The sequence below is a fragment of the Acinetobacter sp. WCHAc010034 genome, from assembly GCF_001696615.3.
Lineage (GTDB): Bacteria > Pseudomonadota > Gammaproteobacteria > Pseudomonadales > Moraxellaceae > Acinetobacter.
In genome coordinates, this window is sequence record NZ_CP032279.1 from 2,632,306 (window position 1) to 2,687,607 (window position 55,302).

The 55,302-nt window shown below is 52.3% G+C and carries 59 protein-coding genes and 1 pseudogene (2 of these 60 cut by a window edge); 42 read left to right on the top strand and 18 right to left on the bottom strand.

The window, feature by feature from the left end; translation table 11 throughout:
• From BEN74_RS14240 to BEN74_RS14300, 13 genes are all read left to right on the top strand, one after another.
• Window positions 1-35, top strand: partial view of a DUF4041 domain-containing protein gene (locus tag BEN74_RS14240; RefSeq protein ID WP_068908572.1) — the 3' portion only. Its footprint begins 907 nt before the window's first position; only the last 35 of its 942 coding nucleotides appear in the window; its start codon lies off the left edge, out of view; it ends in the stop codon at window positions 33-35.
• Window positions 36-122: 87 nt separating this feature from the next.
• On the top strand, window positions 123-506 hold the full coding sequence (locus BEN74_RS14245; protein ID WP_068908488.1) for a ribonuclease E inhibitor RraB: 384 nt from the start codon (window positions 123-125) through the stop codon (window positions 504-506).
• A 128-nt stretch (window positions 507-634) separates the two neighbouring features.
• Entirely contained in the window at window positions 635-1,378 is a 744-nt protein-coding gene (locus BEN74_RS14250; protein WP_086374336.1) for a hypothetical protein, read from the top strand.
• 56 nt (window positions 1,379-1,434) lie between these two features.
• A complete protein-coding gene (locus BEN74_RS14255) occupies window positions 1,435-1,881 on the top strand; it encodes an SRPBCC family protein (RefSeq protein ID WP_068908486.1) in 447 nt (148 codons plus the stop codon).
• A 12-nt stretch (window positions 1,882-1,893) separates the two neighbouring features.
• Window positions 1,894-2,268, top strand: coding sequence for a DUF488 domain-containing protein (locus BEN74_RS14260; RefSeq protein WP_068908485.1), 375 nt, complete (start codon window positions 1,894-1,896; stop codon window positions 2,266-2,268).
• Between the two features lie 76 nt (window positions 2,269-2,344).
• Window positions 2,345-2,974: a class I SAM-dependent methyltransferase gene (locus BEN74_RS14265; protein WP_068908483.1), complete on the top strand. Its 630-nt coding sequence runs from the start codon at window positions 2,345-2,347 to the stop codon at window positions 2,972-2,974.
• Window positions 2,975-3,075: 101 nt separating this feature from the next.
• Window positions 3,076-3,420 (top strand): zinc ribbon domain-containing protein YjdM, encoded by a 345-nt coding sequence (locus BEN74_RS14270; RefSeq protein ID WP_068908481.1) that lies wholly within the window; start codon window positions 3,076-3,078, stop codon window positions 3,418-3,420.
• A gap of 109 nt (window positions 3,421-3,529) precedes the next feature.
• Window positions 3,530-3,895: a 5-carboxymethyl-2-hydroxymuconate Delta-isomerase gene (locus BEN74_RS14275; protein ID WP_068908567.1), complete on the top strand. Its 366-nt coding sequence runs from the start codon at window positions 3,530-3,532 to the stop codon at window positions 3,893-3,895.
• A gap of 234 nt (window positions 3,896-4,129) precedes the next feature.
• Entirely contained in the window at window positions 4,130-4,474 is a 345-nt protein-coding gene (locus BEN74_RS14280) for a YegP family protein (protein WP_068908479.1), read from the top strand.
• Between the two features lie 102 nt (window positions 4,475-4,576).
• Window positions 4,577-5,131 carry a DUF2939 domain-containing protein gene (locus tag BEN74_RS14285; protein ID WP_068908477.1) on the top strand — a complete coding sequence of 185 codons (555 nt, stop codon included), beginning with the start codon at window positions 4,577-4,579 and terminating at the stop codon, window positions 5,129-5,131.
• A gap of 120 nt (window positions 5,132-5,251) precedes the next feature.
• Window positions 5,252-5,686: a YybH family protein gene (locus BEN74_RS14290; protein ID WP_068908475.1), complete on the top strand. Its 435-nt coding sequence runs from the start codon at window positions 5,252-5,254 to the stop codon at window positions 5,684-5,686.
• A gap of 118 nt (window positions 5,687-5,804) precedes the next feature.
• Window positions 5,805-6,212 (top strand): NUDIX hydrolase, encoded by a 408-nt coding sequence (locus BEN74_RS14295; protein ID WP_068908473.1) that lies wholly within the window; start codon window positions 5,805-5,807, stop codon window positions 6,210-6,212.
• A 35-nt stretch (window positions 6,213-6,247) separates the two neighbouring features.
• Window positions 6,248-7,309, top strand: coding sequence for a DUF1176 domain-containing protein (locus BEN74_RS14300; protein ID WP_068908565.1), 1,062 nt, complete (start codon window positions 6,248-6,250; stop codon window positions 7,307-7,309).
• Between the two features lie 28 nt (window positions 7,310-7,337).
• Here BEN74_RS14300 and BEN74_RS14305 read toward each other — a convergent pair whose 3' ends face one another.
• A complete protein-coding gene (locus tag BEN74_RS14305) occupies window positions 7,338-8,105 on the bottom strand; it encodes a hydroxymethylpyrimidine/phosphomethylpyrimidine kinase (RefSeq protein ID WP_068908564.1) in 768 nt (255 codons plus the stop codon).
• 97 nt (window positions 8,106-8,202) lie between these two features.
• Between BEN74_RS14305 and BEN74_RS14310 the strand changes: the two genes are divergently transcribed.
• Window positions 8,203-8,871: an HAD-IA family hydrolase gene (locus BEN74_RS14310; protein ID WP_068908563.1), complete on the top strand. Its 669-nt coding sequence runs from the start codon at window positions 8,203-8,205 to the stop codon at window positions 8,869-8,871.
• A gap of 170 nt (window positions 8,872-9,041) precedes the next feature.
• Here BEN74_RS14310 and BEN74_RS14315 read toward each other — a convergent pair whose 3' ends face one another.
• Both BEN74_RS14315 and lhgO read right to left on the bottom strand, forming a co-directional pair.
• Window positions 9,042-10,346: an MFS transporter gene (locus tag BEN74_RS14315; protein WP_068908471.1), complete on the bottom strand. Its 1,305-nt coding sequence runs from the start codon at window positions 10,344-10,346 to the stop codon at window positions 9,042-9,044.
• Between the two features lie 41 nt (window positions 10,347-10,387).
• A complete protein-coding gene (gene lhgO / locus BEN74_RS14320; RefSeq protein WP_068908561.1) occupies window positions 10,388-11,596 on the bottom strand; it encodes an L-2-hydroxyglutarate oxidase in 1,209 nt (402 codons plus the stop codon).
• A 22-nt stretch (window positions 11,597-11,618) separates the two neighbouring features.
• Between lhgO and BEN74_RS14325 the strand changes: the two genes are divergently transcribed.
• Window positions 11,619-12,326 (top strand): GntR family transcriptional regulator, encoded by a 708-nt coding sequence (locus tag BEN74_RS14325; RefSeq protein ID WP_068908469.1) that lies wholly within the window; start codon window positions 11,619-11,621, stop codon window positions 12,324-12,326.
• A gap of 235 nt (window positions 12,327-12,561) precedes the next feature.
• Here the strand turns inward: BEN74_RS14325 and BEN74_RS14330 are convergent, their stop codons facing one another.
• The gene (locus tag BEN74_RS14330) at window positions 12,562-13,500 is read right to left on the bottom strand and encodes a tRNA dihydrouridine synthase (RefSeq protein ID WP_213072363.1); all 939 of its coding nucleotides are present in this window, start codon (window positions 13,498-13,500) and stop codon (window positions 12,562-12,564) included.
• Window positions 13,501-13,718: 218 nt separating this feature from the next.
• On the opposite strand from BEN74_RS14330, the gene BEN74_RS14335 reads away from it, so the two are divergent.
• Window positions 13,719-14,201 carry a hypothetical protein gene (locus BEN74_RS14335; protein WP_086374335.1) on the top strand — a complete coding sequence of 161 codons (483 nt, stop codon included), beginning with the start codon at window positions 13,719-13,721 and terminating at the stop codon, window positions 14,199-14,201.
• A gap of 98 nt (window positions 14,202-14,299) precedes the next feature.
• On the opposite strand, the gene BEN74_RS14340 is transcribed toward BEN74_RS14335, so the two are convergent.
• The 3 genes from BEN74_RS14340 to BEN74_RS14350 form a co-directional block, all read right to left on the bottom strand.
• Complete coding sequence (locus tag BEN74_RS14340) at window positions 14,300-15,634, bottom strand: ISNCY family transposase (protein WP_068908464.1); 1,335 nt, start codon at window positions 15,632-15,634, stop codon at window positions 14,300-14,302.
• A 147-nt stretch (window positions 15,635-15,781) separates the two neighbouring features.
• Window positions 15,782-16,135 (bottom strand): hypothetical protein, encoded by a 354-nt coding sequence (locus tag BEN74_RS14345; protein ID WP_068908462.1) that lies wholly within the window; start codon window positions 16,133-16,135, stop codon window positions 15,782-15,784.
• Between the two features lie 273 nt (window positions 16,136-16,408).
• The gene (locus BEN74_RS14350; RefSeq protein WP_068908460.1) at window positions 16,409-17,218 is read right to left on the bottom strand and encodes a cytochrome C assembly family protein; all 810 of its coding nucleotides are present in this window, start codon (window positions 17,216-17,218) and stop codon (window positions 16,409-16,411) included.
• A 138-nt stretch (window positions 17,219-17,356) separates the two neighbouring features.
• Between BEN74_RS14350 and ffh the strand changes: the two genes are divergently transcribed.
• A complete protein-coding gene (ffh, locus tag BEN74_RS14355) occupies window positions 17,357-18,760 on the top strand; it encodes a signal recognition particle protein (protein WP_068908458.1) in 1,404 nt (467 codons plus the stop codon).
• 250 nt (window positions 18,761-19,010) lie between these two features.
• Window positions 19,011-19,595: an RBBP9/YdeN family alpha/beta hydrolase gene (locus BEN74_RS14360; protein WP_068908455.1), complete on the top strand. Its 585-nt coding sequence runs from the start codon at window positions 19,011-19,013 to the stop codon at window positions 19,593-19,595.
• A gap of 63 nt (window positions 19,596-19,658) precedes the next feature.
• Here the strand turns inward: BEN74_RS14360 and BEN74_RS14365 are convergent, their stop codons facing one another.
• Window positions 19,659-20,405, bottom strand: coding sequence for a type III pantothenate kinase (locus tag BEN74_RS14365; protein WP_068908453.1), 747 nt, complete (start codon window positions 20,403-20,405; stop codon window positions 19,659-19,661).
• Between the two features lie 19 nt (window positions 20,406-20,424).
• Window positions 20,425-21,186, bottom strand: coding sequence for a biotin--[acetyl-CoA-carboxylase] ligase (locus BEN74_RS14370; protein ID WP_068908450.1), 762 nt, complete (start codon window positions 21,184-21,186; stop codon window positions 20,425-20,427).
• Between the two features lie 29 nt (window positions 21,187-21,215).
• Here BEN74_RS14370 and BEN74_RS14375 point away from each other — a divergent pair, with 29 nt between their 5' ends.
• From BEN74_RS14375 to BEN74_RS14400, 6 genes are all read left to right on the top strand, one after another.
• The gene (locus BEN74_RS14375; protein WP_068908448.1) at window positions 21,216-22,031 is read left to right on the top strand and encodes a sulfite exporter TauE/SafE family protein; all 816 of its coding nucleotides are present in this window, start codon (window positions 21,216-21,218) and stop codon (window positions 22,029-22,031) included.
• Window positions 22,032-22,178: 147 nt separating this feature from the next.
• Complete coding sequence (locus tag BEN74_RS14380; RefSeq protein ID WP_068908446.1) at window positions 22,179-22,874, top strand: GntR family transcriptional regulator; 696 nt, start codon at window positions 22,179-22,181, stop codon at window positions 22,872-22,874.
• A gap of 10 nt (window positions 22,875-22,884) precedes the next feature.
• Window positions 22,885-26,334: a chromosome segregation protein SMC gene (smc, locus tag BEN74_RS14385; protein WP_068908444.1), complete on the top strand. Its 3,450-nt coding sequence runs from the start codon at window positions 22,885-22,887 to the stop codon at window positions 26,332-26,334.
• 1 nt (window position 26,335) lies between these two features.
• Window positions 26,336-27,283 (top strand): cell division protein ZipA C-terminal FtsZ-binding domain-containing protein, encoded by a 948-nt coding sequence (locus BEN74_RS14390; protein ID WP_068908441.1) that lies wholly within the window; start codon window positions 26,336-26,338, stop codon window positions 27,281-27,283.
• Window positions 27,284-27,375: 92 nt separating this feature from the next.
• Window positions 27,376-29,400, top strand: coding sequence for an NAD-dependent DNA ligase LigA (ligA, locus tag BEN74_RS14395; RefSeq protein WP_068908439.1), 2,025 nt, complete (start codon window positions 27,376-27,378; stop codon window positions 29,398-29,400).
• Between the two features lie 297 nt (window positions 29,401-29,697).
• On the top strand, window positions 29,698-31,893 hold the full coding sequence (locus tag BEN74_RS14400) for a TonB-dependent receptor (RefSeq protein WP_068908437.1): 2,196 nt from the start codon (window positions 29,698-29,700) through the stop codon (window positions 31,891-31,893).
• A 59-nt stretch (window positions 31,894-31,952) separates the two neighbouring features.
• Here BEN74_RS14400 and BEN74_RS14405 read toward each other — a convergent pair whose 3' ends face one another.
• On the bottom strand, window positions 31,953-33,020 hold the full coding sequence (locus BEN74_RS14405) for an SDR family oxidoreductase (RefSeq protein ID WP_068908435.1): 1,068 nt from the start codon (window positions 33,018-33,020) through the stop codon (window positions 31,953-31,955).
• 403 nt (window positions 33,021-33,423) lie between these two features.
• Between BEN74_RS14405 and ftn the strand changes: the two genes are divergently transcribed.
• Window positions 33,424-33,888: a heteropolymeric bacterioferritin subunit Ftn gene (ftn, locus tag BEN74_RS14415; protein ID WP_068908432.1), complete on the top strand. Its 465-nt coding sequence runs from the start codon at window positions 33,424-33,426 to the stop codon at window positions 33,886-33,888.
• A gap of 137 nt (window positions 33,889-34,025) precedes the next feature.
• Here ftn and BEN74_RS14420 read toward each other — a convergent pair whose 3' ends face one another.
• A complete protein-coding gene (locus BEN74_RS14420) occupies window positions 34,026-34,598 on the bottom strand; it encodes a peroxiredoxin (protein ID WP_068908430.1) in 573 nt (190 codons plus the stop codon).
• 148 nt (window positions 34,599-34,746) lie between these two features.
• Between BEN74_RS14420 and BEN74_RS14425 the strand changes: the two genes are divergently transcribed.
• From BEN74_RS14425 to bioD, 6 genes are all read left to right on the top strand, one after another.
• The gene (locus BEN74_RS14425) at window positions 34,747-35,067 is read left to right on the top strand and encodes a DUF6176 family protein (RefSeq protein ID WP_068908428.1); all 321 of its coding nucleotides are present in this window, start codon (window positions 34,747-34,749) and stop codon (window positions 35,065-35,067) included.
• A gap of 84 nt (window positions 35,068-35,151) precedes the next feature.
• Entirely contained in the window at window positions 35,152-35,883 is a 732-nt protein-coding gene (locus BEN74_RS14430) for a YqiA/YcfP family alpha/beta fold hydrolase (RefSeq protein WP_068908426.1), read from the top strand.
• 85 nt (window positions 35,884-35,968) lie between these two features.
• Complete coding sequence (gene bioA, locus BEN74_RS14435; protein WP_086374334.1) at window positions 35,969-37,264, top strand: adenosylmethionine--8-amino-7-oxononanoate transaminase; 1,296 nt, start codon at window positions 35,969-35,971, stop codon at window positions 37,262-37,264.
• The gene (locus BEN74_RS14440; RefSeq protein WP_068908422.1) at window positions 37,261-38,418 is read left to right on the top strand and encodes an 8-amino-7-oxononanoate synthase; all 1,158 of its coding nucleotides are present in this window, start codon (window positions 37,261-37,263) and stop codon (window positions 38,416-38,418) included. Before bioA ends, BEN74_RS14440 begins: the two co-directional genes overlap by 4 nt.
• Window positions 38,419-38,427: 9 nt before the next feature.
• Complete coding sequence (gene bioC, locus BEN74_RS14445) at window positions 38,428-39,198, top strand: malonyl-ACP O-methyltransferase BioC (protein WP_068908557.1); 771 nt, start codon at window positions 38,428-38,430, stop codon at window positions 39,196-39,198.
• Complete coding sequence (bioD, locus tag BEN74_RS14450) at window positions 39,195-39,848, top strand: dethiobiotin synthase (RefSeq protein WP_068908420.1); 654 nt, start codon at window positions 39,195-39,197, stop codon at window positions 39,846-39,848. The genes bioC and bioD overlap by 4 nt, the downstream gene beginning before the upstream one ends.
• A gap of 413 nt (window positions 39,849-40,261) precedes the next feature.
• Here bioD and rluB read toward each other — a convergent pair.
• From rluB to BEN74_RS14465, 3 genes and pseudogenes are all read right to left on the bottom strand, one after another.
• Window positions 40,262-41,134: pseudogene (rluB, locus tag BEN74_RS14455) on the bottom strand (23S rRNA pseudouridine(2605) synthase RluB); the annotation flags it as partial.
• 41 nt (window positions 41,135-41,175) lie between these two features.
• Entirely contained in the window at window positions 41,176-41,766 is a 591-nt protein-coding gene (scpB, locus tag BEN74_RS14460; RefSeq protein WP_068908418.1) for an SMC-Scp complex subunit ScpB, read from the bottom strand.
• Complete coding sequence (locus tag BEN74_RS14465; RefSeq protein WP_068908415.1) at window positions 41,763-42,557, bottom strand: segregation and condensation protein A; 795 nt, start codon at window positions 42,555-42,557, stop codon at window positions 41,763-41,765. Before BEN74_RS14465 ends, scpB begins: the two co-directional genes overlap by 4 nt.
• Window positions 42,558-43,219: 662 nt before the next feature.
• On the opposite strand from BEN74_RS14465, the gene BEN74_RS14470 reads away from it, so the two are divergent.
• Window positions 43,220-43,807, top strand: coding sequence for a hypothetical protein (locus BEN74_RS14470; protein WP_068908413.1), 588 nt, complete (start codon window positions 43,220-43,222; stop codon window positions 43,805-43,807).
• 114 nt (window positions 43,808-43,921) lie between these two features.
• Here the strand turns inward: BEN74_RS14470 and BEN74_RS14475 are convergent, their stop codons facing one another.
• Both BEN74_RS14475 and BEN74_RS14480 read right to left on the bottom strand, forming a co-directional pair.
• A complete protein-coding gene (locus BEN74_RS14475; RefSeq protein WP_068908411.1) occupies window positions 43,922-44,539 on the bottom strand; it encodes an L-threonylcarbamoyladenylate synthase in 618 nt (205 codons plus the stop codon).
• Between the two features lie 99 nt (window positions 44,540-44,638).
• Window positions 44,639-45,301 carry an elongation factor P hydroxylase gene (locus BEN74_RS14480; protein ID WP_068908409.1) on the bottom strand — a complete coding sequence of 221 codons (663 nt, stop codon included), beginning with the start codon at window positions 45,299-45,301 and terminating at the stop codon, window positions 44,639-44,641.
• Between the two features lie 97 nt (window positions 45,302-45,398).
• Between BEN74_RS14480 and BEN74_RS14485 the strand changes: the two genes are divergently transcribed.
• The 5 genes from BEN74_RS14485 to acpP all read left to right on the top strand — a co-directional run bounded on the left by BEN74_RS14485 (window position 45,399) and on the right by acpP (window position 48,459).
• The gene (locus BEN74_RS14485) at window positions 45,399-45,956 is read left to right on the top strand and encodes a YceD family protein (protein ID WP_068908406.1); all 558 of its coding nucleotides are present in this window, start codon (window positions 45,399-45,401) and stop codon (window positions 45,954-45,956) included.
• A gap of 77 nt (window positions 45,957-46,033) precedes the next feature.
• Window positions 46,034-46,216, top strand: coding sequence for a 50S ribosomal protein L32 (gene rpmF, locus BEN74_RS14490; RefSeq protein WP_086374332.1), 183 nt, complete (start codon window positions 46,034-46,036; stop codon window positions 46,214-46,216).
• 205 nt (window positions 46,217-46,421) lie between these two features.
• The gene (fabD, locus tag BEN74_RS14495) at window positions 46,422-47,408 is read left to right on the top strand and encodes an ACP S-malonyltransferase (RefSeq protein ID WP_068908404.1); all 987 of its coding nucleotides are present in this window, start codon (window positions 46,422-46,424) and stop codon (window positions 47,406-47,408) included.
• A complete protein-coding gene (fabG, locus tag BEN74_RS14500) occupies window positions 47,405-48,139 on the top strand; it encodes a 3-oxoacyl-ACP reductase FabG (RefSeq protein WP_068908402.1) in 735 nt (244 codons plus the stop codon). The genes fabD and fabG overlap by 4 nt, the downstream gene beginning before the upstream one ends.
• Before the next feature lie 83 nt (window positions 48,140-48,222).
• Entirely contained in the window at window positions 48,223-48,459 is a 237-nt protein-coding gene (gene acpP, locus BEN74_RS14505) for an acyl carrier protein (protein WP_005011841.1), read from the top strand.
• 87 nt (window positions 48,460-48,546) lie between these two features.
• On the opposite strand, the gene BEN74_RS14510 is transcribed toward acpP, so the two are convergent.
• Window positions 48,547-49,014 (bottom strand): Lrp/AsnC ligand binding domain-containing protein, encoded by a 468-nt coding sequence (locus tag BEN74_RS14510; RefSeq protein ID WP_068908400.1) that lies wholly within the window; start codon window positions 49,012-49,014, stop codon window positions 48,547-48,549.
• A 140-nt stretch (window positions 49,015-49,154) separates the two neighbouring features.
• Between BEN74_RS14510 and BEN74_RS14515 the strand changes: the two genes are divergently transcribed.
• The 5 genes from BEN74_RS14515 (at window position 49,155) to BEN74_RS14535 (ending at window position 54,879) form a co-directional block, all read left to right on the top strand.
• Entirely contained in the window at window positions 49,155-50,420 is a 1,266-nt protein-coding gene (locus tag BEN74_RS14515; RefSeq protein ID WP_068908398.1) for a D-amino acid dehydrogenase, read from the top strand.
• A gap of 41 nt (window positions 50,421-50,461) precedes the next feature.
• Window positions 50,462-51,619: an alanine racemase gene (gene alr / locus BEN74_RS14520; protein ID WP_068908395.1), complete on the top strand. Its 1,158-nt coding sequence runs from the start codon at window positions 50,462-50,464 to the stop codon at window positions 51,617-51,619.
• Between the two features lie 20 nt (window positions 51,620-51,639).
• Complete coding sequence (locus BEN74_RS14525; RefSeq protein WP_068908393.1) at window positions 51,640-51,996, top strand: RidA family protein; 357 nt, start codon at window positions 51,640-51,642, stop codon at window positions 51,994-51,996.
• 134 nt (window positions 51,997-52,130) lie between these two features.
• Window positions 52,131-53,561, top strand: coding sequence for an amino acid permease (locus BEN74_RS14530; RefSeq protein ID WP_068908555.1), 1,431 nt, complete (start codon window positions 52,131-52,133; stop codon window positions 53,559-53,561).
• Window positions 53,562-53,772: 211 nt separating this feature from the next.
• Window positions 53,773-54,879 (top strand): acyltransferase family protein, encoded by a 1,107-nt coding sequence (locus BEN74_RS14535; protein WP_068908391.1) that lies wholly within the window; start codon window positions 53,773-53,775, stop codon window positions 54,877-54,879.
• Window positions 54,880-55,014: 135 nt separating this feature from the next.
• Here BEN74_RS14535 and hemJ read toward each other — a convergent pair whose 3' ends face one another.
• Window positions 55,015-55,302, bottom strand: the 3' portion of a protein-coding gene (gene hemJ, locus BEN74_RS14540) for a protoporphyrinogen oxidase HemJ (RefSeq protein ID WP_068908389.1). 165 nt of this gene lie beyond the right edge of the window; the window shows 288 of its 453 coding nt (coding positions 166-453); the start codon falls outside the window, past its right edge; it ends in the stop codon at window positions 55,015-55,017.

Here is a 55,302-nt window from a genome sequence, read left to right on the forward strand (position 1 = left end):
GCGTGCAGGAGCAAGCTGAAAAGCTTCTGAATTGAATCGGCTGCGCAATAAATCTCCAAACCGCAGCAAATTTCGGCTAAGCTAAATGCAGCAAAAACAGCAAAGCACCATAAGGATAATGTATGACACGCGACTACCAGCAGTTCCCAGATGACGATAACGGCAATGTGCTGTGGCAGATGCACAATGATGGCGATGATTTAACCGCGGCGCATGAAATTGAATATTCGATTGCGTTCCAGCAGGAAGACAAAGCCGATCAGTGCGCGGTGTACCTGCTGAAAGAAGAGCAGAAAATCAGCCTGTTTGAAGATGAAGAAACCGGGGAATGGATCATCACCATTTATGTCTATATGGAGCCGGAGTATGCGGACATTGTCGATCTGGAAGAATGGTTCAGCAAGATTGCCGGCCAGTTTGGCGGCGAATATGACGGCTGGGGCTGCATGGCCTATGTCTATGACGATGAAATTGAAGAAGCGGATGAAGAAGAAAAAGCGGATTGATGCCTGAAGCATCGCGCTGACTGGAGCCCGGCAGGAAAATGCCGGGCTTTTTGCTGTAAGTATTTGAACAGTAATAAAATGATAAGATGGCCGGCATTCAGAATAACCGGAAAAGGCGGAGCTGATTGATGCGGGATCTGTTAAAGCTGGCGGCGATGCTGCAGCAAATTGTTGAAGAAGAAAATCTGCAGGGCCAGTTTGAATGGCCGGTTCCAGAGGATTGCCCGATAGCCGTGCCTGATTTCGCCGGCGACTGTTTCAAGCAGAATGTCTACCTGAAAGAGCATTATGCGCCGCAGCTGCAGTCAGACCCGCAGCTGCGCGCGCATTACTGGCTGATTCAGCAATGGGGCGGCATCAAGTCATTCAAGCAGAATCCGCAGAATGACCGGAAAATCCTGCAGTTTTTAGAAGCGCTGGCGGCCGCGGAGCCGTCTTCAAAACTCTATGATACGCTGCCGTCATTATCCAAAGTTTCGTCTTTCTTAATGCCGGACGACTATGTGATTTATGATGCCAGAGTTGCCTACAGCCTGAACTGGCTGATCTTCGCGCATGATCTTGATTTGGAATTTTTCCCGCAGCCGGTATCGCGCAATGCGCAGCTGCAGAAGTTTGAGCAGCAGACAATTTTCAACCTGATGGGCTGCACCCGCGCCTATGTGCCGAAGCCTCAGGCCTACCTTGCGCTGTGCAGCTTGATCAAGGCGCTGGTGAGCCATCCGGATACGCCGTGGCAAAAGCCTTATGAGGTGGAAATGATCCTGTTCAGCATTGCGCCGGGCTATATTGTGCAGGACATTCAAAAGCGCATTCAGATCCGCAAAACGGCAGCTGCGCCTGCCGCCGCTGCGCGTACAGAAATGGCATAGACAGGGCTTGGGCATCGGGCTAAATTCAAAAAAAACAGCCCAAACGGTGAATAGGAATGAGCAATACAGTACGGCTGCACCGCGTGTTCAGCGCTCCGCCGGAGCGGGTGTTCCGCGCATTTACCGACCCGGATGCCCTGGTTAAATGGATGGCGCCGCACGGCTTTACCGCGCATGTGGAGCACTTTGATGTGCGGGCCGGCGGCAGCTACCGCATGTCATTTACCAATTTTTCCACCGGCACCAAGCATTCATTTCACGGCAATTACCGCCAGGTGGTGCAGAACCAGCTGCTGCGCTACACCGACCAGTTCGACATGCCGGAGCTGGCGGGTGAAATAGAAGTGACCATTGAACTGAAAGAAGTCAGTGTCGGCACAGAGCTTCAGATTACTCAGGCGGGCCTGCCGAGCGTGATTCCGCCGGATGCCTGCTATCTGGGCTGGCAGGAATCGCTGCAGCTGCTGTCTTTGCTGGTGAACCCCGCCATTCCGGATGAATAGCAGGGCCTGCGCATGAATATCCAGATTAAGCGGATTTATGAAGCCGTCAGCCCCGCGGACGGCAAGCGCATTCTGGTTGACCGGCTTTGGCCCAGAGGCGTCAGCAAAGCGCGGGCGCAGCTGGACTTATGGCCCAAGGAGCTGACGCCGTCGGATGCGCTGCGCCAGTGGTATCATGAAGACATTGAACAGCGCTGGGATGAATTTCAGCAGCGCTATCAGGCGGAACTGGCGGGACAGCAGGAGGCGCTGCAGCAGCTGCGCGATCTGGCGCGGCAGGAAAAAATCACCCTGCTGACCGCGGCTAAGAACGCAGGAAAAAACCATGCTGAGGTGCTGAAGCGGATTCTGCAAAGCGGCTTTCCGCGCCGGCCTGCGGTGAAATGAGCGCTCAGCCAAGCAGGAGGAATGCGTTCGCGCCGTTTGATCTATGCTATGTTGGTTTAAAAATGAGGAGCATGGCATGGGCACTAGCATCAAACAGCATTGGGAAAATATCTACAGCAGCCGGCAGGAAGATCAGCTGAGCTGGTTTCAGGAGCATGCCTTAACTTCTCTGGCGCTGATTCGGCAGACCCGAGCGGCGCATGATGCGGCGATTCTGGATGTCGGCGGCGGCGCTTCGGTCTTGGCGGATGACCTGCTGCATGCCGGCTACTGCAATCTGACGGTGCTGGATTTATCGCTGGCCGCGCTGCGTAAAAGCCAGGCCAGACTAGGCGCTCAGGCGCAGCAGGTGCGCTGGCTGGCTGCTGATATTGCAGAGGCGGATTTGGCTGAAAACAGCCTGGACATCTGGCATGACCGCGCGGTATTCCACTTCCTGACAGAAGCGCATGAGCGTGGCCGCTATTTGGCGCAGGCGCTGAAGGCGTTAAAGCCGCATGGGTTTTTAATTATTGCGGTTTTTGCGGAAGACGGCCCTCTGCAATGCAGCGGCCTGGATATTCAGCGCTTCAGCCTTGAGCAGCTGCAGGCGTTTTTCGCGCCGCCTGATTTTGCGCTGCTGCAGAGCATGAAGGAAACCCATATGACGCCGGCAGGCAAGGCGCAGAATTTCCAGTATGCGGTATTTCAAAAGCGCGCAAGCTGAATCCATAAATTAAATAGGTGTTTTAAGCGAATGAAAAAATAAAAGTGCTATAGTGGCATTTTGGGCAGAGCTGCTGCCCCTTTTATTTTTTGAGGTTTTTTATGTCTTTACCCAATTGCCCAAAATGCCAGTCCGAATATGCCTATGAAGACGGCAGCCTGCTGATTTGCCCAGAATGCGCGCATGAGTGGAAAGAAGGGGAAGAAGCTTCCGCAGATGCGCAAGCCGCTATTAAAGATGCCAACGGCAATGCGCTGGCGGACGGCGACACTGTAACAGTTATTAAAGATTTAAAAATCAAAGGCTCATCCTCTGTAGTGAAAGTCGGCACCAAAGTCAAGAATATCCGCCTGCTGCCGGACGCGTCTGACGGCCACGATATTGACTGCAAAATTGACGGCATTGGCCCGATGAAATTGAAATCTGAATATGTGAAAAAAGCCTAAGGCTCCATTCCGGTTTTTGCCTAAAAAAGCGCTGCCTGATGCAAATCATGCAGCGCTTTTTTTGCTGGGCAGGTCATAATAGACTGACGCTTTTAAGATGATTCAGACCATGCCGCATATCCATCTGGAATATTCAGACAACCTTCAGCCCTTCGATGCAAAGCCTGTGCTGCTGGCTTTAAACCGCGCATTTTTTCAATCCGGCCATGCCGGCGCCGCGCTGGACATTAAAAGCCGCGCGGTTTGCCATCAGGATTATGTCATCGGGCTGGAACAGGACAGCGGACAGGCCTATGTGCATGCCAAAGTTTCGCTGCTGGCCGGCAGGAGCCTGGCGGTACAGCAGGAAATTTCGGCGCTGCTGCTGGCTGCGCTGCGGGAGCATGTTCCGGCGCGGGCAGGGCTGAGCATTCAGCTCTGTGTGGAAATGTTTGAAATGAATAAGGAAACTTACAGCAAGCAGATTGTGAAATAGCTTCCGCAGCCGTGAATGCGGCCCAGCGCCGCATTCATGGCGGTATTGATAACGCAGCGTTTTGAAAAATAATAAGATTTTAATCAGGCTTGGAATTAAATGGAATTGCCGGCGCTGCGGTGAAAAAAAATACTGTTTTCGGCAATTAAGTTCCATTATATTCATATAAATAGAATAATTTTTAGGCAGCATCATTCTATCCACAATAAACTTTATCATCGGAAGAGGTGTGAAATGGCAGGTTGGTATGAAATCAGTCAGGCAAAGGATGGCCAATACCGCTTTGTTTTAAAGGCGGGCAACGGCGAAGTTATTTTAAACAGCGAGCTGTATAAAACCAAAGCTTCAACGCGCAACGGCATTGAATCGGTGCAGAAAAACAGCCCGGAAGACGGCCGCTATGAGCGTCTGGAGGCCAAGAACGGCAAGCCTTATTTCAATTTAAAGGCGGCCAATCATCAGATTATCGGCACCAGCCAGTTCTACGGCAGCGAGCAGGCGCGCGACAAGGGCATTGAATCGGTGAAAAGCAACGGCAGCAGCGATGCCGTTAAAGACTTGAGCGATCTGGCGGAGTAAGCTGCGCATGCGCCTGATGCTGTTCCGGCCGGAGCAGCCGGCGCTTCCGGATCATCCTGAAGCATGCTTAGACATGCTTTTTTACAGCGGTGCAATACATAGATGAAAGCTTTTAAATCCCTGCTGGCAGGAGCCGTACTGTTTGGCGCTGCGCTGTTTTTTGCATCGCCGTACTGGACGCTGCGCCAAATCCATCAGGCCTATCAGCGCAATGACGCCGCCGGCATGGCGGAATATATTGATTTTGCGCAGGTCAAAAGCAGCCTGCAGCCGCAGATTCAGCGGCGCCTGCAGGCCGCTGCCGGGCTGGAGCATTTGCCTGAACCCTTGCAGCCGTGGGGCGGACGGCTCAGCGCTGCGCTAAGCGCCCGCGCTGCCAATGCTGCGGTGAATGAGCAAACCCTGATGCTGCTGATGCAGGGCAAAGAACTCAAGGATGCAGTCAATTTTGACGCGCTGCAGCCGGCGCCGGACTTGGCGCCGCCGTCCCGGCCGGCAAGCGCGCCCGCCGCTCATCCGGCCAAGGTGAAGGCGCATTATACCGGCTGGAGCCGTTTTGAGATTGCTGTGCCGGCAGCGTCTGGAAAATTCACGCGCTTTGAAATGGCGCGCACAGGCTTGCACTGGAAAATTGTTGCTGTACAATTGCCGGATTAGTAAATTTTTATGAAAAATCAATATAATTTAAAGACATAAATATTCTAATTGGAAAAGGGAAAACACTGCTGACAGGGACGGTCAATCAAGCCAGCAACATTTTTAGCATTGGAGTGCGTTGTGAAGGTGACGGGAGACCTGCAGGCGGGGCAGGAAGTAATTGCTGTCCTGAAAGACTGGGACCGGGCGGTGTGCAGCCTGGATCTGCATGAAATTATTGCGCATTGCAGTGCGGATGTCAGCCTGTTTGATGTCAGCACGCAAATGAGCGGCATTGTGGCTTATCAGCAGCTTTGGGAGCGCGACCTCGCTTATTTAAGGACGGGCCTCCGCGTTTTCCGCGATCATCTGAATGTGCATGCGGCGCCGGATTTGGCCTTTGTTTCCTGCTATTCCAAAGTGGATGTGGAGAGCGGCGCGCCTACGCCGGATATTCCGTGGTGCAGAACCACGCTCTGCTTCAGGAAAAAGCGCCATCAATGGAAAATTGTGCATCAGCATATTTCAATGCCGGTGGATCTGCAGTCGGGGCAGGCCGCGCAATGGAGGCTTTAGGGCCGCGCGCTGCCGGACTGATGCGGCGCGCCGGCTGGCGCAGCCGAAGCAAATAAAAAGAAAAGGGCGGCGCGGAAGCTGATAAGCTGAAGCAAACGCCGGCCTGCAGGGGGCAGTGATGAGCTTTCATGATTTTTACCGAATGAGTTCACATGCGGTCATTGTGAATGCGCAGCGCCAGGTGCTGCTGCTGAAAGCCGATTATGCCGGCAAGGCATGGGGCTTGCCCGGCGGCGGCTTAGATCCGGGGGAAACCATTCATCAGGCGCTGCTGCGCGAATGCCGCGAGGAGCTGGGCTGCGCGGTGCAGGCGGATTATTTGTCGGGCGTGTATTTTCATGCCGCCGTCTGCTCGCATGCCTTTATTTTCCGCTGCCATTTGGCTGATGATGCGCAGATTCAGCTCAGCGACGAACATTCCGCCTGGCGCTGGTTTAATTTAGATGAGCTGAGCCCCATGCAGCGCATCCGGGTAGAAGACTGCCTGAATTTTAACGGCACAGTGCTGAGCCGCAGTTTTGAATGAATTTGAAACGCCGCAGCCTAGGGAAGGTGCATGCAATGAATAAAAATAAGAGCAATCTGCAGTTATGCACGGCGCTGGGCCTGCTGATGTTCAGCGGCTTCAGTTTTGCCGAAAGCGCCATCACCGGGCTGCATTTTCTGCATAAGGACTGGGAGCTGGCCTGCGACAATACCGGAACTTGCCGGGCGGCGGGCTATCAGGCGGAAGACCATTTGGCGCGCCCCGTTTCGGTGCTGCTGCAGCGCGCCGCAGGCGCCCATGCGCGGGTCAGCGCGCGGGTTAAAATTGATGCGGCGCATATTCCGGCCCAGCGCAAGCCGCTGCAGCTGTCCATGCTGGGGCGCAGCTACGGCACTGTAGCTTTAGACCTCCGCTCCGGAGAAGGCCAGCTTTCGGCTGCGCAGACGAAGGCGCTGCTGAAGGCCGTGCAGAGCGCGCAGCCGGTTGTCTGGACCGCCGATGATGCCGGATGGGCGCTTTCCTCTGCCGGCGCCAGCGCGGTGCTGCTGAAAATGGATGATTTCCAGAAGCGCGTGGGCACGCCATCGGCGCTGGCGCGCAAAGGCATGCAGTCCAATGCCGGCGTTTTAAAGATGCAGCCTTTGCCGCTGGTTCAGATCAAGAACTATCAGCGGGGCATTGCCAAGCGCCTGAATGTGAACGCAGCGCCGGCGCAGCAGCTGGCGGCGCGCCTGAAAAAATCCGCGCCTAAGGAAGGCTGCTGGGCGCTGTATGAAGGCAGTTATCTGCCGGAAGATCAAATCGCCATCTATCCGCTGAACCGCCAGAATGTGCTGGTGGAAGCGCCGTGCTGGCGCGCCGCCTATAATTACGGTTACGGCTACTGGGTGATGGACAAGGCCCTGATGCAGACCAGGCAGTTTGTCACTGCTTCAGCCTCCAGTTTCAGCGAGGGGCAGATTTTCGCTGCGCAAAAAGGCCGGGGCATTGCGGACTGCGGCAGCCAGGATGAATGGGCATGGAACGGCAGCCGCTTTGTCAAAACCTATCAGGCCATACAGGCGCAGTGCAAGGGCTTTACCGGCGGCGCATGGGACATGCCGCTGCTGATTTCCAAGGTGCAGGCGGCGCAATAAAAAGCGCCGCGGCAGCTGCTTTGCCGGCTTAAAAGCGCTTTGGAATTTTCTGCCCATCCGGCACAGGCGTTTCGGCATTTTTCAGCACGCCGAACAGCCAGACTTCAGCATGATGCACCGCAGCTTTCAAATCATCGCCCAGCGCCAGGCGCCCGGCAATATAGCTGGCCAAAGAGCAGCCTGAGCCGTGGTATTCGCCGGGCAGGCGCGGGCACTGCGTTTCAGACGCCAGCTCGCCATCGATATACAGCGCATTGCGGATAAAGTCCGGCGTATCTTCATGCCCGCCTTTGACCAGCACCGCTTGGGCGCCCATGGCGAAGAGCCGCTGCGTGGCGCGCTCCAAATCCTGCTCGCCGGTCAATGCGCGCAGCTCAACCGTATTCGGGGTAATCAGCGCGGCCAGCGGAATCAGTTCCGCAAAAGCGCTGACTAAAGTCGCCTGATCACCCAAAGAGCCGCCGCTGTTGGCCACCAGCACAGGGTCCAGCACATACAGGTAGCCGGGGCGCGCGCGCAGGAAATCCGCCAGAGCTGCAATATTTTCCGTGGTGCCCAGCATGCCGGATTTAACGCACTGAATCGGCAAATCATCCGCTACAGCCTGCGCCTGCGCCAGCAGCAGCTCTTTTGATGTGGCGCTGAAGCCGAACACCTGCTGCGAGTTCTGAACCGTCAGCGCCGTGCAGGCAATGGCCGCATGCGCGCCGCTTTGGCCAATGGCTTCAATATCCGCCTGCAGGCCTGCGCCGCCAGAGGGATCCAAACCGGAAAAGCACAGTACAGTAGGGCGCACAATCATGTCCTTATTACACAAAATTTGGGTTAGTATAGGCAACTTTCAGGCAACTCTCGAGCGCATTTTTGCTGCGCGGATGGATATGGTGCAGACCGTGATTAAGAATATTTTGATTGATTTGGATGGAACATTGACTGATCCGAAAGCCGGCATCACCGCATCTGCGCGCTATGGGCTGGAAAAGGCAGGCTATCCGATTGATGAAAATAGCAATATTGACTGGATTATCGGCCCGCCCTTAAAAGCCTCGCTGGCCAAGATTTTAAATGTTGCGCTGGATGATGATCTGGCGGAGCAGGCGCTGCTGGGCTACCGGGAGCGCTTTTCGGTGACGGGCTTATTTGAAAATAAAGTCTATCCGGATGTGGCGGAAACTTTAGCCAGCCTGAAGCAGCAGGGCTTCAAGTTACTGGTCGCTACAGCAAAGCCGACGGTCTACGCCAAGCAGATTCTGGCGCATTTTGAACTGGCGCAGTATTTTGCGGAAATTTACGGCAGCGAGCTTTCCGGAGAACGCACCAATAAAGGCGATTTGATCGCCTATATTCTGGAGCAGGAACAGCTGCTGGCTGCCGAATGCCTGATGGTCGGCGACCGCGAATTTGACATTCTGGGCGCGCGCCGCAACGGCATCGGCAGCATCGGGGTTGCTTACGGCTACGGTTCTGTGGAAGAGCTGGCGCAGGCGCAGCCTGAAATGGTGATTCAGTCCTTCGGCGCCCTGCTGGAGGCGATTCCCGGTCTGGGCTGCAAGCCTGCCTGAGCTGAGGGCTTTAGCGGCCGGATAGATTCCGGCAGCTTTAAAAGCGCCGCAGCATCAATAGAAATTGGCGCCTTCATCATCAAGGCGCTTTCCTAAAATGCAAAACGCCCGGCGATATGCGCCGGGCGTTTTTATGCAATCGGCCGCAGCCTTTTTCAGCTGGGAGCTGCTTAGTTCTTATGCTTGGAGAACTTATGGCCCTGATCGCATAAGGCCGCTGCAGCCACCAGAACGGCAGCAATCAGCAGAATGATCACTACGCCGGTGGTTGAATGCGTCGGTGAAGCGGCCACCAGGGACAGCGCGCCCAATGGCGCCAGGCCGCCGGCAATCGCCGTGCCGATTTCACGGCCAGAACTGACCCCGGTCGAGCGGTTTTCAACAGCAAACTGGCGGCTGAGGAACGAGCCTTGCGGCGCGAACATCATTGGCGCAAGCACGCCTGTGCCGATCGCAATCGCGATATAAATTGCCGTGCTGTTGCCGGTTTCCAGCAGCATCATGAACGGATAGGCAAACAGGATGGACAGCACGCCGCCCAGCATCAGGACTTTTTTGCTGTTCCATTTGTCGCACAGCCAGCCGAAGAACGGCACGCAGAAAATTGCAACCAGGCTGGCAATGGTGACCGAAAGGGACGTGGTATGCGCGCTGACGCCTTTGAACTGAGTCAGGTAAGCCAGCGAGAAAGTTTTGAAGATATAGCTGAGGGCGTTATAGCCAATCGCCACAATAAACACAACCATCAGGCCTTTCATATTGGTTCGGAGGATGTCTTTAAATGGATTGGTTTTAACTTTCTCCACATGCGCTTCTTGATAATCCGGCGTTTCAGGCAGGCTGTGGCGCACCCACAGGCCAATGATCACCAGCACAAAGCTTAAAACAAATGGAATGCGCCAGCCGCCGTTCACCAGAAACTCATCGCCGTTCAGCGTCAGCAGGAAAATGGTCAGCGAGGACAGCAGCAGGCCCAGATTCAAGCCCAGAGCGGGCCATGCGCCCTGGCTGCCGCGCTTGTCTTCTGAGGCATGTTCATACGAGGTGATGGCTGCGCCGGCAAATTCCGCGCCTGCGCCCAGGCCCTGAATAATCCGGAAGAAGACCAGCAGAATAGGCGCCCAGATGCCGATGCTGGAATAGCTTGGAATCAGGCCGATTGCGGTGGTGCACAGGCCCATCAGCAGGAAGGTCACAAACAGCATTTTCTTGCGGCCGTATTTGTCGCCGAAATAGCCGAAGAACAGGCCGCCGATCGGGCGCGCAATAAAGCCGATTGCGAAAGTCGCAAAGGCCTGAATCGCCGCCGTGCCCGGATCAGAGGTGTCAAAAAATACCTTGCTGAATACAATTGAAGCCATGGTGGCGTAAAGATAAAAGTCGTACCACTCCAGCATTGAACCCACAATCGTTGCTGTTGCGACTTTCCTTAATCGGGTCTTTTTCTCTAGTTCTGTTTCAGTAGAATGGCTCATTCAATATTCCTTTAAAAGAGTTCCAAAAATGCTGCCGGCGCTTAGTGATGAGTCATGACTTCACGGACGATATATTCAGCAATCGCTAAAGAGGAGGTTGCGCCTGGAGAAGGCGCATTGCGGATATGGGTGATATTGCCCTGCTTGCGGATCACAAAGTCATCCACCAGCGAACCGTCCGATTCCATAGCCTGCGCGCGGATGCCGCGGGTAGCGGGAACTGCGGAAACATTGGCCAGGCTCGGGACGTATTTGGCGGCTTCTTCGACAAAATTGGTCTGGCTGAGCACGGTTTTCAGCTCGCGCACGGCCGCCGGCATGTTCTTGGAAGAGAACTTCCAGAAGCCTTTATAGGTCAGGAAATCATAGACATCAGAAATATTGATGCGCTTGCCTGAATAGTTTTCACGGCCGAAAGAAATAAACGCGTTTGGCCCAATGGTCATCTGGCCGTCAATGCGCTTGGTGAAATGCACGCCAAGGAAAGGGTATTTCGGGTCCGGCACCGGATAAATCAGGCCTTTGACATGATCTTTGAAATTTTCATCAATCACATAGTACTGGCCGAAAAAGGGCACAATTTTCGGGGTTTCAATATCGCCAGACTGCGCCGCCAAGCGGTCTGACTGCAGGCCTGCGCAGGATACGGCATAGTCAAACTGCGTACCGTGATGCTCATTGCCTTCAAAATGCACGGTGATTTTCTGATTTTTTTCGCTCAGGCTGGTGACCTTGCGCCCTAGAAAAATCTGGCCGCCTTTGCTTTTAATTTCCTGCGCAATATGCCGGGCGATTTCACCGTAGCTGACAATTGCTGTGCGTGGCGAATACAGCGCTTTGGTGCCGATGCAGTTCGGCTCGACATCCCTGATTTCGCTGGCGCTCAGCATGCGCACATCCGGCACTTTATTGGCCAGAGACTTCATGTAAATTGCGTCCAGGCGGCCTTCTTCTTCTTTGGAAAGCGCAACCACAACCTTGCCGCATTCATCATAAGGAATGCTGTTTTCCGCGCAGTACTGCTGCACCAGCTCGGCGCCGCGGCGGCACAGGCGGGCTTTTAAGCCGCCCGGCTCATAATACAGGCCGGCATGCACCACGCCGGAATTGTGGCTGGACTGATGCATCGCCACATCCTGCTCTTTTTCAAAAACACTGACCTGCGCTTCAGGAAAATCCAGCAGCAATTGCCGGGCAACCGCCAGTCCATTGATTCCCCCTCCGATAATGGCATAATGCTTATTAGTCATAAATTTTCCTTGTTCAAACAGCATGAAATTGATCCAAAAACCAAAAACGTTGACTGAAGAAGCATTCGAAATTCTGCAGGATGCAATAATTAACAATCACTTACAGTTCAATGTGCTTTATTCAGCAACCGAGTTGGGTCAGATGTTAGGCGGGATTTCCCGCACCCCAGTCCGTGAAGCAGCGCAGATGCTTGAAAAGATTGGCATTGTCAAAATTGAAAAGAACAAAGGCATACGCATTATGCCCACGACTTTTGCAACCATGATTGAGTCCTTTCAAATCCGCTTAATGCTTGAAGTTCCTTTAGTGCGCAGGGCGACAGAGGTCCGCACTGAAAAAGACATTCAGCAGCTCGACCAGATTTTTGAGGAATTCAGGCAGAAAGCGTCTTCCGGAGATATCACTGGAACATTGAAAGCCGACCGCGACTATCACTTGGCGCTTTTGCAGATTGTGGGCAATCAGAAAGCCATCGACATTATCAGCAATACCCGCAATCAGGTGCTGATTGCCGGTTCCGCCACAATTCCTCATTCAAGATGCTGCCTGGAAACCTTTAACGATCACTTGCAGCTGCATGAGGCGTTTGTCAATGGGGAGGCTCAGCAAGCAGCTCACTTGATGAAATCCCACATTATCAATACCGCGACTTTATTGATTCACCAAGAATCCGCTAAGCGTGAAAATTGGTCAGATTACGATTCCAATGATTATCTGAATTGGATTTGAAAGAAATCGTAGCATGTTGCATGCAACGTGTAAATAATGCGCAGCAGTGAACAGCGCTATTCCCGTATGCGACTTTAGTCGAAGCATCGGGCGGGTTTTGCCGGGATAAATTCAGCTGTTTAAGCAGTGTTTAGCCATGAGGAGGGCGCTTGAGTTGCTCAGGCAGCGGAGGCTGCAATGCAAAACGCCCGGCGATATGCACCGGGCGCTGTTATGCAATTGGCCGCAGCCGGGATCAGGACTGGGCGTGGTGTTTCAGCTGCTGTGAAATTTCATCCAGCGCCTTGACCCGCTTGATTTCATTCCATAGGGCCTTGGCTTCGGGGTAATGCTTTGACATCATGCCCAGCCACTGCTTATAGCGCCCGACCATATTGATTTCTTTTTTATATGGCCCGCTTAAGAAGCGGATCTGCAGCTGGATCAGCTCATTCCACGTGATCAGCGCTTCATCAGTATCTTTGCGGATGCACTGCGTAATATCAGGCGTAGTGACGGCAGCGCGGCCAATCATTAAATCCTGACAGCCGGATTCCAGCCGGCACTGCTTGGCGTCGGCATTGTTCCAGATTTCGCCATTGGCAATCACATTGATTTTCAAGGCTTCACGGATCGGCTGCAGCTGATCCCAGAATGCCGGCGGGGTATAGCCGTCGGCTTTGGTGCGCGCATGCACCGTCACCCAGGCCGCGCCGGCATCTTCAATGGCATGGGCATTTTCCAGCATAAAGCTGCGGTCCATATAGCCCAGGCGCATTTTGGCGGAAACCGGGATATGCGCCGGCACTGCGTCACGGACGGCTTTCACCAGCTCATGCACCACTTCAGGCTCATCCAGCAGCACCGAACCGCCGCGGTGGCGGTTGACGGTTTTGGCCGGGCAGCCGAAGTTCATGTCGATGGCTGGCGCGCCCAGTTCCGCCGCGCGCACGGCATTGGCTGCCAGCATTTCAGGGTTATTGCCTAAAAACTGCACATGCACCGGCGTGCCGGCTGCGGTTTTTCCGCCGTTCTGCAGCTCAGGGCAGTAAGCCTGATAGATGTGATCCGGCAGCACAGAATCTGTGACGCGGATGAACTCGGTTACGCACCAGTCGAAGCTGCCGACATGCGTCAGGACATCACGCATGATGGGATCAGTTAAGCCTTCCATGGGGGCAAGGATGAGTTTCAATGTGCGCTGCCAGTCAGATGAAAAACGGTGTTATACGTTTTTTTGCGCGGGTTGTCTAGAAAAAGGGCTTTGAAATATTATAGGGTGATAGAGGCTTGACTGCTTATATTTCGTATAAGGGATTTATGTTAAATGGCTGGCTTTAATCCTTAATGCGATAGAACCTAAAAAAGTAACAGGGTTGCAACACTCACTCAAGAAGGTAAGGTTCTAAGAAAATGAATAATTGTTTATCAAGTAATATCGAAGAAATAAAATGGTCAAAGATGGGGTATATTTCAGTTTTTGACCATTGGTTAGATGAGGTGGAAGCAGATGAATGTAAGATCTTATGTTATTCAATAGCTAAGGATTCTGATGTGTTAGATGAATACTTAGATAGTGAAAAAAAATTTATTAATTTTTATACGTCTTTGTCTGATCAAGCCTATTGTTTTTATAAAGATTCTTGGCAATTATTTAATACAAATAGTGAAAAATTTGAGCGAATTTTAAAAAGAAGTCTAAGAGAGGAACGATTAGATTTTTTCGATATTTACTATCCAAACTACTCATTACGGTTTAAAGGTGGGCATGATAGAACTGATGCCTTTTTTATTGAGGATATTAGATTTTTATCTGATTTAAGTAAAGCTGTTGAAATAAATGGGTTATTTATTTTATCTATTCAAGATTATTCAGAGGACTTGGATCGAGTCTAAATCCAAGGTGATCCTAGACACTTTAATTGGGTTCTAACAAGCGTTGTTATTCACCAATTAAAATGTCTATGCGATAAACCATTTAAAATGTCGTGTTTTTAACCACAAGAGTCAAGCACAGGATTTAACTTTCTTTGCTCAATGATGGCTTTCTGAGCTTTACGACTCGGCATACTTTTCTTGGATCTAGAACGTTTATTTTGTTGTTCCAATTCTTCATGTTGTTGTTGAATATGTGCCAGAACTGAACCTAACCGTTTATTCTCAACCACTTCATTCTGCTGTAGCCCAGCCAATTTATTGAAGATGCTGTAGTTGAGCTTTCGTCCTTCATGCATGAGGGCCACAGTTCCATCCGGGTACTCCAGAAATGAAATGTATTGCCCAACCAGCTTATGATTCAGCTCTGTCGGTTCAAGCAGATAAATACATTTGTCATAGGTCAGGGTCAGATTCTTGGTGACCTTACGTGGTTCCTGCCAGGTAAAAATATCATCCAGTTCAAGATGAGATTCGGTTAATGGCCGATGTAAATTCTTTGCATTTCTCGCACATTTGGCGAACTTCTGATTGAAATGCTCAATAAAGCAGGGCAGCCAGGGATTGGCTTCCGCAATCGAACCGATGCCTTCCAGGCGCATCTCCTTGATCAGACGGTCCTGAAGGGTTCTATTGGCACGTTCTACGCGACCTTTAGCTTGCGGTGAGTTGGCGAAGATAATATCAATGTTTAACTCGTTCAGAATCCGCCCAAATTGCGTGATTTTACTATCTTGGCTCGATTTCTGATTCACTCGGAATACCGAGTGTTTATCGCTGTAAAAGGCCAAAGGCTTGCCATATTGCTCAATGTAGGCTCTAGTGGAAAGCATATAATCAAAGGTCGTTTCCGCCTCACAAAAGCGCAGATGTAGCAGCTTTCCAGTGGCATCATCGATATAAACCAATAAACAGCATTTGGCAGCTCGACCTTCAAACCAGTCATGATATGAGCCATCAATCTGGATCAGCTCACCGAAGCAATCACGGTTATAGCGTGGCTGATATGGACGTTTCAGGCGTTTGGATCGCGGAATCCAGAGCTCATTGGCCGTCATCCAGCGACGAACCGTTTCTACCGGGATATTCAGGTCAAATATGCTACTGAGCTTCTCATGGGCCAAGGTGGGTCCAAATCCAAGCAGATGTTCAGAAATAATTGAAAGACATTGCGATTTTAATAAATCATCATGGCGATGATGGCCCGGTTGACCACGACTTGCATGAGTCATGCCTGAAACACCATCTTGATTGAGCTTCTGTAATAACCGGGTAATTTGACGGGTAGAAAGATTCAGGATTTCAGCAGCACGGACTTGGGTAATACGATGATCTCGAACGTCTTGCAGAACTGCAAGACGTTGAATTTCTTTATCAGACATAGTGATCAGCATCTATATTTTATATCCAGTCCATGGTGATAAAAACCATCATAAACCAGACATTTTTATTGGTGAGAATATAGACACTTTAAATGGGTTCTAACAAGCGTACTTCGTATAACGGCCATTATGTTAAATGGGGTTGAGTTTATAGCTAGCCTATGGATTTGCTAGCATGCATTCCTTATATACAAGGTTTCTATAATCATTTATGGCTTTCGTTTTCATTTTTTTATTCTCATATAATTCTTTCTCAAAAACTTCTTGCGTAAACATTGCAGTTAAGCCGCTTTCATCTGCTAAACGATAACGATCTTTTTCATTATTGCTTTCCTCACTCTCGATTCTTAGCTTCTGAACTTCCGCCATCAATTGCGCTTTTGAAGCACCACTCTGTCTTTTGCTCATTACATCTTTAGCTAAGTTGGCCAGAATATTACAACTATCATTTACAGTTGCATATGCTTGAGAGGAAAGTAAAAAAATTAAAAATAAAACAATTTTCCAAGTCATATTTAACCTAATTTATAATGGATATTAGAATTAATCTTACGAATATTAAAGTATAAAACCCCAATATCTAATTTTTTAATACTTTCTGTCTTATCGGAAAATATTTAATTTTTATAAAATCAACATAATACGGATTATGGAAAACATTTTAAAATCATTGCCTTATTGTGAATATAAAAGCCCAATCTGCTGTGACTGGGTTTTGTCCTATTCCGCGTTTAATATTCACTCACTGTTCCAAGTTTTGAATTAGGCAAATTGAACAAAAAGGCCTTATTTCCCTAGAATCATTTCCAGCACCAGCTTGGAGCCGATAAAGCCGACCGCCAGCAAGAAAAAGCCGATTAAGGTAAAGCGGATGGCTTTCTGGCCGCGCCAGCCAAACTGGTAATGGCCAATCAGCAGCGCGCCGTATACAAACCAGGAAATAATGCTGAAAGCGGTTTTATGCGCCAAATGCTGGGCAAAGAAGTCATCAATCGTCAGGAAGCCGAAGCCCAAAGCCACAGTCAGCAGGGCAAAGCCGGCAATCAGCATGTCAAACAGCAAGGATTCCATGGCCTGAAAAGGCGGCAGCAGATTGACCCAAACCCGGCGCTTTTGCTTATTTTTCAGCTCGCGGTCCTGAAACCACAGCAGCACCGCATGAATGGTCGCCATCAGCAGCACGGCATAGGCGGACAAAGACAGAATAATATGGATGTCCAAGCCCAGCGAATTCCGGGAAATAAACAGATCATGCTTGCTGAACGCAAAGCCCATAATCAGGCCGGCGGCGGCCACAGGAATGCCGATTAACGCCAGCGGAAGCACCGGCCGGTAGGTGCTGAACAGAATGCTCAGCAGCAGCATCAGGCCTGAAGTGAATGACATAATATTGAAAACATTATAGTTAACGCCCACCGGCGTCAGCATGTCGCTGTACAGCACGCCGGCATGCAGCAGCAGGCCCAAACTTAACACCACGCCGACAAACCAGTGGTTCGGTACACGCTTAGACATTAAATTCATAAACAAATACCAGAAAGACGTGGTATAAGCGATTAATGCTAAAATTGTGTAGACCAAGGGCAGGCTAATCATGTCAAACCTTTTTCAGGATGATGAAAATTCATTGATGTAAATTCGATGCGAACTACAGTATCCTATAGCATTCTATGCATAAATTTTCTATTTTAAGAAAGATTTTTTTGCTATTGGCTATTTTAAGCGGATTTTGCAATGTTTGATACCTTAACAGAACGACTCACGCAGAGTTTAAGAAATGTTACTGGCTCAGGGCAGCTAACCGAAGACAATATTAAAGATACGTTACGTGAAGTACGTATGGCACTTCTTGAAGCCGATGTGGCGTTGCCTGTAACTCGTGAGTTTATCGCGAAAGTTAAGGAAGAGGCATTGGGCCAAGAAGTGATGACTCAGTTATCGCCTGGCCAAGCGTTCGTTAAAATTGTGCATGACGAACTGACCAAAATGATGGGCGAGGCCAATGAAAGCCTTGACCTGGCAGCCAAGCCGCCTGTGGTTGTGCTGCTTGCCGGCCTGCAGGGCGCAGGTAAAACCACCACTGCAGCCAAGCTTGCGCGCTTCCTGCAAGAGCGCCAAAAGAAAAAAGTGGCGATGGTGTCTGCCGACGTTTACCGTCCGGCAGCCATCAAGCAGCTGCAGACGGTAGCCGGTGAAGTCGGCGCGATTTTCTTTGAATCCAGCGCAGACGAAAAGCCGATTGCCATTGCAAACCGCGCCATTGAACAGGCGAAAATCCAGTTTGCCGATGTCTTGATTGTCGATACCGCAGGCCGCCTGCATGTCGATGATGAGATGATGGACGAGATCAAAGAGCTTCACGCGGCGATTAAGCCGACTGAAACTTTGTTCGTGGTCGATGCCATGACCGGCCAGGATGCCGCTAATACAGCCAAAGCCTTCAATGACGCTTTGCCTTTAACTGGCGTGATCCTGACCAAAACTGACGGCGATGCGCGCGGCGGCGCGGCGCTTTCAGTCCGCGCCATTACCGGCAAGCCGATTAAATTCTTGGGTATGGGCGAAAAGCTCGATGCTCTGGAGCCATTCCATCCTGAACGTATCGCGCAGCGTATTTTGGGCATGGGTGACGTGCTGTCTTTGGTCGAAGAAGTTGAACGCAAAATCGACAAAGAAAAAGCCGAAAAAATGGCGAAAAAACTGCAGAAAGGCGGCAGCTTCACTTTTGAAGACATGCTGATGCAGTTTGAGCAGATGAACAAAATGGGCGGCATGATGGGCTTCCTGGACAAGCTGCCGGGCATGAGCAATGCCGGCATTCAGGATGCGATTGCGCAGGCCAACCCAGAGAAGCAGGTCAAAAAGATGGAAGCGATCATCCAGTCGATGACCGTCAAGGAGCGCCGCAATCCTGACCTGATGAACCCGAGCCGCAAGAAGCGCATTGCAGCCGGCTGCGGCATGGACGTGGTTGAAGTCAATAAGCTGATTAAGCAGCATGCACAAATGGCGAAAATGATGAAGAAGTTTGCCAATCCTTCAGGCATGGCCAAAATGATGAAATCATTGGGCAATATGCAGAAGCAGTTTGGCGGCGGCAGCATGGGCCCGCTGTTCGGCAGTAAAGATCCGAAATAAGGGTTTATCGGTAAAAAAAGCGCGTTCAGCGCTTTTTTTACGCCTAAAGGCTGTAAAAGCTTTACAGGCTGGCGGGGATGGCGCAGGATGAAATCATTCAATGGCGCCATGCCTTTGCAGTTGCGGGCGCCGCCTCTGCTGAGTACGGAAATTGAAGGCTTGAATAACTTGGGCCGCCGCGCAGGCCGGGCACCGCTTTTGGCGCAGCGCAGCGAATGTTGAAAACAGCAATTATAAGAACAACAGCGCAATGAATAGTCCAGATGCTAAAAAAATCTACATCGTACATGGCTATAAAGCCTCGCCGAATGACCACTGGTTTCCGTGGCTCAGCCGCAAGCTGCAGCTGGCGGGGCATTTTTCCAAGCGCGTGATGCTGGCGCAGTCCAGCCAGCCGGACTTTGAGGCATGGCAGAAATTCCTGGCGCTGCAGATTCCTGAGCTGGATGAGGACACCATTATTGTCGCGCATAGCCTCGGCTGCCTGGCGGCGCTGCATTATTTGAACCAGCGCTTTCAGGCCGCCGGCGGAAGCATTAAGGCCGGCATTTTCGCGGCCGGCTTTAAGGCGCCATTGCCCGGCGCGCCGGAACTGAATCCATTCATCCATCAGGCGCGGCTGGACAGCGCCGCGCTGCAGCATCACATGCCGCTGGCGTTCAGCCTGCTGTCATCCAATGATCCGGTTGTGCCGCCGCCGCTGACCCTGCAGCTGGGGCATTTTTTAAATGCGCAAACCTATGAGGTGAAGCAGGCCGGGCACTTTATGCGCGGGGATGGCTATGCCGAATTTCATGAGGTGTGGGAATTGATCAAGCCTTTATTGAGCGCATGAAAAAAGCGCGCAACGGGGCTGAGCGCTTTCAGGTCTGAAAACTAACCACTTAAAATCCGGTGGCTAAGCTTTTGCCGCCGCATTGGCATGGGCGGAATAATGCTGCAGGCCCAGCAGCAGCAGATCCGGCTCAATGACGGGCGCATAAGCCTGCAAATGCTTGGCGAACAGCTGCGCATCGCCTCCGGTCAGAATCAGCTGGCGCGGCGACTGCTGCAGCACTTTTTCAATGGTGCTGGCCAAGCCCAGCAGGATGCCGTGATGCACTGCATCAATGGTATTGCGCCCTGGGCTTAAGTCATCAAAAGCAGCATCGGGGATTTTAATGCCTTTGGTGTTCTGAATCAGCGAGTCGCGCTGCAGGTATAAATTCGGCAGAATATAGCCACCCAGATGCTGCAGGCCATCCGCCAAGTCGATGGTCAATGCGGTGCCGCAGCTGATGATGCAGTATTTCTGCGCCGGCTGCCGAGCCGCCGCCAGCACCTGCAGCCAGCGGTCAATGCCCAGCTGCGCCGGCGCGTCATAGCCGCATTTCAGGCCGGCATATTCGGCATGCACTTTGGCAAAAACCACAGGAATATTCAGGCGCCTGAGGATTTTCTGAATGCGCTCATTGCTTTTGGCGTCCTGCACAGAAGACACGCCGGCTTTCTGCAGCTTCAGCGCTTTAAAATGCTGGATCAGGCCCAGCAGCAGGTCAGCAGGCGACTGCAGGTGCAGCTCGGCAGCCTGTTCAATGACCTGACCATTTTCCGTAATCCAGTATTTCAGGCGGGTGTTGCCGATATCGAGCCATAGATTTTTCATTGGGTTACTCTTGAATTCATCACTCGCTGGATGCGCTGGCGCGGCGCAGGCGCCCCTGGAAGAAATGCTCTATGCCGCGTTCAGAGGAAATTTCCACCGCGCCGTCATTGCGGATGCCGAGGAAAATGCCCCGGCTTAAGCCCTGCAGGTGCTCAATTTCCACCGCTTCATCTTTAAACGCCGCGCAGTGATTGAAGCGGGCCGCTAAATTGCAGCTGTCATGGCTGAACCATTCGCCCGCCTGCTGAATGGCAAGGTACAGTTCAGCCGTCAGCTGAATGCGGTCAAACTGCGCCAGGCCCAGCTCGGTTAAAGAGGTGGCTGCCTGATCAATGCCTTCTTTAGGCACAGGCAGCGCGTTCAGGCCAACGCCGACTACGGCCTGATGCGCATTCAGCGGCTCGATTAAAATCCCGCCCCATTTGCCATGCCTGCTGTACAGGTCATTTGGCCATTTGACCTGCAGCTCTAAGTCGCGCAGGCTCGGCATTTGCAGGATATTTAACGCAATTTCCAGCGCCAGGCGCCCATCTATGGGTGTGCGGATATTCAGCAGTGTGCTTAAATAGACATTGCCTTCAGGCGAAACCCATTTGCGCTGGCGCTGTCCGCGGCCCTGCGTCTGCCGGCCGCTGGCCACGAGCACCTGCTGCACGCCCTTGAGCGCAATTTCACGCACATCATCATTGGTCGATGCGGTAACCGGTTTTAAAAGCAGCACTTCAGGAAGCTGATGGGCCTGGCTGAGAATCTGCTGCAGTAAGCGTGTCTCTAAATCCATTTGAATCTGAGAATTGTGGAAGAATGTTGATGGAGTTAATCATATATTTGCTGATTGGCGCAATCGCTGGTTTTACCGCGGGGCTGTTTGGCGTCGGCGGCGGCTTAATTATTGTGCCTATCCTGTATGTTGTTTTCAGCCAGCTGAATTATGATCCGTCGGTGATCATGCACATGGCGGTGGGCACATCTTTGGCCACCATTATTGTCACTTCCATCAGTTCTGTCAGCGCGCATCATAAAAGAGGCGCCGTGCTGTGGCCTGTGTTCCGCAATCTGGCGCCGGGCTTGCTGGCCGGCTCATTTCTTGGCGCAGGCATTGCGGACGCGATTTCGGGGCAGGGCCTGCAGCTGCTGATCGGCTGCTTTGCGGTATGGGTGGCGTTTAAAATGTTCAGGGGCGCAGGCGTTCCTGTTGACCCGAAGCGACATTTGCCTTCTGCGCCAATGCAGCTGGCGGCCGGCGGCGGCATCGGCATTGCCTCGGCGATTTTCGGCATCGGCGGCGGCAGCCTGACCGTGCCTTACCTGAACCGCAGCGGCGTGGTGATGCAGAAAGCGGTGGCGACTTCGGCGGCCTGCGGCTTGCCGATTGCGCTTGCCGGCGCGCTCGGCTTCATGTGGTTCGGCAAGCAGGCTGAGGTCGCTGTGCCCAATACCATTGGCTATGTGCATATTTATGCCTTCATCGGCATCAGCGTGATGAGCTTCATTACCGCAAAGCTGGGGGCAAAAGTGGCGCATCTGCTGTCGCCGGCGATGCTGAAAAGATGCTTCGCCTGCCTGCTGACCGTGGTCGGCAGCTACTTTATTTATCAGGGCGCCAGCCCGCTGCTGTTCGGCTGAGGCAGCGGCTGCGCCTGAAAATTGGCTTTGCAGACGCAAGATTGTCTGACAATGTCATATTCAATTGCTTTAAAAACCGTTTAAATTGCTTGCAGATTCGCAGAAATCTAAATATTGCATTATTAATAAAAACAAGACGGGAACAGCATGCAGCAGCACGAAGCGGACAGTTTGTCAGAACAAATCGCCAGGCATATCAGCGAGCAGATTATCCGCGGTGAGCTGGTGGAGGGCGAGCGCATTCAGGAATTGCGCATCGCATCTGAGCTGGATGTCAGCCGCGGTTCGGTGCGTGAAGCGCTGCTGATTTTAGAGCGCACCCAGCTGATTGAAATTTTTCCGCGCCGCGGCGCCATTGTTGCGGAAATGTCCGCGCTGCAGGTGCGTTCGCTGTTTGACATGGCCGCGCTGCTGCTGGGGCAGATTGTGCACCGCATGGCGGAAACCTGGCGCAGCCATGAAGCCGAGCGCATTCAGCTATTATTAGAGCAGCTGGAGGCGGAAACCCGCCAAGGCCATACCGAAAAGTTTTATGATCTGATCTTTCAAAGCATGGCGCGCCAGCATGAGATGGTCGGCAACCCGTACCTGATGCGCTATTATCAGGAGCTGCTGCCTTCGCTGCGCCGCAGCTACTTTCTGACGCTGAATATTTCGCGCCGCGAGCTGCAGGAATCTTCCGAGCTGTTTAAGCTGGTGACGGATGCAGTTTTAATCCGCAAGCCGCAGCAGGCGGCTTTATTTATGGAAGATTTTTGTCGACACTTGCGCAACCTTGTGTTGGAATCTCTGGCACGGATGAAACAAATTGAACTCGCGTGGGCTCGGCGCTCACGGCGTTAATCAGGACACTATGCGTTTAAGCAGTTTAAAACTTTCCGGCTTCAAATCGTTTGCCGACAGCACCACTTTGCACTTTAAAGACCGCCGCACCGCTGTGGTTGGCCCGAACGGCTGCGGCAAATCCAATGTGATTGACGCCATCCGCTGGGTGATGGGCGAATCCAGCGCGCGCCAGCTGCGCGGCGGCAGCATGCAGGACGTGATTTTTACCGGCACCGCCAAGCGCAAGCCGGTGGGCGCGGCCAGCGTGGAGCTGCGCTTTGACAACACCTGCGGCAAACTGGGCGGCGCCTATAATGCCTACAATGAGCTGGCTGTGCGCCGGCAGGTCAGCCGCGACGGCAAATCTGAATATTTCCTCAACGGCGCAAAATGCCGGCGCCGCGATATTACCGATATTTTCCTCGGCACAGGCTTAGGCCCGCGTTCCTATTCAATTATTGAACAGGGCATGATCAACCGCCTGGTGGACGCCAAGCCGGAAGAAATGCGGGTGTTTATTGAAGAAGCTGCCGGCGTTTCGCGCTATCAGGCGCGGCGCCGTGAAACCAATCAGCATCTGGAGCATACCGCGCAGAATTTATCCCGCCTGGAGGATATTGCCTCAGAGCTGAAGTCGCAGCTGAAAAGCTTAAAGCGCCAGTCAGAAACGGCGGTGCAGTATAAGGAATTGGAAAAAACCATCCGCAGCATCAAAATTGAAGTGCTGTCTTTCCACTGCGGGCAAAGCGCGCGCCTGCAGCAGGAATACACTGTGCAGATGAATGCGCTGGGGGAAAGCTTCAAGCTGGTGCGTTCCGAACTGAACACCTTGGAGCATGACATCACATCGACCAGTGAACTGTTTCAGCGCCTGATTCAGCAGTCCACGCCCTTGCAGAATGAATGGCAGCAGGCGGAAAAAAAGCTGGCTGAACTGAAAATGACGCTGGAGCAGAAGCAAAGCCTGTTTGCGCAGAACGCTGAAAGCCTGATTCAGCTGGAACAGCAGAAAGCCCAAGCCAAGGAGCGCCTGCAGCTGATAGAGCTGCAGCTGGAAACGCTGCTGCAGCAGCTGGATGAAAGCAATGGCCAGCTGCAGCAGCAGGAAAGCCAAAGCCAGCAGCGCGCTCAGCGCTTAAGTGATCTCAAGGCGCAGCATGCCAATGCGCAGCAGCAGTTTGAGCAGGTGAAAGCGCAGGTGGAAAAGCAGCAGCAGCAGAAAATGCAGATGCTGGCGCAAAGCGAACAGCTGAGCAAGAACATCGGCCGCTTGGAACAGCAGAAAGATACGCTGAAACAGCAGTCTGCCCAGATTTTGCATCATGGGCAGCAGGATGAACTGGAACAGCTGGAGCAGCAAGCCGAATTGCGCGCCAGCATAGCTGCGCAGGAACAGCAATTGGCTGCGCTGAAGCAGCAGCTGGAGCAGCGCAGCGAGCAGCAGGCGCAGCAGAAATCCGCCCTGCAGCAGCTGAAATCAGAAATTCAGGTGCTGCAGTCTGAACAGAAGAATTTGAATCAGCTGCTGATCAAGGCCAGCCCGAAAGCGCAGGCCGGCACCGTGCGCCTGATGCAGGCGCTGCAGCTGACGGAGCAGGGCAAGGCGCATGCTGCCTTAATTGAAAAATTCCTGGCCAAATGGCTGCATGCGCAGGTGCTGGACGGCGCAGACGATTTTCAGGACAGTATGGCGCGCCAAATCAAAGCTCAGGCCAAAGCGGAAAAAATCGCCTTGCCTCAGCTGGCGTGTTTGGCTGACTGGATTGAAGCGCCTCATTCTTCTTTGTGGCTGCAGGCCGCAGTTGCGGACAGCCTGCAAAAGGCCTTGCCTCTGCAGGGGCAGCTGCAGGCCGGGCAGTCGATTCTGAGCTTGGACGGCTATCATCTGGGCCCAGACTGGGTGATTGGCCTGCACTATGACGAAGACAGCCAGGCGGCTCAGGGCGCATTAAGCCACCGCATCCGCCTGGGTGAAATTGAACAGGCTTTGGCGGAAAAGCTGCCGCTGCTGGAACAGGCGGAACTGTCGCAGCCGGCGCTGCTGCATCAGCTGCAGGAGGCGCAACAGTCTTTGCAGGCCGGGCAGGCGCACCTGAAGCATCTGCAGCAGGCGCTGCAGCAGGCGGATGTCAGCATTGCCAAAGCGCAAAGCGCCTCTCAGGCCTTTGCCGTGCAGCGGCGCCAGCTGCATGATCAGCTGATGCAGGCCGACGCGCAGCTGGAAGAAGACGCGATGCAGAAAGACGATTTGGAAATTGACCTGCATGCCTTGAACATGAAGCTGGAACAGGCGCTGCCGAACTATAAAACCCTGCAGTTTCAGCTAGAGGAGCTGACCGGGCAGTGGGAAGATGGGCAGCAAAAGCTGCAGCAGGGGCAGCAGGAGCTGGAGATGATCCGCCGGCAGGCGCTGCAGGCCAGTCAGCAGATTGAGCTGCTGGAGAAAGACCGCGCGTTTTTAAAGGCGCAGCAGCAGCAGATTATGGCGCAAATCGAGCAGGCGGGGAAATTTGCCGACCCGGCGCAGCTGGAACTGCCGAGCCTGCAGTCGCAGCATGCGCAGCAGTCGGAAATTACTGAAAAGCTGCAAAAGCAATGGACTGAATGGCAGCAGGAGCTGAACAGCGTGCAGACCCGGCAGCGCGAGCTGACCGACAGCCGCCACAGCCAGCAGCAGCGGGACGAAAAGCTGCGGACTGAGCTGGAAGAAAAGCGCCTGGCATGGCAGGCTGCCAAGTCAGACCTGCAGCATTACACTGAACAGCTGAAAGAAATGAACAGCGAAATGCTGACCGGGCTGCAGATTGACGTTGCAGCCCATCAGCAGAAACTGGAAAAAGCCCAGCAGCAGTTTGATAAACTGGGCGCGGTCAATCTGGCCGCTTCGGAAGAATATGAAGAAGTTTCGAAGCGCCATGCAGAGCTGAGCCATCAGATTGCAGACTTGGAAAAAACGGTAGACCAGCTGCAGTCCGCAATGAAAAGCATTGATCAGGAAACCCGCAGGCTGTTTATGGCGACCTTTGATCAGGTTAATGCCGAGCTGCAGCAGCTGTTTCCGAAGGTATTTAACGGCGGCGAAGCCAGCCTGAGCCTTGAAGACGGCTGGCAATCGGGAGTAAAGCTGATGGCGCGCCCGCCGGGCAAGCGCAACAGTTCTCTGGCGCTGCTGTCCGGCGGTGAAAAGGCCCTGACGGCTTTGGCTTTGGTGTTTGCGATTTTCAGATTGAACCCGGCGCCTTTCTGCGTGCTGGATGAAGTAGATGCGCCTCTGGACGATGCAAATGTGGGGCGTTTCTGTAATTTAGTAAAAGAGCTTTCTGAACAGGTTCAATTCATTTACATTACACATAACAAACTGGCGATGACCATGGCGACTGACCTGCTCGGTGTGACCATGCCGGAACCGGGAACCTCAAAATTAGTGACTGTGAATTTAGAACAGGCAAAAGAATACGGCTTAGCTGCGGAGTCATAACATGGAAATCACTACAATCGTCGGGATTGCTGCTGCGGTCATTTTGATCTTGGCGGGCTTGAAGCTGCTGCTGAAAAAGCCGGCAGATGCGGCGCCTTCGCTGGATACCGACCTGCATATCGACCCGGACAGCCAGCAGCCGGTTATTCCGCGCCATGTGCGCAGCCAGCTGAATGCGCCGGAACAGCCGGATCAGCGGACTGAGCCTGCTTTAGCGCAGCCGGCGGACTCAGCGGCGGAAGCCGCAGCGCCTGCTGATCAAGTTGAAGCAGTTGCCGCAGCAGAAGATGCGCCTGAAGCGCCAAAAACCGCGGAACAGCCGGCGGCGCAGGCCGAAGCCCCAGTCGCTGCAGCCTCAGCCGCAGAAAAGCCGGCCGGCGCGGCTGCGGAAAAAGCCGCTCAGGAACTCAGCCTGAATCAGATTGAAAAAGCTGAAATCAGCGAATTTGAAGATGAAAGCAATATTTTAGATGCGCATCTGTATGAGCAGAAGCTGGTGGATGATGAAAGCGCATTGGCTACGGCGGAAACCTATATTGCATTGAATGTCTACCCGGACAGCCGTGCGCTTTCCGGCGAAAAAGCCCTGAAAGTGCTGATGAAATACGGCCTGCGCTTTGGCGAAATGGCCTGCTTCCACCGCTACAGCGAAGACGGCAGCAAGCTGCTGTTCTCGGTGCTGCAGATCAGCAATGACGGCGCAGCGGCCGGCTTTGACCTGGAAACTTTATCCACTGAACAGGTGAAGGGCCTGGCGTTCTTTTTGGCCTTGCCGCACAGCGATGTGCAGATTGCCTTTGACACCATGGACAGCATTTCGCGCTTAATTGCGCGTGAAATTGAAGGCACGGTCTACGACCAGAACAATCAGGAATTTACCCCGCAGCTGCGCGAGCACTGGCGCCATCAGGCGATTGACTACCGCGCAGGCCAGGCGGCGGAAGCTTAGCATTGAAACTGAAGCTGCTGATTTTTATAATAGTGGCGGATTGAGAATTTTTTAAGGGCGGCCGGTTTACCGCCCTTTTTTATGGTGAAGATATGACACAGCAAAACACTGTTGTTGCGCAAATGCGCCAACTGATTCAGATTCTGGCCAAGCATAATCATGCTTACTATGTGATGGATCAGCCGACGATTTCCGACAGTGAATATGATCAGCTCTTTCACCAGCTGAAAGCATTGGAAGAGCAGCACCCGGATCTAGTGCAGCCGGATACGCCGACCCGGACAGTCGGCGGCAAGGCGCTGTCAAAATTTGAAAGCGTTACCCACGCCGTGCCGATGCTGTCTTTGGGCAATGTATTCAATCAGGAAGAGCTGTTCGCCTTTGCGCGCCGCGTTGAGGAGCGCCTGCCGAATCAGAAGATTGAATATGATGTCGAGCTGAAATTTGACGGCCTGGCGATTTCGCTGTGGTATGAGCATGGCGTGCTGGTGCGCGGTGTGACCCGCGGCGACGGCGAAACCGGCGAGGACATTACCCACAATGTCAAAACCATCCGCAATCTGCCGAAAGTGCTCAGCAGCGCAGCCATCGATGCGCCTGAACTGCTGGAAGTGCGCGGCGAAGTGCTGATGCCGAAAGCCGGCTTTGAAAAACTGAATGTGGAAAATGAAGCCAAAGGCGAAAAAACCTTCGCCAATCCGCGCAATGCCGCCGCCGGCAGCCTGCGCCAGCTCGATCCGGGCATTGCCGCAGCGCGCCCGCTGGCATTCTACGCTTACGGCATTGCGCAGTGCGAGCCGCATCATGGGCAGGCCAGCATGTCTGCCAGCCTGGAGTGGCTGACTCAGTTCGGCTTTGCGGTGGGGGAGCGGCATTTCATCTGCAGCAGCATTCAGGAAGTGCAGGCGGCCTATGAGCGGATTAATGCAGAACGCCCGGATTTAAGCGTGGAAATCGACGGCATGGTAATCAAGGTCAATGACCTGAAGCAGCAGCAGCAGCTGGGGTTCCTGAGCCGGGAACCGCGCTGGGCCACAGCCTATAAATTCCCTGCAGTGGCGGCGCTGACCACCGTGGACAATATTGACTGGCAGGTTGGCCGCACCGGCACCTTAACGCCTGTGGCGCGCTTGAACCCTGTGGCGGTGGGCGGCGTGACGGTGTCCAATGTCACGCTGCACAATATCGGCGAGATTCACCGTTTGGATGTGCGCATCGGCGATACCGTCAGCGTTTACCGCAGCGGCGATGTGATTCCTAAAGTTGAAAAGGTTTGGCCGGAATTCCGCCCTGACGATGCTGCTGAGGTGCATTTGCCTGAAAACTGCCCGGTATGCTCTTCGCCGGTGGTGATGCCGGAAGGCGAGGCCCTGGCGCGCTGTTCCGGCGGGCTGTACTGCGCGGCGCAGCGCATTGAGGCGATCCGCCACTATGTCTCGCGCAAGGCGATGGATATTGAAGGCTTAGGCGACCGCTGGGTGGAATCGCTGCTGCATTTAGACCTGCTGCAGGACGTTGCCGATATTTACAGCCTGCATGAGCACCGCGAGCAGATGCTGAGCATTGAAAAAATGGGCGAAAAGTCGGTGCAGAATTTGCTGGATGCGATTGAAAACAGCAAGAAAACCACGCTGGCGGCCTTCATTTACGCCTTAGGCATCCGCGGCGTCGGAGAAACCACCGCGCGCATGCTGGCCAATACCTTCCAGACTTTTGAGGCGCTGCGGGCAGCAGATCTTGAAGCCTTGAAGAAAACTCCTGATGTCGGAGACATTACCGCGGAATGGATTATTGACTTCTTTCAGGCGCCGCATAATCTGGAAGTGGTTGACCGCCTGCTGGCGGCCGGCATTCACTGGGATGTGCCGGTTGCGCCGACCCGCCAGCCGCTGAACGGCGAAAGCTGGGTGATTACCGGCACGCTCAGCACGATGGGCCGCGATGAAGCGACGCAGATGCTGCAGGCTTTAGGCGCGCGGGTCAGCGGCAGCGTGTCAAGCAAAACCAAATGCGTGGTGGCCGGTGAAAAAGCCGGCTCCAAGCTGGAAAAAGCGGAAAAGCTGGGAGTCCGGGTGATGACCGAAGCTGAGTTTCTGGAATTCGCACAGCAGTACTAAGCGCTAAGTGGATACATATAAATAAGCATGGAGGGCCTTAAAAGCCTTCATGCTTTTTATTTGCCTGCAATAACTCACAGGCACAGCTATGCAGATGTTCAGCTATCCGGCCTGAACGGATTTCACGCCATTTAGAAAAATAATACTCCGAATAGCTCATGCATGCGCCCGGCTTCAAGCAGGAAAAACTTTAACGTTCAAATTAAGCTTATGTAAATGAGATTAATTCTTGATAGTTTTTGAAGGTATTGATGAGTATAATAATTATTCTCATTTAATATTTAGAATTTTTTTGTTATGAAACAATTTCCAAAGTCCATATTGATGAAATCGATTTCTCTAGTTTTAATTGGCGGGGCATCACAGGTTTTATGGGCTGATACGACTTTGCCGACAATTACCGTGGAAGCAGCTGCAGAACAGCAGTCATATGCAAATGGGGCGCTGAAGGATAATGCGGACTTGGGAGCTTTAGGCAGCAAGAAAATTATCGATACGCCCTTTAGCGTTGCCGAATACAGCAGCAAGCTGATTGAAAATCAGCAGGCCTCTACGGTAGGCGAGGTCTTAAAAAATGATTCAAGTATCCGCATTACCACCGGTCAAGGGCATTTGAACGAGAATTTTTCCTTGCGCGGTTTTGATGTTATCCATGATGACATTGCCTTAAACGGCATGTATGGCATGGCGCCTTATGGCCGTGTCCCGACAGAGTTTCTGGATTCCGTCACCGTGCTGAAAGGCCCGAATGCGCTGGTTGCAGGCATGTCTCCTACGGGCGGCGTAGGCGGTGTTGTCATAGCCAATACTAAACGCGCAGATAAAGATAAAACGCAAGTTTCAGCATCTTTGGAAAATGGCGGCTATTACCAGTCTGGTTTTGATGTGTCACGCCGTTTCGGTGCTAATAAAGAGTTTGGCGTGCGTGTAAACGGCGCTTATGGTCAAGGCGAGCATATCCTGAAGGGTATGGATGATACCCATGCATCAGGCGCTATTGCAGCAGATTATACGACAGATAAATTGAAGCTGAATTTTGACGCTTATGCGGTGCGGGATGACCGTGAAGGCGGTTCGCCGGCAATGGTTGGCTTTCTATCCTGTGCTGGCGTAAAAGATCCGAAAAAATGCACTGCACCATTTGAGCTGATGAAAGCTCCAAAAGGCGATACCAACTATTTTTCTAGTCTTGAAGGGCATACCCGCAGCCAATTTACCGGATTATCAGGTGAATACAGCTTCACGCCTGATATAAAAGCAAGCGCTGGCGTTGGCTATGTGGAGAAAAAATACCGCGGCCATATTTTTGGAACACGTTTAATTGTCAATAATGCGAATACGGGCGATGCCAGCTCTCAATATTACCGTGTGGGAATGGATGAAAAGAATACCGCTGCAAATTTAGGCGTAGAAGGCAAATTTGAGACGGGCGCAGTCAAACACAAGGTGGGTCTGCGTGCAGACTACTTGACGCGCAAAACCAGCCAGCATAGCAATCAAGGCGCAAAGCCAGTTGATTTCAATACGAATCTATATAATCCAATAGCAAATGCAGGCAGTATGCCGGCGGAAAAGCCGGTTTTATCGCCGCTGCTGGACAATCAATATGTGAGTTACACGCTGACCGACCAGCTTTCTATGCTGGATGATAAGCTGCAATTGATTGTTGGCGTACGTTATCAGGATGTTGATACTAAGAACCTGCAGAAGAAAACGGAGTATCAGGAAGATAAAATCTCTCCAAGCTTAGGCGTGGTGGTTAAGCCTTTCGGCGAAAACCTCTCTCTTTATGCCAATTATGTAGAAGGCCTGTCTGAAGGCGCGACAGTCAATAATAACGCTGATGCGAATAACAATGTCACTTTTGCGCCATTTCAAACCAAGCAATATGAAATGGGCGCGAAATATCAAAAAGGCACATGGCTGAATACGCTGGCGGTTTATCAAATTGATAAGCCGGGTACTATGGTTTCAAGCTATTCGAACGGCGATCCTTTAAGTAAGATTACCCAAATTACCACAGATGGCGCAGAAACACGTTCACGCGGTGTGGAATGGGCATTCTCTGGTGAAATTTATTCAGGTCTGAATTTGCTGGGCAGCATGGCTTATATTGATGCCGAATATATTAAAGCCGCGCCAAAACAAGGCGCCGCAGTGCAGGGTAATACCGTATATGGCGTACCTGATTTTACAGCGACACTGGGCCTTGATTATGCTGTGCCGTATGTGCAGGGCTTGAATGTCAATGCGCGCGCAAACTATGTCAGCGAACAGTATTTAAATGACGCCAATACTCTAGAACTTCCTGACTATACTATTTTAGATCTGGGCGCGCGCTATGCCACGAAACTTGGCGGTGTGAATACAACTTTCTTGGCGAATATTGATAACGTAACAGATAAGCAATATTGGGAAGGCGCGTTTAATTCCGGCTATGCCTTAGTTGGCGGGCCGCGGACTTATAAAGTGGGGGTAACTTTCGATTTCTAAGCGGAAATACTCAAGCATTAAAAAAGGAAAAGCCACCCGAAAGCGGCTTTTCCCTTAAATCAAGGAATGTATTTTTTCACCACGCCGTCATCCAGCAGCTGCTGAAAATGCTCGGTAATGCTGGCGCGGATATCGCGGTATTCAATGCCTAATTCTTTGCGGCTTTTTTCTGCATTGAAATAAATCGGATAGCCCATATTGCGTTCAATATACTGGCGCGAATAGCCAAAAACCGGCCCTAAAATCTTAAATGCGGCTTTAGGCACATGATTGCGCGGAAAAGGAAATTTATTGCCGAAATGCCGGCGCAGAATTTTGCCCATTTCCAGCAGGCTGAGCGTGCCCCCGCTGACAATATAGCGCTCACTGGCTGCAGGGTTTAAAGCGGCCTGAATATGCGCATCGGCTGCGTCGCGGACATCCACAATGCCGTTCCACATGGGCGGCACGCCGGCAAGGGTCATGCCGTTGGCAAACTGCTGCAGCACTTCAACGCTGCCGGACTGGGTATTCGGCGTCAGGGATGGCCCCATCACCAATGCCGGGTTGATGCAGACCAGATCCCAGCGCTGCTGTGCATTGGCCATTTCCCATGCCTTGCGTTCCGCCATGACTTTAGAATACGGATAGGGCTGGTGGGTTTCCGAACTGGTGGTGTTCCAGTGCGATTCATCAAACTGATTATGGGCGGTATTTTCAATATCGACTGCATCGCCATAGGCGGACGCAATGCTGGAGGTCACAACAACGCGCTTGACGGATGCGGTTTTATTGACGCTGTTCAGCACATTTTCGGTGCCTAATACCGCAGGCTCAATAATGTCCTTTACCGCATCCTTGAAGTTGGTCACCACAAAAGGCGAGGCCATGTGAATTACCGTGCCGCAGCCCTGCATGGCGTCATCAAAAGAATCCGGGCTGAGCAGGTTGGCCTGAAAAAGCTTGAGCGTGCCGGAACTCTCGGCAGCAATTTTCTCTAAATGGGCAAAGCTGCTTTTTTTATTCAAATCGCGCACTGTCGCGTGCACAGTAAAGCCCTGCTGCAGTAGTTTCTGAATCACCCAGCCGGCAATATAGCCTGTCGCGCCCGTTACTAAAATCGGCGCTTGGCCTGATAAGTCCGTCATGTTTTAAACCGTTGTAGTTATTTAATTTATCTCATCATAAAGGCAAAACCGGCGCTTGTCTTTGACTGAATTGCGGCGCGCGGGCAGCAATAGGGCAATGCCGCAGCTCAGCGGGTTTTCCGCCAGCCTGTACTGCGCTGGCGGCCAGCGCCGCCGCTGAATAAGACGCATTGTTAATCGTTACAAAAAACCTGAATTTGCGGTTTTCCGGCCAATTGGCCTTTGCAGGCTGCGCAAAGTTATGCAAGGGCTTATTTTTTATGTAGAAATTGCTTGAAATTAGACTGCAAATGCGTATGTTTATCATTTAAATTTTATAAAAATCATAAGCTTACATAATTTAAGCTTTGCAAAGGCGGCCGGATTTGTCCATAATGCTGGAAAAGGGTATGGAGTAAAGAAAATGCGCGGCAATCCAGAAGTCGTAGACTACTTAAATATGTTGATCGGTGGCGAACTGGCTGCCCGTGATCAATACCTGATTCATTCCCGCATGTATGAAGACTGGGGCTTAAGCAAGATTTTTGAGCGCATTGACCATGAAATGCAGGAAGAAGCTTCGCATGCAGATGCCCTGATCCGCCGTGTTCTGTTCCTTGAAGGCACGCCGAACATGAACCGCGAAGATATTGTCACCGGTGAAGATGTGGTTTCTTGCCTGAAAGCGGATTTGGCGCTGGAATATCATGTGCGCGAAAAACTGGCGCAGGGCGTGAAGCTGTGCGAAGAAAAAGGCGATTACGTGACCCGCGATATGCTGCGCCAGCAGATGAATGATACTGAAGAAGACCATACTTACTGGCTGGAAAAGCAGCTGCGCCTGATCGAGCTGATTGGCCTGCAGAACTATATTCAATCTCAGATGTAAGCTGGCCGCTAAACGCGCCTGCGGAATGCATGCCTGATTTCTCCCTTACGGAAGGGCGCGGGCAGCATCCCTGAAAAAGCTCAGCAGCATGCTGGGCTTTTTTATTGCCTGATGTTTTAGTTCAGGCATCAGGCGCATTATTTTCTGGAAAATTTCTGAATATCGGCCAGAACCTGCCCGGCATGGGTTTGGCTGTTCACGCTGCTGTAGTGGTAGATAATGGTGCCTTGCGGATCAATTAAAAAGGTTTCCCGCTTGGCGATTTTAGCAATGCCGAAGTTGCGGACAATCCCGAATTGATCGGCCAATTGATGGTTATTGTCCGCCAGTATGGCAAAGGGCAATCCGAGCTTTTCAGAGAACTTCTGATGGGAAGGCACATCATCCAGGCTTACGCCCAGCACCGCAGCATTGTTTTTCAGAAACTGCGGATACAGCGTTTTGAACTGGTTGGCTTCCTGCGTGCAGCCGGGAGAATTGTCTTTCGGATAAAAATACAGAACTATCCATTTTCCCTTGTACTGCCTCAGTTCATGCCATTTGCCATTCTGATCCTGCAGTTTAAACGCCGGGGCAGTTTTGCCTACCCAGCGCTTTTGATCTGAATCAATTTTGGCAAACAGGGTGTTTTCAGCATGAAGGACGGGGCTGAAGATCAAGCCGGCGCTGATGGCCAAGAAGCCGAGGCGGAAGATTTTTTTCATTTTCATAAGATCCATTGCATTGTTTGCGTAGCCTGCAGCTGCTGAGTTTAGCAAGATTGCGCTCCGGCGCGGCGTGAATTTTTATTTAAATATGATCGGTTTATGTTATAAATTTTGATGCTGAAAATGAAAATTAAATCTAAGGGGGGATGCTATGGATGTCGGTGCAGTTTTGATTCAGTTAAAGCCGGATGCTTTAAGCAATGTTGAGGCATGGAAAGATGAGCTGAATGCGCGCAAGGCGGAGGCGGTTGAAACGCTGCAGGCGGAAGGCGTGCATGTGGAATCATGGTTTCATCTGCAGCTGGAAGGGCAGGATTATTTAATCGCTTATATGCGGGCGGAGGATATTGCGCGGGCGCAGCAGATTGGCCGAACCAGCCAATTCCCGATTGATCAGGTGCATAAGCAGTTTAAGCAGAATTGGCTGAAAGTAATGCCTGCAACATTGCTGCTGGACTTGGAGAATTGCTGATCTTTGCCATTGCAGCTTTTCGCAATAGCAAATTTCAGCCGGGTTTGCCTATACTAGGCGCAGGCTTTATTTTCAGAGTTTCTTGTGAAACAGCGTATTTTACTCATTACAGGCTGGGGCGGCGGCGCAAAACTGCTGGCGCCGCTGCAGCAGGCTTTGCAGCAGCAGGGCCATCATGTTGAATTGATCAATATCTTTAATGCGCTGGATGAAAAAGTCCTGCAGCAGCAGGTCAAAACAGCCAAAGACTTTGATGTGATTGCCGGCTGGTCTTTGGGCGGCCAGCTGGCGGCATTGCTGGCGGATCAAATTGCGAAGCAGTATTCTGAACACAAGGTTTTGATTACACTGGCATCCAATCCTTGCTTTGCAGCCAATGCTGAATGGCAGGATGCTATGGATCAGCCGGCATTCCAAAGCTTTAAACAGTCCTTCGAGCAGGATGCGGTTTCGACGCTGAAGAAATTCGGCTATATGGTCTGCCAGGGCACGCCAAGCACAAAACAGGATTTCCTGACGCTGCAAAGTTTGATTCAGGCGCAGAATTTAGAACTGCTAAAGCAGGGGCTGAACTGCCTTGAGCAGCTCAATACAGCGGATATCTTAAAAAATTATTCCGGAAGGCAGTATCATATTTTTGCCCAGCAGGACTTCTTAGTTAGCAGCAAAGTCGAAGCCAAACTTCAGGATTTCGGCGCCAAGTTGCTGGAAACGGAACTGCTCAGAGGGTCGCACGGCTTTCCCCTGTTTGATTCTGAATTGATAAGTTGCAAAATCTGCCAATATTTAAAGAAAATAGAACAAAGAAGCGCATAACTGGCTTATCTCGCAATTTATTTTTAGGCGATGCAGGTTTAAGATCATGCAAAATGGATTTTAAGCCTTGGGCATGGAGCGATGGATGACCGAATTAACCGATCTGCAGTTTGATCAGCAGCACCTTTGGCATCCCTATACTTCCATGACCCAGCCGCTGCCGGCGTTTAAGGTGAAGAAAGCTTATGGCGCAACCATTGAGCTGGAAGATGGCCGGCAGCTGATTGACGGCATGTCTTCATGGTGGTGCGCGATTCACGGCTATAACCATCCTGAGCTGAATCAGGCCGCGGCGGAGCAGCTGCAGCAGATGTCGCACATCATGTTCGGCGGCCTGACGCATGATCCTGCAATTCAGCTTGGCCGACTGCTGCTTGAAATTGCCCCGCCCAGCCTGAGCAAAATTTTCTATGCAGACTCCGGTTCTGTGGCGGTTGAAGTTGCCTTGAAAATGGCGGTGCAGTACTGGACCGCGCAAGGCCAAACCGCAAAAACCAATTTTGTTACCCCGCGCTCGGGCTATCATGGCGATACCTGGAATGCCATGTCGGTCTGCGACCCGGTGACCGGCATGCATCAGATTTTCGGCTCAAGCCTGCCGAACCGCATTTTTGTCCCTGCGCCGCAAACCGGCTTTTATGATGAATGGGATCAGCAGGACAGTGCTGCGCTGGAGCAGGCGCTGGCGGCGCATCACGGCAGCATTGCCGGCCTGATTCTGGAGCCGGTTGTGCAGGGCGCCGGTGGCATGCGCTTTTACCATCCTGAATATTTGCGCCAAGCCAAGCTGCTGTGCAAGAAATATAATATCCTGCTGATCTTTGATGAGATTGCCACAGGCTTTGGCCGCACCGGCAAGCTGTTTGCCTGGGAGCATGCGGGGGTTGAACCGGACATCATGTGCATTGGCAAAGGCCTGACCGGAGGCTATATGACGCTTTCCGCGGTCTTAACCAGCGCCCATGTAGCGGAAACCATCAGCCGGAGCGAGGCCGGCGTGTTCATGCACGGGCCGACATTCATGGCCAACCCTCTGGCCTGCGCGGTGGCGCTGAAAAGCACGCAGCTGCTGCTGGCGCAGGACTGGCAAGCCAATATTCAGCGCATTGAACAGCAGCTGCGCCATAGGCTGCAGCCCTTGGCGGCGCTGGAATATGTGCAGGATGTCCGGATACTGGGCGCGATAGGCGTGGTTGAATTGAAATTCAATGTAGACATGCAGGCCCTGCAGCGGCAGTTTGTGGAGCGCGGCATTTGGGTGCGCCCCTTTGGCAAGCTGGTGTATGTGATGCCGCCGTATGTTATTTCGGATGCAGAGCTGAATACGCTGCTGCAGCAGCTGGCTGCTGTAGTTGCGGGCCTGCAGGCGCATGCAGCATGAGTTTGATCGATCATTATGCGCAGCAGCTGGATGCTTTGAAGCAGCAGGGAAATTTGCGCCAATTCACCGCAAACCGGCAGCAGGGCCGCCGCATTCAGATTGGCGGCCGGCAGATGCTGAATCTGGCCTCCAACGACTATTTAGGGCTGGCTTCGGATATTCAGCTGCGGGAGCAGTTTTTTGATGAGACTCCGAATGCGCAGCGCTGGATGAGCTCGTCTTCATCGCGCCTGCTGACGGGGAATTTTCCGGAATATGAACAGCTGGAAGCCAGCTTAAGCCGGGCCTTTCATGGCCGCGCGGCACTGCTGTTCAACAGCGGCTATCACATGAATATCGGCATACTGCCTGCGCTCAGCGACAGCAAAACCCTGATTTTGGCCGATAAGCTGGTGCATGCCAGCATGATTGACGGCATCCGCCTGTCGGCAGCCAAATATGTGCGCTACCGCCATAATGATTTGCATCATCTGGCGCAGCTGCTGCAGAAATACCATGAGGATGAAGCGTTTGAGCGCATCATTGTGGTGACGGAATCCATTTTCAGCATGGATGGCGATGAAACCGATCTGGCTGAACTGGTCCGCATCAAAAAGCAGTTTTCCAAAGTGATGCTGTATGTGGATGAGGCGCACGCGGTCGGCGTGCGCGGCGCGCAGGGCTTGGGCTGCGCGGAGCAGTACGGCGTGATTGATGAGGTTGACCTGATTGTCGGCGCCTTCGGCAAAGCCATGGCGTCCATCGGCGGCTATCTGATCTGCCATCCGGTGATCCGCGCGTATCTGATCAACAGCATGCGCCCCTTGATTTTCAGCACGGCGCTGCCGCCGGTCTGCATGGCGTGGACGGATTTTATTTTTCAAAAAGTGCTGGCCCTGAACCCGCAGCGCCAGCATCTGCAGCGCATCAGCCAGTCGCTGCGCCAGGTGGTGGCAGCTAAAGGCTTTGACTGCCCATCCAGCTCGCATATTGTGCCGGTGATCATCGGCGAATCGCAGAAAACCGTCGAAAAAGCCCAGGCGCTGCAGGCTGCCGGCTTTTACATCATGCCGGTGCGCCCGCCGACCGTGCCGCAGGGCAGCTCGCGCCTGCGCATTTCTTTAATCGCTTCCATTGAGCAGGCTGAGCTGGACCAGCTGGCCGCTTTGCTTTGAGTTTTGATGATGCCTATTGATAAAGCTCAGGTGGCGCAGCGTTTCGCCAAGGCGCACCAAAGCTATGACCTGCATGCCGTGGTGCAGAAGCGCATTTGCCGGCATTTGATGAATCTCATGCTGCAGATCCTGCCTGAGCGGAACTTCAAGCGGGTGCTGGAAATCGGCTGCGGTTCCGGCAATCTCAGCCATCAGCTGCTGCAGCGCCTGCGCATTGAGCGCTTGATTTTAAATGACCTGTATCCTGAAATTCAGCAGCATTTCAAGGCGGCGGAAAATCTTGAATGGCTGATTGGCGATATTGAGCAGCTGGCTTTTCCGCAGGCGCTGGACTTGGCGGTTTCCAGCTCGGCGCTGCAGTGGATGGCCGACCTGAAGTCGGTTTTCCGGCAGGCGCATCAGGCGCTGCAGCCGTGCGGCTATTTCTGCTTTTCAACTTTCGGCCGGCAGAATCTGCAGGAAATTAAAGCTTTAACCGGGCAAGGCCTGGAATACTTAACGCCCGCTGAAATTCAGCATCTGCTGCAGCAGCAGGGCTTTGAAGTTCTGTATCTGTCCGAAAGCCTGGATGCGCTGCATTTTAATCATCCGCGCGAAGTGCTGCAGCATCTGAAAGCGACTGGGGTAACGGCGGTATCCGCCGGGCAGCGCTGGACGAAGCAGTCCTTGGCGCAGTTTTATCAAGGCTATGCGCAATATTCCCAGCGCAATGATGCAGGCCAGCCTGAATATCATTTGAGCTATCACCCCATTTACTGCATTGCGCGGAGAACTTCATGACGGCACCGGTTTATTTTATCAGCGGCATTGATACCGGCATTGGCAAGACCTATGCCACGGGCTATTTGGCCAAGCTGTGGAATCAGCAGGGCATCCGCACCATTACCCAGAAGCTGATTCAAACCGGCAACAGCGGAATTTCAGAAGATATTGAACAGCACCGCCAGATCATGCAGATGGGCTGGTTTCCTGAAGATGACAGCCGGCTGACCATGCCTGAAATTTTCAGCTATCCGGCATCGCCGCATTTGGCCGCGAAAATAGACGGCCGTGACGTAGATTTCGCCAAAATTGCCCAAGCCACGCAGCAGCTGGCTGAACGCTATGACGCGGTGCTGCTGGAAGGCGCCGGCGGCCTGATGGTGCCGCTGACGGACAGCCTGCTGAGCATTGATTACGCGGCGGAAAAAAACTTTCCAGTGATACTGGTCAGTTCCGGCCGGCTGGGCAGCATCAACCACACCATTCTCAGTCTGGAAGCGCTGCGCAGCCGCGGCATGCAGCTGCATGCTTTGGCTTATAATCTGAATGATGAGTCGCAGGATCCGCTGATTTCAAAAGATACCGCAGAATACTTAAAGGCTTATTTGGCCAAGCATTTTCCTGATGCGCTGTGGATGGATATTCCGGTGGTTGAATTGCCGCTTTAAAGAGCTTGGCCGGCAGCAGCGCTTAGTCAGCCGGCGCTGCTGCGGATCAAACCACGTTCAGGATCTAAAAAAGAAAAAGCCAGTCAGTTGGCGAACTGGCTGGCTTTTTCTTGGCTAAGCGGTTTTAGCGCTTTCCGCAATTAAAACTTCTTGAAGCTTTTATTGGTGCCGTAAGGCTTGCGCGGCGCATTTTCGTCGCGGCGCTCGCGGTTGCCGAAGCTGTCATCACGGCGTTCACGCTGGCCGTAAGTGCCCTGATTGCCGTCTTGGCGGCGTTCACGCTGGCCGTAAGTGCCCTGATTGCCGTCCTGGCGGCGTTCGCGCTGGCCGTAAGCGCCTTGGTTGCCGTCTTGCTGGCGCTGCGCATAGCCGTTTGGATTTTCACGGCGCTCACGTTCGCGGCCGAAAGCCGGCTTCTGCTGGCTGCCTTCATCTTCAGTGTCGCGGCGCTGCTGGCGCAGGAAACCGCCGCGGCGCGCTGCCATCGGTTTTTCCTGCATGCGCTCATTGCGGCGTTTCGCCATGCCGAATAAGCCGGTGCCTTGGCGCGGCTTCAGCTCAACCGATTTGGTTAAGTTGTCGATATCGTTTTTATCCAGCTCCATCCAGCGCCCTGTGCGCAGCTCGCGCGGCAGGATGACTGTGCCGTAGCGGGTACGCAGCAGGCGGCTGACTTTCAGGCCCTGCGATTCAAAGATGCGGCGCACTTCGCGGTTGCGGCCTTCTTTCACTACAACCTGGAACCAGCGGTTAATGCCGTCGCCGCCAATTTCAGTGAAGGATTCAAATTTTGCCGGGCCGTCATCCAGCATCACGCCTTTCAGCATGTTGTTTTTCAGCTGCGGCGTCACTTCGCCCATAACGCGCACCGCATATTCGCGCTCAATTTCATTTGATGGGTGCATCAAGCGGTTGGCCAGTTCGCCATCGTTAGTGAACAGCAGCAGGCCAGTCGAGTTGATGTCCAGACGGCCCACCATCACCCAGCGGTCGCCCTGAATCTGCGGCAGCTGCTCGAATACGGTCGGGCGGTTTTCAGGGTCATTGCGCGAGCAGATTTTGCCTTCAGGCTTGTAGTAAATCAGCACGCGGCGGCGGATTTCATCTTCAATCTGGAACTGCACTTTACGGCCGTCGATGCGAAGCTCATCGCCCGGCTCAATGCGTTCACCTACTTGGGCAACTTGCCCATTTACGCTTACGCGCCCGGCGGCAATGACTTCTTCCATATAGCGGCGAGAACCCAAACCAACACGCGCAAGCACCTTTTGCAATTTTTCACTCATGACAGCATAACCTTAGAAATTATCATCAACAGTTCACCTATTTATGACTTCGGCGCGTTTGCGTCGAGGGCCATAAAAGCTTCCTTGGCATCCTGCAGGGGAGGCAATTGACCTAAAGAATGAAGGCCAAAAGCATTTAAAAATTGTGGCGTTGTAACTAACAACGCAGGTCTTCCCGGGAGTTCCCTGAAGCCGGATTCTTTAATCCAGTTCCAGTCAAACAGCGTGCGCAGTATCTGGCTGTTATTGGTTACTCCGCGGATTTGCTCAATATCTGCCCGGGTCACTGGCTGGTGGTAGGCAACCACAGCAAGCGTTTCGAGCAAAGATGGCGATAAGCGGGTTGGCCGCTCAGGCCATGTCTGAGCAATAATATTACGATATTTTGCGCGAACTTGAAATCTGAAGCCTTGGGCGGTTTCCACCAGTTCAATGGATCTGCCATGTTGCAGCAGGGACAGCTGCTGCAGCAATTGGCGCATTTCCGGCTTGCTGTAGCGGCCCTGAAAGGCTTCCTTCAGGCGGGCCAGCGATACCGCCGCTTCACTGGCGAATATAATCGCTTCCAGCTGCATCAGCACTTCATGCACATCTTCCTGCTGCGCGGCGGGCTGGATCAATCCGCTATTCATGCGCGCGCTCCCTGAACCGCAAGCGGCGCTTCCACGCCTGTGGCAACAATGGTCAGTTTCTGCTGGCGCGTCAGTTCTAAAATCGCCATGAACGTGACCACCATGCCCATGCGGCCTTGGCTGGGCTTCAGCAGGGCTTCAAATTCCAGCACGGCGCCGCTTTCCAGCCGGCTTTCAATATAGGCGATGCGCTCTTCCAGCAGCACCGGCTCTTGCAGAATCTGATGAACGGCAGGTTCAGGACGGCTGAATACGCAAAGCATTGCATCACGCAGCGCATCTGCGCTGTAGCCGTCATTGTTTTGAATCACATGGCCTAAGCTGATATTGGCTGCAAAAGTGTCGCGCTCTAAGACGCTCATCTGGCCGAGGCGTTCGGCAGCCTGCTTAATGCGCAGATAGTTTTCCAGGCGCTCAATCAGGTCTTGTTTTGGGTCGGCTTCGGCTGCGCTGATATTCTTGGGTTTCGGCAGCAGCAGGCGCGATTTCAAATCGGCTAAAAGGGCAGCCATCACCATGTAGTCTGCGGTCAATTCAATATTCAGCGATTTCATCGCCTGCATATAAGACAGGTACTGCGCGGCGATTGGGGCAATATCCAGCTGCAGCAGGTCAAAGCCGTTTTTTTGAATCAGGTAAATCAGAAAGTCGAGCGGGCCTTCGAAATGCTCTAAAAGGATTTCAAATGCAGCGGGAGGAATGTAAAGGTCCTCAGGAAGCGCATCCTGCCATTCACCCAAAACGCGGATGTGTGCAGATGGTTCCATCGGCTCATGGACAGTTTGATTCATTGCAATTATAGGCCACGCGAATTTTCAAAGGCATGAAAGCGCTATTTCAAATCAAATTAGAAACGCTGCCGTGAGCGGATGATGAGAAAAAGCAAAAAAAGATAATCTGAGCGCTAGTTTAATGGAAAAACGCGCTGAAATAAATCATGGAGCGTTTAAAACGCCAAAAAAACCGCAAAAAGCTGCAGGCGCGCGGCCGATTTTAAGTTTTTAATGGCAAGGCAGCTGTTTTATATGCAGTTTGTCAGAAGAGCACTTATGCAAGACGCATGCTGAAAAAAACATTGGGCAGAATGATGAAAAGCTATCAAGAAACGCAAGAGAATGAATATGTGCGGCAGAAAGTCCGCTTGCAGGATTTTATTCAGCTGCATCAGCAAAATAAATGAGATTGCTTTAAGCCGGTTTGAAAATTGTATTATGAAGATCGGCGCCGGTTTAATGTTTATCTTGGCCTATGTCCGCTTCTGATTCAGTTTAAACAAGAGTTGAGATGAAAAAATTGCCGGCGCTTTCGAAATTTGAACCAAGAAAAATTAAACCCCTGATGGGGATTCAACTGAGAAAAGCTGAAAAAATATTGTTTACTGTTTGTGGAATAAACTAAAGTTGCTGCATAACTGATTGAAATTAATATTCAATAATAAGGAAATGCAAATCAAATGCCGCTTATTTTAGTGCTGGCCGGAATGATCTGTTTCGGCGTGTTTTTGGGCTATCCCAAATATCAAATTATGAAATTAGAAGACCAAGCGCGAAGAACGCTTAAATCAGGAGGATTTGAGCAGTTTGGGGCAAACTACCGCCCATTGATGAGTGCTGCAAAAATTGATTTTTCTGTGCTGGATCAATATCCCAATATCCGCTTTTATATGCGCAATACAGCATATGCGGGGAAGGACTTGCCTGAAGGGGTAAGGCGCATGGTGCAAACCATGAGCTGTGATTCCATTGAGTCATTTCGCGCTATGGAATACAAAGAGCGGACTGCTTTGCTGAATGTCCTGGAAGAAGATCAGATTACTTTTTATGTTTCTTTGAAAAATAAATTTGGTGCAGAGTTGGCGGCGCATCAGCAAAAGCTTTCCGCATGTTCTAATTTTTTGGCTTTAAGAAATTTGAAAGAAGAAGATGGTCAGGACTCACAGCAAGCTGCTCTAGTGCCGGCTCAAGCGCCTGTGATTCCTTCGGCCGTTGAAGCTGCGCCTGCTGCGGCGTATTCAGGCAGTGATGAGGCTGCTGCGCATTAATGGCGCAATAAATGCGCGATGAGATGAGCTGTTCAGAAAAAGCCTTGCTGATATGCAATTCAGCAAGGCGGGTTTTACAGGATGGATTTAAGCCGCAGCATTGAGGCTTGCATGCTATTCAAACGCGCTGACATCGCCTGCGCCGCGCCGGATAATTTCCGGGTGGTCTTTGGATAGGTCAACAATGCTGGTGGTGGCGAGCGTGCCCAGCCCGCCGTCAATCAGCACATCAATGCGCTTGCCGAGCTGCAGCTCAATCTCAAAAGGATCATCCAGCGGGTCCTGCTGCTGAGGCAGAATCAGGGTGCTGGTCAGCAGCGGCTCTCCCAGCTCTTGCAGCAGCATTTGGCAAATCGGGTTGCTGGGAATGCGCAGGCCAATGGTTTTCTTTTTCGGATGCATCAGGCGGCGCGGCACCTCACTGGTGGCCGGCAAAATAAAGGTGGTAATAGCCGGGGTATTGCTTTTCAGCAGGCGGTACATGGCATTGTCCACTTTGGCATAGGTGGCGATGTCCGACAGGTCGGCGCAGATAATGGCATATTGATGCTTGGAATCCAGGCCGCGGATTTGCGCAATGCGCTCCATGGCGCTTTTATTGCCAATCTGGCAGCCGATGGCGTAGGCAGCGTCGGTTGGGTAAACCACCACATCGCCGGCGCGGATGCGTTCAACTGCTTGGCTGATCAGGCGAGGCTGAGGGTTTTCGGGGTGTACGCGTAAATGCAGCATAGCGTGTCCTCCAGTTTTTGGCTTTTATAATAGGCTAAGCTTATTATGGATGCGCAGGGCGGCGGCGCGCAATGCATTGCGCGCAGAATATTGTGCAATTTAATCAAGCATTTCGCGCTGAAATTCATCGGCCTGTAATGTTTTGCCATTCCGGGTGCAGGCGCAGATGCAGTCAATAAAATGTTTTGCGTCGCGCGGCAGTTTGGCTTCGCTTGAAAAATAGCGCTGCAGCTGCGCATGGACATTGTCCTTAAAGGCGGCGCCGTCACCGCCTTCGCCAGTCAGGTTGTCCAAAGACACGCGGAATTTGCGGCCAAAGGCCTGGGCAAACAGCCATTCCACCGCCTGCGGCTTAATTTCCACCTGTTCAAACAGCGCCTGCTGTTCCGCCGTGCGGCCATCCGGCGCATACCAGTAGCCCAGGTCGGGCAGGCGGCGGCGCTTTTCGCCGGCAATGGTCCAGTGGCTGATTTCATGCAGCGCGCTGTTGAAGAAGCCGTGCGCAAATTGAATGCGGGCAGGGCCGTTTTCATCTGCCGGAAAATATTCCGGTTCAGAACCGCCTTTGACTAAAGTGACATTTAGGTGGGAAAACCAGTGATTAAAGTGTAAGATGAGCCAGTCGGCCTGTTCCGGTTCTGCCGATAATTTAGCCCATTGCGAGAGTTGCACTGGCTTGGCTGAAATGTCAGAATCGGCGGCTGGAAGTGTGCTCACAAGTGATGAAACACTCACTTCTGTTTGCGGCTGCAACAGATGCATGACTGTGTTACCCCAAATGGTCTGTCTAAATAAGTGCAAAATTGTATCTTAATCTTTGACAGAGTACTGATGAATTTGTAGAATTGCCGCCTTAATTATGTCAGCAAATACCTTTCCGGCACAGATAGAGCCGTTTAAATGGGCTGAGCAGGGCTTTACATGGTCAGGTCAACTGCCATTATCGCGCTTTGCTCGTATTGCCCGTGAAGCTGTTGGATCAATTGATGATCAATTGGTTAACATAGACTGTAAGCTATCAATGGATGCGTATCATCGTATTGCATGGCTGGATGGTCACGTTGAAGCAAGTGTCCCAATGGAATGCCAGCGTTGCTTAAACGCGGTAGAAATTGAACTCGCTTCAGATTTTCATCTAGCTCTAGTGGATGATGAGTCACTGATAGAGCGCTTGGATGAGGATGCTGATTTCATCGTCTTAGGCGAAAGCGAAGCAACAACCAAAGGCGACTATGATGCGCCTGCGACTGCTGATTTGCTTGCGCTGATAGAAGATGAACTGTTATTGCTGCTGCCTTTGTCGCCTAAGCATGATGCTTGCGAACATAAGCATCAGCCTGCCGTTCAGGAAGCTGCTGCAGAAAAGCGGGACAACCCGTTTGATGTTTTGGCAGGCTTGAAGGGTAAACTTAACTAATTTTTGTGTTATACTGCGAAGTATAAGACAATCGAATTTGTTCTGATCCATTTTTTCGATCTTTGTAAGGAGCCATCATGGCCGTTCAGCAAAACCGTAAAAGTCGCTCTCGCCGTGACATGCGCCGTTCACATGACGCTTTAACCGAGAATGCATTATCAGTAGACCAAACTACTGGTGAAACTCACCGTCGCCACCATGTAACTAAAGATGGTGTCTACCGTGGCCGTCAATTATTCGCTAAAGCAGCTGCTGAATAATTGATGATGTATTAAGCGTCAAGCTTAGTAGAAAAAATGGGAGCGTAAGCTCCCTTTTTTTGTCCGCGTTTTTTGTTGTATTTGGCAATTACTAAAAGCAAAATTAAATGCTAAATTTCCGCACCATATACGGGCTTATATGAGAGCTTGCTGGAGTATTGGGCGTCTATCACGCTTCAGCATATCTTAATTAAAGGATTTTTTTATGTCTGCTAAACAACTTGGGCAAGCGTCTTTGGCAACCAAAACTGCATTTTTGTTCCCCGGTCAAGGCTCGCAGAAAGCCGGCATGCTCGCAGAGCTTGCAGAACAGTTTAGCGGTGTGCAGGCGACGTTTGCTGAAGCATCGGAAGCGGTTGGCTTTGACCTGTGGCATATTGCGCAAAGCGGCGAAGGTCTGGATCAGACTGAATTCACCCAGCCTGTGCTGCTGACTGCCAGCATTGCCTTATGGCGCGTATGGCTGGAATTGGGCGGCGTAGTGCCGAAATACATGGCTGGCCATTCTCTGGGTGAATACAGCGCGCTGGTGGCTGCCGGCGCAATGAGCTTGGGCGATGCCGTCAAGCTGGTGCACCTGCGCGGCAAGCTGATGCAGAGCGCAGTGCCTCAGGGGCAGGGCGCAATGGCTGCGATTCTGGGTCTGGACGACGCCAAAGTATTGGAGCTGTGCGAGCAGGCCAATATGCAGGGGCGCGGCTCGGTTGAAGCGGCCAACTACAATGCCAATGGCCAAGTAGTGATTGCCGGCGATAAGACTTTGGTTGAGGCGGTCATGGCTTCAGCCAAGGAAAACGGCGGCAAGGCGATTGCGTTGCCGGTGTCTGTGCCGTCGCACTGTTCGCTGATGAAGCCGGCTGCTGAGCAGTTCGCGCAAGCTTTGGAACAAACTGCCATTGAGCTGCCTCGCATTCCTGTAATACAAAATGTCAACGCAGAAGCTGCCGCTGATGTGGCGCAGCTGCGCCAGGCATTGACTGCGCAATTGTATCAATCGGTGCAATGGACCAAGACCATGCAGCTCATTCAGGATCAGGGCATACAGTATGTAGCTGAATGCGGTCCGGGCAATGTTCTGGCGAATCTTGCGAAACGTCTGCCGAATATCGAAAAAGCATTTCCGCTCGACACCAAGAGTCGTTTGGAAGACGCATTAAACGCCATCTTAGTGGCTGAAGGGAAAATTGCATGACACAAGAACGCAAAGTCGCACTGGTGACAGGCGCGAGCCGGGGGATTGGCGCAGCCATCGCTCAGCAGCTGATTCAAGACGGTTATTTTGTTGTAGGCACGGCGACATCTGAATCCGGCGCAGAAAAGCTTTCTGCTGCCTTTGGTGAGAATGGCGCAGGCAAGACGCTGGATGTGCGCGACGGCGCAGCGATTGACGCTTTGGTTTCAGAGATTGAACAGAATTACGGCCCGGTGCTTGCATTGGTCAACAATGCCGGCATCACCAAAGACAACCTGCTGCTGCGCATGTCTGAAGATGACTGGGATGATATTCTGAATATTCATTTGAAGGCAGTTTACCGCCTGTCCAAGCGCGTGCTGAAAGGCATGACTAAGGCGCGTTTCGGCCGCATCATCAATATCAGTTCTGTAGTTGCGCATTTTGCCAACCCGGGCCAAGCCAACTATTCTGCGGCCAAAGCCGGCATTGAAGCGTTCAGCCGCAGCCTGGCCAAAGAAATGGGCAGCCGCCAGATCACTGTAAACTCAGTAGCGCCGGGTTTTATTGCGACAGAAATGACCGAACAGTTGAGCGAAGAAATTCGCAAGAAAATGAGCGATCAGGTGGCATTAGGCCGTTTAGGTGAGCCTCAGGATATCGCCAATGCTGTAAGCTTTCTGGCTTCAGACAAGGCAAGCTACATTACCGGTACTGTAATGCATGTAAATGGCGGTTTATACATGAGCTAAGCTCAAGTATAAACTTCCCAAATTTTTTATATTCAATTAAACTAACGGCATTAAAAACGCCACAAGCAATGAGGAGAATTCCTGTGAGCGATATCGAACAACGCGTTAAACAAGCGGTTGCTGAGCAACTTGGCCTTAAAGTTGACGAGATTAAAAACGAAGCATCTTTTATGGATGACTTAGGTGCTGACTCTCTTGACCTGGTTGAGCTGGTTATGTCTTTCGAAAACGACTTCGACATCACAATTCCGGATGAAGATTCTAACGAAATCACAACCGTGCAATCAGCTATTGACTACGTTTCTAAGAAACTGGGTTAATTCCTGATTTTCAGCTTTGCTGAATAAAAAAAGCCGCCAGTTTTGGCGGCTTTTTTTATGGCGCGCATGCCTGCATCAGCTTCAGCGCTAAACGTCCAGATCCAGATACAGGCCTTCCTTGACTTCCTCCATCACCACATAGCTGTGCGAAGAGGCGGAGGCCGGCAGCTTTTTCAGCAGGTTGCCCAGCAGCTTGCGGTAAGTGCTCATTTCCTTTAAGCGCGCTTTCACCAGATAGTCAAAGTCGCCTGAAATCAGGTGGCATTCCAGCACTTCGGGAATCTCGGACAGGTCGCGCGCCACCTGCTCGAACACATCGCCCGACTTGGCGGAAAGCTTGATTTCAAGGAACACCAGCAGGCGCTTATCCACCAGTTCGGGGTTCAGCCGGGCATAATAGCCCATAATGATGCCGTCGCGCTCCAGGCGCTTGACCCGCTCTGAGCAGGGGGTGGTTGACAGGTTGACTTTGGCTGCCAGCTCGCTGATGGCGATGCGTCCATTCTTCTGCAGAATGTCCAAAATCATGCGGTCGATACGGTCTAATTTGCGCATTTATAATTCCCTGTGTTTTGAGTAAAACCGCGACAAAACGAGTGAATTCACTGAAAGAAAGCCCTAAAAACAGCAAATTCAACTATTGATCCAAAAATATACTAGTTAAATAAACTAGGGACAGGGTCGAGGTCAAGGCTATGCGTGTAATTGTTTTAGGCAGTGGTGTTATTGGCGTAGCCAGCGCTTATTATTTGGCGAAGCAAGGCGCAGAAGTGACTGTGCTGGACCGCCAGGCTGGGCCTGCGGAAGAAACCAGTTTCGGCAATGCCGGCCAGATCTCTCCCGGCTATTCGACGCCTTGGGCTGCTCCCGGTATTCCTTTTAAAGCCGTGAAGTGGATGTTCCAGCATCATGCGCCTTTAGCGATCAATATCGACGGCAGCATGTGGCAGCTGAACTGGATGGCGCAGATGCTGAAAAACTGCAATCCGCAAAGCTATGCCATTAACAAAGAGCGCATGACCCGTGTTGCTGAGTACAGCCGCGACTGTTTGCGTGAACTGCGCAAAGAAACAGGCATCAGTTATGAAAACCGTGCGAAAGGAACATTGCAGGTTTTCCGTAATGATGCGCAGCTTGATGCGGTGCAGCGTGATATTCAGGTTTTAAAAGAATGCGGCGTCGACTACGAACTGCTGCTGAAAGATGATTTGGCGAAAGTCGAGCCGGCTTTAGCCTATGCCAAAGACAAGCTGGTCGGCGGCCTGCATTTGCCGAATGATGAAACAGGCGACTGCTACTTATTTACCAATGCTTTGGCGAACTTGGCTAAAGGCATGGGCGTGGACTTTAAATTTAACCAGAACGTTGAAAAACTTGTGGTTGAAGGCGGTGAGATCAAAGGCGTGGTGGTTAATGGTCAAGTGCTGACAGCAGACCGTTATGTGCTGGCTTTCGGCAGCTACTCGCGCGATTTCCTGAAGCCGCTGAATCTGAACTTGCCTGTGTATCCGGTAAAAGGCTACTCGCTTACGATTCCAATTGTTGATCCGGCATTTGCGCCGCAGTCTACGGTTTTGGATGAAACCTATAAAATTGCCATCACGCGTTTTGATGAGCGCATCCGCGTCGGCGGCATGGCGGAACTGAGCGGCTTCAACCACGGCTTAAACCAGGACCGCCGCGCAACCTTGGAAATGGTCACTCAAGACCTGTTCCCGGGCGGAAACCTGGCTGAAGCCAGCTTCTGGACCGGCTTGCGTCCAATGACGCCGGACAGCACGCCGATTATCGGCGCTACGCAGTACAAAAACCTGTTCCTGAATACCGGCCACGGCACGCTGGGCTGGACCATGGCCTGCGGTTCAGGCAAGCTGATCAGCGACCTGGTGCTGGGCCATTCGGCTGACATCAGCACCGACGGCCTGTCCCTGCAGCGCTATGCGCATGCGCACGCCGCTTAAATTCAAATGATCCTCATGCAATATGTTCAAGGAAGAACCCGATGCCGCGCCCGATTCAAGCCATTATCCACTTAAGCGCCTTGGCGCATAACCTGCAGGCTGCCAAGCGCAGCGCTGCCGGGTCGCAAGTGTATGCGGTGGTCAAAGCCAATGCTTACGGCCATGGCATAGAGCGGGTATATGACGCTTTCAAGCAGGCGGACGGCTTCGCCCTGCTGGATATCGCTGAAGCTGAGCGCCTGCGCGCGCTGGGCTGGCAGGGCGATATTCTGCTTTTAGAAGGCATTTTCTCGATGCAGGATCTGGCGGATTGCCAGCGCCTGCAGCTGAGCTTCAGCATTCACAGCGCTTGCCAGATTGAATGGCTGCGCCAGTATCAGCACAGCCATCCTGAAGCGCAGTTCAATATTTTTGTCAAAATGAACTCCGGCATGAACCGCCTGGGCTTCACGCCTGAAGCTTACCGCAGCGCCTGGACAGAACTGCAGCAGCTGCGGATTGTCCGCAGCCTGACGCATATGATGCATTTTTCAGATGCGGACGGCGAGCGCTTCGGCGAATGCGGCATTCAGTATCAATACACGCTATTTAAGCAGATCATTCAGGATTTTCCTGCGCCTGCTACTGTCAGCAACAGCGCGGCGATTTTGCGCCACAGCGCTGAACTGCAGTCGGATATTGTCCGCAGCGGCATCATGCTGTACGGCAGTTCGCCGGACTATCCGGCGCACAGCATTCAGGACTGGCAGCTGCAGCCGGCCATGAGCCTGCGCACGGAAATTATCGCCGTGCAGCAGCTGCAGGCCGGGCAAAGCGTGGGCTACGGCTCCAGCTTTGTCGCAGACCGGCCAATGCGCATCGGCATTGCGGCTTGTGGCTACGCCGACGGCTATCAGCGCACGTCGCCGACCGGAACGCCGGCGCTGGTCAATGGCCAGCGCACGCAGCTGATTGGCCGGGTCAGCATGGATATGCTGGCGGTTGACCTCAGCGCTGTGCCGGATGCGGATATCGGCGCGGAAGTGGTGCTGTGGGGCAAGTCGTCCTGCGGCGCGGCGCTGCCGGTTGATGAAGTCGCGCGCGCATCCGGCACAGTCGGCTATGAGCTGATGTGCGCGGTGACGCAGCGTGTGCAGTTCGCGATTGATCGCGCTGAATTTTCAGCGCCCTCCCAGCTTAAAAGTTTAGAAGAAACTTAATTTTACAAGGAAGCATAACCATGTCAGAGCAAATTCAAAGAATCAGCAGCAACGATTTCATGAGCGCTGTTACTGTCTTTAATCAGGTGATCTATCTTTCAGGCCAGGTGCCGAAAAACCCTGAAGCAGGCATTGAAGCGCAAACCAAAGACGTGCTGAAGACCATTGATGAGCTGCTGGCGCAGGCGGGCAGCGACAAAACCCGCATGCTGTCTGCGCAGCTGTTTCTGAAGAACCTTGCAGATTTTAAAACTGTGAATGCCATTTGGGCTGAATGGCTGAAAGACAGTCCGAAGCCGGCGCGCGCTACGATTCAGGCCGAGCTGGTCAATCCGGACTGGCTGATTGAAATTGCAGTCACTGCTGCGCAGCCTTAGGCCGCGCAGTTTTTGTATTGAATCTTCCATGCTTTTAACGGCAATTTGCGCTCAATAGGACATTGAGCCGCGCAGGCAGGCACTGGACACAGTGGCTGGCCGCGCCGTTGGAGGCATTAAATAAGGATATTAAAATGAGCCAAACGCATCAAGATGACGTGCAATCGTCGCCTCATGAGCTGCAGCGCAAGCTGTCCAACCGCCATTTGCAGCTGATCGCCATCGGCGGCGCCATTGGCACGGGCCTGTTTATGGGCTCAGGCAAAACCATTTCCCTTGCAGGGCCATCCATCCTGTTTATTTACATGATTATTGGCCTGATGTTTTTCTTTTTAATGCGCGCGCTGGGCGAAATCCTGCTGTCCAACCTGCATTACAAATCCTTTATTGATATGGCGCATGACCTGATTGGGCCGGGCGCCGGATACTATATCGGCTGGTCGTACTGGCTGGGCTGGATTCTGGTCGGCATTGCGGACTTGGCGGCCATTATCAACTACCTCAGTTTCTGGCTGCCGCCGGATATGGCCTTTACTCCGATGGGGCAGGCCTTAATCAGCGCCGGCTGCGTGCTGTTTGTGCTGGGCCTGAACCTGCTGACGGTCAAGCTGTTTGGCGAAATTGAATTCTGGTTTGCGCTGATCAAGATTTTAGCCATTTTAGGGCTGATTTTTATCGGCGGCTTTATGGTGTTCAATCATTTCCATGCGCCGGACGGCACGGTTTCAGGCTTCAGCAATGTCTGGGCGCACGGCGGCATGTTCCCTAAAGGCCTCGATGGCTTCTTAGCCGGCTTCCAGATTGCGCTGTTCGCCTTTGTCGGCGTGGAGCTGCTGGGCACCATGGCGGCTGAAACCAAAGACCCTGAAAAGAACCTGCCTAAGGCGGTGAATGCGATTCCAACGCGCATTATCCTGTTCTATGTGCTGTCTTTGTTTGTGGTGATGTCGGTAACGCCGTGGGATAAAATTCCAGCGGATCAAAGCCCGTTTGTCTCGCTGTTCCTGCATGCCGGCATTCCGACTTCCGCCATCATTATGAATCTGGTGGTGCTGTCTTCGGTAATGTCTTCAATGAACAGCGGCGTATTCTCGACCAGCCGCATGCTGTTCGGCTTGGCGCGCGGCGGCCAGGCGCCTCAGGCATTGGCGCGTTTGTCCAAGCGCGCGGTTCCTGCGCAGGGCCTGATCTTCTCCTGCCTGTTCATTATGGCGGGCGCCGGCCTGCAGTACTTTGTGCCGAATACCGTGGAAGCCTTTACGCTGGCCAGCTCCCTGTGCGTGATTCTGTTCATCAGCATCTGGGGCCTGATCATGGTGTGCTACCTGCGCTACCGCAAGCTTCAGCCGCAGAAGCATACGGATTCGACCTTTAAAATGCCGGGCGGCGTATGGATGAGCTATATTGTTCTGGCTTTCCTGCTGTTCGCGCTGGTTATTTTAAGCTTGGAGCCGGATACCTTGAAAGCGCTGAAAATCAGCCCGCTGTGGCTGGTGATTCTGGCGGTGACTTACCGGATGCTGTATCTGCCGAGGGTGAGAAAGCGCCAGCTGGAACAGCTGTAACTGCCCAATCCGCTTTTAAAAGCCCGCTTGCCTAAGCGGGCTTTTTTATGCGCGCAGTCCGGAAGGGCGCGCTTATTTGCCCAAACGGGATTTTTAAAATATGATGAAAATCAACAATTCAGCCTGCTGCCTGAAGCTGCGGCGATGATTTGAATATGAAAAGCCTGCATCGGCGGCATTCTTTAAAAACTTATAAATTAACAAGCGGTTTATGCGAAATTATAAAATAGACGTTCTCCGCGGCATCTGCATTCTTCTGGTGCTGCTCCACCACTTCAATATTCCCTATAAGCTGCATGATACTTTTTTAGGCATGCAGGTTTTTGGCGAAAGCCTCAGCACGCTGCTTGCGCGCAATGGCAATTACGGCGTGACCATGTTTTTTGTCATTTCCGGTTTCCTGATTACCCGGCACACGCTGCAGAGAAGTGGCTCGCTGGCGCAGATCCGGCTGAAGGATTTTTATATCCGCCGTACCGCGCGGATTGTGCCGTGCCTGCTGCTGCTGGCAGCCATGGTCACAGCGCTTGGCGCCTTGGGCTTGAAGCCCTTTATCAATCAGGCGCCGAACGGCATGGAGGTGCCTTATGGCTTGACGCTGGCTGCGGCTTTCACCTTCTGGATGAATATCCTGATTATTGAATACGGCTGGGTCAATTACGCGCTGGGCGTGCTGTGGTCCCTGTCGGTCGAAGAGGTATTTTATCTGGCATTTCCTGTGCTGTGTTTGGCGCTTGGCCGAGGCAAAGGTTTTATCATTTTCCTGCTCCTTGTTATTGGTTATGCGCCGTATTTCCGCGCCATGCATTTTGGCGAGGAAAGCGGCGCCTATCTGTATCACTATTTTTCCAGCTTTGACGGCATCGCCATCGGCTGCCTGACTGCTTTGGCAGCGCACAGGTTTCAGGGCGCAATGCCTCATCCGAAGCTGACGGCGGCTGCGGTTTCAGCCTTGATGGCGGCTTTATATCTTTATGCGCCGATTAAAGAGGTCAGCACTTGGGGCATCAGTGTTTTTGCCCTGCTTGCTGCGGTTTTAATTTTCTGTTTTGCGCAGGATGCAAAAATAGAAGCCAGTGCGCCATCGGCAAAAGCTTTGGCCTGGATTGGCCAGCGCAGCTATGAAATGTATTTGTTTCATTTAATTGTTCTGGGGCTGATGAAGGCCGCCTATTTCCCCAAAGAAACTCTGCCTGCCGAAAAGCTGATGCTGCTGCCGCTGTATTTTATTGCGGTGTTCATCTTAAGCTGGGCGGTTGAAAAATATTATTCAGCGCCGCTGAATCTGAAGATCCGCAGGAAATGGCTGAAGCCTTAAAACGCTGCCTGCGCGCTGCTTGGCGTATTCTCAGCATTTTTGCCGCGCGCATGCTCTTGCCCTTTAGCAAAGAGCTGGAGGAATTAGCGGATATAAAAAAGCCCCGAATCAATCGGGGCTTTTATTGGGTGCTTTTTAGAAGCTTGGCTTCACCACCACCAGAATCACTACAGCCAGTAAAATCACCGTCGGCATTTCATTAAAGAAGCGCCAGAACTTGTGCGACTTGTAGTGGGCGTTGCCAATCAATTTCTTGCGGTAATAGCCGCAGACAAAGTGGTAAATCACCAGCAGGCCAACCAGGCCGACCTTCAGATAGAACCACAGCGCTTCATGGTAGTGGCGGGTGGCATCGCCCCAGTCCACCAGAAAATGCGCGCTGATCAGCGTTGCGATCATTGCCGGCCACATGATGCCGCGGTA

Bases quoted from the DNA above. Each gene is read 5' to 3' on its own strand.
- BEN74_RS14340 (WP_068908464.1), bottom strand. From the start codon at position 15,634: ATGCTGATCACTATGTCTGATAAAGAAATTCAACGTCTTGCAGTTCTG.
- BEN74_RS14440 (WP_068908422.1), top strand. From the start codon at position 37,261: ATGAGTTTGATCGATCATTATGCGCAGCAGCTGGATGCTTTGAAGCAG.
- BEN74_RS14325 (WP_068908469.1), top strand. From the start codon at position 11,619: ATGAAATTGATCCAAAAACCAAAAACGTTGACTGAAGAAGCATTCGAA.
- BEN74_RS14370 (WP_068908450.1), bottom strand. From the start codon at position 21,186: ATGGATTTAGAGACACGCTTACTGCAGCAGATTCTCAGCCAGGCCCAT.
- bioD (WP_068908420.1), top strand. From the start codon at position 39,195: ATGACGGCACCGGTTTATTTTATCAGCGGCATTGATACCGGCATTGGC.
- fabG (WP_068908402.1), top strand. From the start codon at position 47,405: ATGACACAAGAACGCAAAGTCGCACTGGTGACAGGCGCGAGCCGGGGG.
- BEN74_RS14260 (WP_068908485.1), top strand. From the start codon at position 1,894: ATGAATATCCAGATTAAGCGGATTTATGAAGCCGTCAGCCCCGCGGAC.
- BEN74_RS14285 (WP_068908477.1), top strand. From the start codon at position 4,577: ATGAAAGCTTTTAAATCCCTGCTGGCAGGAGCCGTACTGTTTGGCGCT.
- BEN74_RS14265 (WP_068908483.1), top strand. From the start codon at position 2,345: ATGGGCACTAGCATCAAACAGCATTGGGAAAATATCTACAGCAGCCGG.
- BEN74_RS14300 (WP_068908565.1), top strand. From the start codon at position 6,248: ATGAATAAAAATAAGAGCAATCTGCAGTTATGCACGGCGCTGGGCCTG.
- BEN74_RS14295 (WP_068908473.1), top strand. From the start codon at position 5,805: ATGAGCTTTCATGATTTTTACCGAATGAGTTCACATGCGGTCATTGTG.
- BEN74_RS14420 (WP_068908430.1), bottom strand. From the start codon at position 34,598: ATGAAAATGAAAAAAATCTTCCGCCTCGGCTTCTTGGCCATCAGCGCC.
- BEN74_RS14405 (WP_068908435.1), bottom strand. From the start codon at position 33,020: ATGACGGACTTATCAGGCCAAGCGCCGATTTTAGTAACGGGCGCGACA.
- BEN74_RS14365 (WP_068908453.1), bottom strand. From the start codon at position 20,405: ATGAAAAATCTATGGCTCGATATCGGCAACACCCGCCTGAAATACTGG.
- BEN74_RS14275 (WP_068908567.1), top strand. From the start codon at position 3,530: ATGCCGCATATCCATCTGGAATATTCAGACAACCTTCAGCCCTTCGAT.
- alr (WP_068908395.1), top strand. From the start codon at position 50,462: ATGCCGCGCCCGATTCAAGCCATTATCCACTTAAGCGCCTTGGCGCAT.
- BEN74_RS14475 (WP_068908411.1), bottom strand. From the start codon at position 44,539: ATGCTGCATTTACGCGTACACCCCGAAAACCCTCAGCCTCGCCTGATC.
- scpB (WP_068908418.1), bottom strand. From the start codon at position 41,766: ATGAATAGCGGATTGATCCAGCCCGCCGCGCAGCAGGAAGATGTGCAT.
- BEN74_RS14360 (WP_068908455.1), top strand. From the start codon at position 19,011: ATGAATAGTCCAGATGCTAAAAAAATCTACATCGTACATGGCTATAAA.
- BEN74_RS14375 (WP_068908448.1), top strand. From the start codon at position 21,216: ATGGAGTTAATCATATATTTGCTGATTGGCGCAATCGCTGGTTTTACC.
- lhgO (WP_068908561.1), bottom strand. From the start codon at position 11,596: ATGACTAATAAGCATTATGCCATTATCGGAGGGGGAATCAATGGACTG.
- ffh (WP_068908458.1), top strand. From the start codon at position 17,357: ATGTTTGATACCTTAACAGAACGACTCACGCAGAGTTTAAGAAATGTT.
- BEN74_RS14465 (WP_068908415.1), bottom strand. From the start codon at position 42,557: ATGAATCAAACTGTCCATGAGCCGATGGAACCATCTGCACACATCCGC.
- bioC (WP_068908557.1), top strand. From the start codon at position 38,428: ATGCCTATTGATAAAGCTCAGGTGGCGCAGCGTTTCGCCAAGGCGCAC.
- bioA (WP_086374334.1), top strand. From the start codon at position 35,969: ATGACCGAATTAACCGATCTGCAGTTTGATCAGCAGCACCTTTGGCAT.
- BEN74_RS14525 (WP_068908393.1), top strand. From the start codon at position 51,640: ATGTCAGAGCAAATTCAAAGAATCAGCAGCAACGATTTCATGAGCGCT.
- BEN74_RS14350 (WP_068908460.1), bottom strand. From the start codon at position 17,218: ATGATTAGCCTGCCCTTGGTCTACACAATTTTAGCATTAATCGCTTAT.
- BEN74_RS14400 (WP_068908437.1), top strand. From the start codon at position 29,698: ATGAAACAATTTCCAAAGTCCATATTGATGAAATCGATTTCTCTAGTT.
- BEN74_RS14250 (WP_086374336.1), top strand. From the start codon at position 635: ATGCGGGATCTGTTAAAGCTGGCGGCGATGCTGCAGCAAATTGTTGAA.
- BEN74_RS14335 (WP_086374335.1), top strand. From the start codon at position 13,719: ATGAATAATTGTTTATCAAGTAATATCGAAGAAATAAAATGGTCAAAG.
- BEN74_RS14270 (WP_068908481.1), top strand. From the start codon at position 3,076: ATGTCTTTACCCAATTGCCCAAAATGCCAGTCCGAATATGCCTATGAA.
- BEN74_RS14485 (WP_068908406.1), top strand. From the start codon at position 45,399: ATGTCAGCAAATACCTTTCCGGCACAGATAGAGCCGTTTAAATGGGCT.
- BEN74_RS14245 (WP_068908488.1), top strand. From the start codon at position 123: ATGACACGCGACTACCAGCAGTTCCCAGATGACGATAACGGCAATGTG.
- BEN74_RS14345 (WP_068908462.1), bottom strand. From the start codon at position 16,135: ATGACTTGGAAAATTGTTTTATTTTTAATTTTTTTACTTTCCTCTCAA.
- BEN74_RS14470 (WP_068908413.1), top strand. From the start codon at position 43,220: ATGCCGCTTATTTTAGTGCTGGCCGGAATGATCTGTTTCGGCGTGTTT.
- BEN74_RS14390 (WP_068908441.1), top strand. From the start codon at position 26,336: ATGGAAATCACTACAATCGTCGGGATTGCTGCTGCGGTCATTTTGATC.
- ligA (WP_068908439.1), top strand. From the start codon at position 27,376: ATGACACAGCAAAACACTGTTGTTGCGCAAATGCGCCAACTGATTCAG.
- BEN74_RS14510 (WP_068908400.1), bottom strand. From the start codon at position 49,014: ATGCGCAAATTAGACCGTATCGACCGCATGATTTTGGACATTCTGCAG.
- BEN74_RS14315 (WP_068908471.1), bottom strand. From the start codon at position 10,346: ATGAGCCATTCTACTGAAACAGAACTAGAGAAAAAGACCCGATTAAGG.
- rpmF (WP_086374332.1), top strand. From the start codon at position 46,034: ATGGCCGTTCAGCAAAACCGTAAAAGTCGCTCTCGCCGTGACATGCGC.
- fabD (WP_068908404.1), top strand. From the start codon at position 46,422: ATGTCTGCTAAACAACTTGGGCAAGCGTCTTTGGCAACCAAAACTGCA.
- ftn (WP_068908432.1), top strand. From the start codon at position 33,424: ATGCGCGGCAATCCAGAAGTCGTAGACTACTTAAATATGTTGATCGGT.
- BEN74_RS14280 (WP_068908479.1), top strand. From the start codon at position 4,130: ATGGCAGGTTGGTATGAAATCAGTCAGGCAAAGGATGGCCAATACCGC.
- BEN74_RS14515 (WP_068908398.1), top strand. From the start codon at position 49,155: ATGCGTGTAATTGTTTTAGGCAGTGGTGTTATTGGCGTAGCCAGCGCT.
- BEN74_RS14480 (WP_068908409.1), bottom strand. From the start codon at position 45,301: ATGCATCTGTTGCAGCCGCAAACAGAAGTGAGTGTTTCATCACTTGTG.
- BEN74_RS14530 (WP_068908555.1), top strand. From the start codon at position 52,131: ATGAGCCAAACGCATCAAGATGACGTGCAATCGTCGCCTCATGAGCTG.
- smc (WP_068908444.1), top strand. From the start codon at position 22,885: ATGCGTTTAAGCAGTTTAAAACTTTCCGGCTTCAAATCGTTTGCCGAC.
- BEN74_RS14380 (WP_068908446.1), top strand. From the start codon at position 22,179: ATGCAGCAGCACGAAGCGGACAGTTTGTCAGAACAAATCGCCAGGCAT.
- BEN74_RS14425 (WP_068908428.1), top strand. From the start codon at position 34,747: ATGGATGTCGGTGCAGTTTTGATTCAGTTAAAGCCGGATGCTTTAAGC.
- BEN74_RS14535 (WP_068908391.1), top strand. From the start codon at position 53,773: ATGCGAAATTATAAAATAGACGTTCTCCGCGGCATCTGCATTCTTCTG.
- BEN74_RS14255 (WP_068908486.1), top strand. From the start codon at position 1,435: ATGAGCAATACAGTACGGCTGCACCGCGTGTTCAGCGCTCCGCCGGAG.